Here is a 42,781-nt window from a genome sequence, read left to right as displayed (position 1 = left end):
CGCCACCGCGCCCAACCACGTCTGGACATGGGATGTGACCTGGCTGCCCAGCACCGTCACCGGGCGTTTCTTTTACCTGTATCTGGTCGAAGACCTCTACAGCCGTTACGGTGTCGTTTGGGAAGTCCACGAGCGCGAATCCGGCGAACTCGCAGCCGAACTGCTGGAAAAGGCGGTCTGGCGCGAAAAGCTGTACGGCAAGGATAAACCTGTCCTGCACAACGACAATGGCAGCATCATGAAAGCCCAGACTTTCCGCGCCAAACTCGACGAACTCGGCTTAAACCAATCCTTTAGCCGTCCGCGTGTCAGTGATGATAATGCCTATGTGGAATCTTTCTTCCGCACCCTCAAATATGCCCCCACTTGGCCTGCCAAGGCTTTGCCACGCTGGAGGAAGCCCGTGAGTGGGTGCAGCAGTTCATGCAGTGGTACAACCACGGACACCAGCACAGCAAAATCCGCTTTGTCACCCCAGCACAACGCCACCACGGGGAGGACAAGGCCATCCTTGCCAAGCGGGTGGAAGTCTATGCCGCTGCCAAAGCCAAACACCCTGAACGCTGGTCGGGCGATACCCGGAACTGGACTCCCATTGCTGCCGTCACCCTCAACCCCGACAAACCAGTGCGGGAAAAAGTGAGGGAGGCAGCATGATTTTTGCGACAACTACCTTGAAAAACACCGGGTGACATCACTTATTTGTGGACAGACGAAGGCTGGCTGTATCTGGCTGTTATCATGGACTTATTTTCCCGCCAAGTGATTGGTTGGGCAATGGATCAACGCATGACCGCTGATTTGGTGTGTGATGCCCTGCAAATGGCACTCTGGAAGCGTAAACATCCTAAGGGCGTGATTGTCCATTCCGAGACTGTAAACTGAACTGTGTAACTGCTATATAACAGCGGAAACACCCGCCAAGGAGCAGTCACATGGAACCCCTGAATCCCGTCCTGATGGATGAGCTATTAACCGATTGCAAAACGCCTGCTGATGTAAAGAACCTTTACAGCCAGCTCCTGCAACGGATGATCAACCGCAGCCTCGAAGCCGAACTGGACGCGCACCTGAAATACGACAAGGGTGAGCGTAGCGATATAGGGCAACGGCGCAGCAACACCCGCAACGGTAAAGGCAACAAGACCATCAAAGGCGAGTTTGGCGAGTTGCAGGTGGAAACACCGCGTGACCGTGACGGCAGCTTTGAGCCAAAGCTGGTGCAGAAACGCCAGATACGGCTGGCAGGGATGGAAGAACACATCCTGACACTGTATGCCAAAGGCATGACCACCCGCGACATTGAAGACACGGTTAAACGGCTGTACGGGGTCGACATCTCGCACACGCTGATTAGCGAAGTGACTGAAGCCGTCCAAGGCGAAGCCAAAGCTTGGCAATCACGGGCATTAGACAACATCTACCCGATTGTCTGGCTTGATGGGATTATCGTTAAAGTTCAACAAGATAAGCAGGTCATCAACAAAGCGGCGCATGTGGTGCTGGCGGTCAACCTACGCGGTGAAAAGGACGTGTTGGGCATCTGGTTAGCAGAAAATGAAGGGGCGAAGTTCTGGCTGTCGGTGTTGACTGAACTACGCCACCGGGGCGTGCAGGACATCTATGTGGCTTGCATGGATGGCTTAAACGGCTTGCCGGAAGCGGTCAATGCCGTCTTCCCCAAAACATTGACCCAGTTGTGCATGGTACACATGGTTCGCGCCAGCTTGCGCTACGTCACTGCCAAAGACACCAAAGGTGTGGTGGCAGCCCTCAAACGCATTTACCAATCCAGTACCGCTGAAGAAGCGGAACGCGAACTGGAAGCACTGGAGACTGAATGGGGCGACAAATACAAAGCGGTCGTGCGTCTATGGCGCGGCAACTGGGCGAATGTCATCCCCTTCTTCCAGTTCCAACCCGAAATCCGCAAGGTGATTTACACCACCAATGCGATTGAGTCCCTGAACATGAGTTTGCGCAAGTTCACCCGCAATCGGCGCATCTTCCCCAGTGACAGTTCAGCCCTCAAAAGCCTGTATTTGGCGGTGCGCGAAGCCTCGCAAAAGTGGTCGGTTATCCACCACTGGAAGCCTGCTTTGCAGACCTTTTTACTGATGTTCGGCGAAGAGCGCGTCCCGCTCTCCGCCCTATGAAAATTTGTTACACAGTTTATTTGACAGACTCTCCATTCCGACCGTGGCAGCCAATATTGCTCTCACGCTTATCAACAACTGATACAACAGCACCAACTGTATGGCAGCATGAGTGCCAAAGGCAATTGCTATGATAATGCCTGCGCTGAGAGCTTTTTCCATTCCATGAAAGTAGAATGCATCCACGGCGAACGATTTGCTACACGAGAGACCATGAAACAAACCGTTTTCGAGTACATCGAAACCGATTACAACCGTGACCGCTTGCACAGTTCCTTGGGCTATCTCAGCCCGCTGGACTTTGAAGCACAATTCCTCACAAGTTGAGGTGTCCGGGTTTAATGGGCTAGATCAGATGCAAAATATACTTTTTCAAAAGATATTAAAGTGATACAGCCTGTATTAGACAAAATTGAAGATAGAATCGGAAACTTTCTTTCTGAAGAAAGAAGTGTAATTATAAAAAGCTCAGATTTTCTCGATGACAAGAATGAAGTTGAGAAATTTGCAAATACAATAAAAGAAATTGAATAAATCTTAAATAGCATAACGAGTGTTTCGACGACGGACGCGGTGACAGCCCGCGACTTCGCCCAATTTACTCCCCGCAGCGCCCGTCACACATGACGTTGGCGTAAGTTACCGCTTATCGCTCATAACAGACCTTCCAAAGACTTTTGCAACAAAATCACCGCAAGCAACTTATATTCTTCATGTGTCTGTTTTGAACTACAAGGATGGTAATCCCATGAGCATAATGCCCATCAATCACTTTATTCATAAAGAATTCAATTCAAAATCAACAAATAATTTATCCGATCCAGAAACCAACGCCACTCATTTTCAAAGATTACTAAATGATTCAAATGAGAAAGAAAAGAATGAAACACTTGAGAAAGGTGTTCAAGATGGACATTTGACCTTAGAAGAGGCGTTATATCATTGGAGCATGGGGAATGGTACGCCAGTTACAGTCGATGCATCTCGACTGACAGTTCATCAAGTCAGTGATTTTAATGAGGACAATTGGGCTAAGGGTGTCGTTCAGGGATTAGGTGATTTTGCCGTACATGGTCGGGTATCATTAACTAAAACAGAAGATGGAATTAAAATTAAATCAGAGCTATATGACTTTGATGAACGAAAAGATGGTAGCACTATACGTAATGTAGAAACCAAATTAGGAAAAGAATTTGCAGGTGAAGGCACACCGTATACCATTGATTTTGATGGTTCACCTAGTATTATCCGAAATGGTTACACATATGGTCAATAAGATTTCTGTTGTTTTTTTACTTTCATCAATAATTATTGGTTGTGGATTAGATGACTATAGCCAGTCATTGATGAATGGTTATTATTACAACGACTGGGGAAGACATTTTATCACGTATAAAGATACTAAAAATAGCGAATTAATTGTGATCGATAGTGAAGTGATAAACTATCAAATAGAAAATGATATTTTATTGGCTTCGCAAATCCCGAAGATGCTGGAGGAGAAAAATAATCAATTCGTTTTTTGGTTAGTAGATACAAAATCCAAGAAAGCTCTCAAATTTGAGAAAAAAGAAGATTTTGTTTTGGCAGCAAAAAACAAAAGATTATCAACAACATCCATTGACAAAATAATTAATTAATGCGCCAACAAATTATTCGACGACGGACGCGGTGACAGCCCGTACCCCTGTTTTGACTACTCCCCGCCGCGCCCGTCAGCCCTGACATTGACGGTGGCTGTTACAAATAAACATCGCCAGATTCAAAGACCGAAAAATGATTGTTTTGTCATGCACTGATGCAGGAAAGTTGCGCCAGACTTGAAAAATGATAAAGTTATGAAGATTCTATTATTTGCATAATTTATGCTAATGATTAATCAATCTTTCGCAAAAGATATAGCCTCCTGCTCAAATCCAACCGGAAAAGTTTATTATCCAGAACTTGAACTAATTAATAAAAATGACTCTGACTGGGATGATGATAAAATTTTAAATGGCATCACCAAATTAATAAAGCTCAACGATGAATAATATGACATATTGTTTGTGGATAGCTCAAAGCAGATCATTTCTGCTAAAAATGATGGAGGAAGCGTATTAATGCTAAACCACGGAGAAAGTGTTGTTTCATTTGTTGTGCTGTATCCTGCAAAAACAGCCGAAGTTTATACTTTTCTAAAAAAAAATCAGGAGGTCTAGAATATATTCATGTTCTTATCAGAGCAGGAGATGTGGTACTTTTGCCTAAAGCATCGTTGATGGTTGGCAAATGTTATTATATAAACTTTGATGATTTATAAAATCTCATAAAAATGGATTCATCTACCGTACTAATGTGTGACAGACAACACTGATTTAGCCCATCAAACCCAGATCCCACAGTAGAGCACTATGAGTTGATTATTGAACAAAAAATTTAGACCTTGGCGACAATAGATACTCCCATGAAAATTGATAGCATTGACCACCTAGTCCTTACCGTTCAAGACATTGAAACTACTGCATCGTTTTATTCAAAAGTCTTGGGCATGGAGATAATCACTTTCGGCAGCGGTCGAAAAGTAACTGAACAGTCCCCCCTTACCCAAACGCACTAAATTTGCGACACTCCCCCGATGACCCAACAACTGAAAGACCACAGCCTCAAACAGCTTAACAGCCAGTACCTTGCCAAGCTCACGCCGGAGGAACTGCTGCACCTGTCGACCAAGTTGTTGCATGACCTGAAAGAAGCGCGGGAACAGATCAACCAAAACTCCAACAACTCCTCCAAACCACCCAGCAGCGGTTTCCCGTGGGAAACGTCACCCAAAACGGTGGCTTTGCCCGAAACAGAAGGGGTGGGTGCAGCCAGAGGAAAGCCAACCCCGGAACCAGAAGCTGTGGCGGGCACAAAGCCAGCCCAACCAGCCAAACGCAAAGCGGGTAAACAACCCGGCGCACCGGGTTATGGTCGGGTATGGCATCCGCCCATCAATGCAGACGAACACCATTACCCCAGCCGATGTGAAGCCTGTGGCAGGTCCCTGGATGCGGCTGTCTCCCGTATTTATACCGCCTATGACAGTGTGGACATCCAGTTTGGCACGGATGGGAACCCCGGACTGACCGTCATCACCACCCGCCACCACCTTCACGATAGCGTATGCACCTGCGGTCATGTGAGCCGCCATATCCCGCATCGCCAAGCTCCCGACCCGTTATACCCGGAGGTTGATGTGGGCGAGTGGCGGCTGATTGGGGGCAATCTGGCGGCACTTATTGTCCACCTACGGCTGCGCTCACGCTTGTCACTGCGTGGCACACAAGAACTGTTGCGGGAGGTGTTGGGCATTCCCCTAAGTGTCGGGGTGTTGCAGCAATGTTTTGAGGAAGCAGCCGCGAGTGCTTCTCCATTGGAAGATGCCTTGGTGGAAGGGCTGTTGGCAGAAGCCACCGCTGACGGCGGGGTGCTGTATATTGATGAAACCTCTTGGAAAGAGCGTGGCGAAGCCCTGTGGCTATGGACATTCGTCACCACCCTCAGCGTTTGTTTCTACGTAGGGCAGCGCACCATTGAAATGCTCGACAACGTGATTAGCCCCCACTTTGGGGGCTGGCTGATGAGTGATGGCTATGCCGCTTACCGCCACCACCCCAAACGCTTGCGTTGCTGGGCGCACCTGATCCGCAAAGCCCGTGGGCTGGCAGAATCACTGGACAAAGACGGGCGGACGTTTGGCAACTTCACCCTCGCTTGGCTGAGGGTATTACAGGACGACATTTACGCTTGGCGGGCAGCAGGCGGCACGGTGGGGACGCAAACCGACGTGATCCGTCAACGCCATCAGGCAAAACTCCTGGAATTCAGGGCATTATGCTTGATCCATGCCGTATCTGCCCATGACAAGACGGCGGCACTGGCGAAAGAGTTCATCAATGATTGGGATGCCATTTTCCGAATCCTTGACCACCCGTGGCTTCCCTTGACCAATAATGAGGCTGAGCGGGCGTTGCGCCATTGGGTGATCCTGCGCAAAACCAACCATGGCACAAAGAGTGCTACGGGGAGCCGTGCGTTTGCCATGCTGGCCAGCATCATCGGTACTTGCCGCAAACGTGGACAGTCTGCCTTGGCTTATCTTGCCAGTGTTATTACCGCTGCCCGCGCTGGCTTTGCCCTGCCCGCTTTACCGCAAGGGGTGGGGATGTGATCAATTACGTCGAAAAGCCTTAGCCTTCGGCAACCAGAAAATTAACCTACATCAACACAAAAAAGAATTTGAGCCAAAAGCACAACATCCCACACCGGGTTCTGCTGACCTCTGTTTTATTACATCAGCGCCATTGCATGAGGTGTTAGAGCATCTTATTTCTTGTCATGTCACCGTCATTGATGGCCCCGTACAACGCACAGGTGCAACGGGTTTGATTCTTTCTGTTTACTTCCGCGATCCTGACATGAATCTAATTGAGGTTTCCAATTATCTGCCGCCCTGAGCATTGGGCTATTTTACCGAAAACATAGCGCAACGCCCCCGCCTACGCCATAATTCCCGCTTGATTCCCTGCAAGCCCCCTCCACCCCATGAACGAAACCCTGTTTTACGTCGCCGCCGCCCCCTTTGAAGCCACCTGCCGCGTCGAAAATGCCCTAGGGCAATCGCCCCTTTCCGCCGCACACCCCACTTGCACCAAGGTGCAGACTTCGACCTTGCCAATGGATAGCGGGAATTGCTGCGAAAATATTGGATTCGTGCACCGCGCTGATGCGCGGGAAGGTTCGTGCCACACCGAGAATGGTCAACAGGGGTATCCTTGGCTATACTGATCCAAGAGAAATAACTGGAGTGATACCATTATTGGGTACAGTAGAGCTAATCACTGAACACACTCGCCGTTTGCCGGAGACTGTTCAACGAGAAATACTTAATTTTGTTGAGTTTCTGTTCAATAAATACAGTACGCCCCTTACCCGATCTGCTGTGCCAACAACACGTCAGGCTGGCTTACACGCTGGTTGTGCGGTGATGGCTGCTGATTTTGATGCGCCCTTATGAGAATCAGACGATTTCTGGCTGGGTACAGAATGAGGCTGCTGTTAGATACCCACACATTTTTATGGTGGGACAGCCAACCAAACAAACTTCCCGCCAAGGTGTTGGCACTGTGTGAAGATACTCAAAATGAGCTATTTTTGAGCGTTGCCAGATGAAGCTAATTTATTTTTGAGCATATTAACGTTTGGTGAAATACAGAAAGGCATTCAAAAATATCCCGATCAAAACAGAAAGCAGAAATTAAAGATATGGGTCGAAGAAGACCTAAAAAACGCTTTGAAAATCGAATTATCCCCATTGATTTAAAAGTTGTGACTAACTGGAGTTCTATTCAAGGTTTAGCAGACCTAGCTGGAAGAACAATGCCAACCCTAAATGGGCTTATAGCCGTTTCAGGACTAACTTATAATTGTGTTGTAGCCACAAGAAACACCTCAGACATGGAGCAAAGCACAGTAGAGCTATTCAATCCTTGGGAATACAAAGAATAGGCGTTCAACGACAGATGCGGTGATAGGATGCATAGTTGCTTGTTATCTCCAGAAGTAATACTATAAAGGTATTACTTACAAGTAGAGGGTATCAGCCATGAGAGTAACTAGCAAAGGACAAGTCACCATTCCTAGAAATATCAGAGAGATACTAGGCATTTCTCCTGAGACTGAAATCGACTTCAAAGAAGAAAATGGACGATTCTACATCGTCAGAGTTGATGAACCCACCATCACAAGAAAATTTCACAAATTTAGAGGCATAGCAACCGCTAAAATGTCAACAGATCAGATCATGGGTCTTACAAGAGAGTCATAATGAACGGTGTTTTTGTAGACTCCTGCGTATTGCTTGATTTGTTCACCGATGATCCTAATTGGGCGGATTGGTCAGAAAATATTCTTGAGAAGTACAGCAAGACAAATACGTTATATATCAACTCAATTGTTTACACAGAAGTGTCTATTGGATTCGATAAAATCGAAGAAGTAGAAGCGGCTATATCTGAGCTTGGTATCAAAGTCGTGGAAATTCCGAGAGAAGCGCTGTTTTTGACTGGCAAAGTATTCCTTCAATACAGAAGAAACAAAGGCACAAAAAAATCACCGCTGCCTGATTTCTTTATTGGCGCACACGCTACTGTCTCTCAGTTTGAGTTAATAACCAGAGACTCCGCTAAATATAATACTTACTATCCGCAACTTAAACTCATTGACCCAAAAAGTGAAGATCACTAACTACTACCTCCACACAGACAACGCCAAACAAGCGCTAGAAGCCATCGCCGCTGGGCTTCCCCTCGTCCGGCTTTCCACCGACCTGAACCTATCCGAACAAGACTTTGCCATCAATGATCAGCACCTAGTGCTTGACGCAGACAATCAACTCTCCATCGACACCCTCAAAAGCATCGTCAAAAAGACCCAGCGGATCTACCTCTGTCACGATGGCGCAATGACTCCCTTGGAAGACCGTAGCACAGGCTACTACAAGCTCGTTCCCACCGCTGGCGCACCGCTGCTAGAAATTAGCGGTGTCAAAATGCACATCTCTAAAGGAACCGACCCCTTTACGAGTGCCTCCGCGATGGCTCAACAAGCCGTGCGCAAAGGTGACAAAGTACTCGACTGCTGTAGCGGATTAGGCTATGCCGCCATCGCTGCCCACCGCCTAGGCGCAAGCGAAGTACTCAGCATCGAACTAAGCCCAGAAGTCATGGGGCTGCGAGCACTCAACCCTTGGTCAAACGACTTGGGGCAAGCAGGAATTGTGCAACGTCAAGGCAGCAGCTACGAACTGATAAGCACCCTGCCTGCGGCTTCCTTTGATTCGGTCATTCACGACCCCCCGCGTTTTTCCCTCGCCGGAGAGCTATACAGCGAAGAATTCTACCGCGAAATCTTCCGAGTGCTACGCCGCGACGGGCGACTCTTTCACTACACTGGCAATCCACACGTCGTCAAAAAAGGCAGCAGCTTTGTCGATGGAGTCATCCACCGCCTCAAGGCCGCAGGCTTCCGACACACACAAAAAGTCGAGCACCTGATGGGTGTCAGCGCACAAAAATAACCGCAAAAAAAAGCGGCTCGTTGTTCAGGCGAGCCGCCAACCGGTTTCTCACTTACGTGAGGAGTCAAACTCAAAAAATCATTTCTTCGGCGCGTAAATATCCGTGCAAGTCCCCTCTGCCACTTCCGCCGCAAAGTTCAGCGTCTCGGAAAGCGTCGGATGCGGGTGTATCGTCAAACTCATGTCATGCGCATCCGCCCCCATCTCCAAGGCCAGCACCGCCTCGGCAATCAGCTCACCGGCATTCTTGCCCGCAATGCCCGCGCCAATCAGTTGCCCCGTTGCCTTATCAAACAGCACCTTGGTAATGCCGTTGCTGGCATCCATCGACAACGCCCGCCCACTCGCCGCCCACGGGAACGCGCCTTTTTCATACGCAATCCCTTCCGCCTTGCACTGCTCTTCAGTCTTGCCCATCCACGCCACTTCCGGGCTGGTGTAGGCAACTGACGGAATGGTTTTCGCATCGAAATAAGCTTTATGCCCCGCAATCACCTCCGCCGCGACCTTGCCCTCGTGCGTGGCTTTGTGCGCCAGCATCGGCTGCCCCACAATGTCGCCAATCGCGAAAATGTGCGGCACATTGGTACGCATCTGCTTATCCACCGGAATAAAGCCGCGTGTATCCGCAAACACACCCGCCTTACCCGCGTCAATCAGCCCACCATTCGGCGAACGCCCAATTGCCACCAACACCCGATCAAACGTATCCGTCGCAGGCGCACCTTTGCCCTCAAACGCACACACCAAACCCTCTGCCGTCGGCGTAATTGCGGTAACTTTGGTATTCAGGTAGATGTTCTCGTACATCCCCTTAATCTGGTTGTGCAAGGGCTTCACAATGTCACGATCTGCACCGGGCATCAGACCGGGTGAAAGTTCCACCACGGTAATTTTCGCACCGAGTGCATGGTAAACCGTCGCCATTTCCAACCCGATAATCCCGCCGCCAACTACCAGCATCCGCTTGGGGATTTCCGGCAATTCCAGCGCATCGGTCGAATCCATCACCCGTGGATCGTCCCACGGAATAAACGGCAATTTCGTGACCCGCGAACCAGCGGCAATGATGCAATTCGCAAACTTCACCGTTTGCTTGCTGCCATCCGCCGCTTCCACTTCGATGGTATTAGGTGAAGTGAAACGTCCGTAGCCTTGCACGATTTGCACCTTACGTTGCTTCGCCAAGCCTTTCAGACCCGTGGTCAACTTGCCGACCACATCGCTTTTATGCGCTCGCACGGCATCAAGGTCGATGTCCGGCTCGCCGAATTTCACGCCATGCTTGGCAAACTCTTTCGCCTCATTGATCACTTCTGCTGTGTGTAACAACGCCTTCGACGGAATGCAGCCGACGTTGAGGCATACGCCACCAATGTTGGGGTAACGCTCGATCAGCACCACTTTCTTGCCAAGATCAGCAGCACGGAACGCAGCGGTGTAACCGCCGGGGCCAGAACCTAGGACGACGAGTTCGGTTTCAATTGAAGAACCCCCCATCCCTAACCCTTCCCCCGCAAGGGGTGAAGGGGACAAGACAGAAGAAGTGGACGGAGCGCCTCTTCCTCCTTCCCCCCCTGCGGGGGAAGGCTGGGATGGGGGGGATTCTTCCGCCTCTACCACCTCCAACATCAGCAACGCCGACCCTTCCGACACCCGATCACCCACCTTCACCAACATCTGCTTAATCGTGCCAGCGACAGGGCTAGGAATTTCCATCGACGACTTATCAGACTCAATCGTAATCAACGAATCTTCCGCCTCAATCTGGAAACCAGCATCTACCAACACTTCAATGATTTCAACGTCTTTGAAGCTGCCAATGTCAGGGACTTTGACTTCGATAATCTTGCTCATACCAGCAACCTCCGAATATCACCCAGCATTTTGGCAAGGTAAGTGGTGAAACGTGCGCCATCTGCGCCATCAATCACGCGATGGTCATACGACAACGACAGCGGCAACATCAAGCGCGGCGCAAATTCCTTACCGTTCCAAATGGGCTGCATGTCGGACTTGGATACGCCCAAAATAGCCACTTCTGGCGCATTCACAATCGGGGTAAATTTCGTGCCGCCAATCCCGCCAAGGCTGGAAATCGAGAAGCAACCGCCCTGCATATCCGCCGGTTTCAGCTTCTTATCACGCGCCTTCGCCGACATTTCTTTCAGCTCTTCGGACAATTGCATGATCGACTTTTTGTCCACATCACGGAATACCGGCACGACCAAGCCATCCGGTGTATCCACCGCCACCCCGATGTTGTAGTAGCTTTTACGGATCAGGTTTTCACCCTTCGCATCCAGCGAGGAATTGAAACGTGGGTAAGCCTTCAACCCTGCCACTACCGCTTTCATAATGAATACCAGCGGGGTAATTTTCATTCCCGACTTGGCATTTTCCTCATTCAACTGCTTGCGGAAGGCTTCCAGATCGGTGATATCCGCTTGATCAAACTGCGTCACATGCGGAATGTGTACCCAGTTGCGGTGCAAGAATTCTCCGGTCAGCTTATTGATGCGCGACAACGGCACGGTTTCGATTGCACCCCATTGGCTGAAGTCGATGTCCGGCATTGGCGCAACGCCAAGCGTATTGCCGGAAGCTGCCGCTGATGGCATCCCGCCAAAGCTCATCACATCCTTGATGTACGCTTTCACGTCATCTTGGGTAATACGTCCTTTGCGGCCTGAGCCTTTGACCTTGTTGAGGTCAGCACCGAGTTCGCGGGCAAACTTGCGCACGGACGGGGTGGCGTAGGCTTTGCTGAAGTCAGGAGAAGAACCCCCCTTCCCTAACCCTTCCCCCGCAAGGGGTGAAGGGGACAAGACGGGTGCAACAACTGACTTAGGTTCGGAGGCTATCTTCGCCCCTTCCCCCCTTGCGGGGGAAGGCTGGGATGGGGGGGCTTGCGGAGCAACAGCCGCGCCAGCGACCGCATCCCCAACCTCCATCATCACCACCAAACTCCCTTCCGAAATCCGATCCCCCACCTTCACCTTCAGTTCTTTAATCACCCCCGCCACTGGCGATGGTATTTCCATCGACGATTTGTCGGATTCAATCGTGATCAACGAGTCTTCAACGGCGATGGTATCGCCAACGTTCACCAGTACTTCAATGATTTCAACATCTTTAAAGCTGCCAATGTCTGGCACTAAAACTGCTTGGATTGCCATGATCGCGCTCCTTATGCCAGACGTGGGTTAGGTTTTTCAGGGTTGATGCCGTATTTTTCCATCGCTTTCACCAGATCAGCGGCTGGCAGGGATTTATCATCCACCAACGCTTTTAGTGCAGCAATCACGATGTAATGACGGTTTACCTCGAAGTGTTTACGCAATTGCGCACGGGTATCGCTACGCCCAAAACCGTCTGTCCCCAGCACGGTGAACGGCATCGGCAGCCATGCACGGATTTGGTCAGGGTATTGGCGGATGTAGTCGGTGGCGGCAATCGCGGGGCCACGTTGCCCTTTCAAGGCTTGCGTCACATACGGCACTTTCGCATCTTCCAGCGGGTGCAGCATATTCCAGCGGTCACAATCACGCGCTTCGCGGGCAATTTCGTTGAAACTGGTGACGCTCCACACATTCGCATCCACGCCCCATTCCCGGTCGAGCAATTCCGCAGCCGCAATCACTTCGCGCAAGATCGTGCCTGACCCCATCAGTTGCACTTTTTTACGCTTTTTGCCACCACCGCTGAACAAGTACATGCCTTTGACAATGCCGTCTTCGCAACCGGCTGGCATCGCAGGATGCGTATAGTTTTCGTTCATTGCGGTGATGTAGTAGTACACATCCTCCTGATCCTGATACATGCGCTTCAGACCATTCTGGATAATAACCGCGAGTTCGTAGGAGAAGGTTGGGTCGTAAGACAAGCAGTTCGGAATCAAACCCGCCTGAATCAAGCCATGCCCATCCTGATGCTGCAAGCCTTCACCCGCCAGCGTGGTACGCCCCGCCGTGCCACCAATCAGGAAGCCGCGTGCGCGGCAATCGCCCGCCGCCCAAGCCAAGTCACCAATGCGTTGGAAACCAAACATGGAGTAGTAAATGTAAAACGGCACCATGTTCACACCGTGGGTGCTATACGCCGTTGCTGCTGCAATCCATGACGAAAACGCGCCCGCTTCGTTGATGCCTTCTTCCAGAATTTGCCCGGTCTTGTCCTCTTTGTAGAACATGACCTGATCTTTATCTTGCGGTTCGTACAATTGCCCGACCGAGGAATAAATCCCCATCTGGCGGAACATGCCTTCCATACCGAAAGTACGCGCCTCGTCCGGTACGATAGGCACGACGTTTTTGCCCATGTTCTTGTCACGCGCCAACAAGGTCAGCAAGCGCACGAAGACCATCGTGGTGGACATTTCGCGGTCGCCCGTGCTTTCAAGTAACGGTTGGAAAATCGAAATATCCGGCACTTTCAGCGGGGTTGCGTGCGTTTGACGTTGCGGCAAGAAACCGCCCAGTGCTTTGCGGTGTTCCAGCAAGTACTGCATTTCTTCGCCATTCGGATCAGGGCGGTAGTATTTGGCGGCTGCCGCATCTTCATCATTCAGCGGGATATTGAAGCGGTTTTTGTAGGCAATCATTTCTTCGCCACTCAGCTTTTTCTGTGAGTGGGTACGGTTTTGACCTTCACCTGCTGCGCCCATACCGTAGCCTTTCACAGTATGTGCCAAGATGACAGTCGGTTGCCCCGTGTGGTTCACGGCAGCGTGGTAAGCAGCGTAAACCTTGTGCGGATCGTGACCACCACGGTTCAAACGCCAGATGTCTGCATCGCTCATTTTCGCGACCATTTCTTTCAGCTCAGGGTATTTGCCGAAGAAGTGTTCGCGCACGAATTTACCGTCTTTGGATTTGTAATTCTGGTATTCGCCGTCGACCGCTTCCATCATGCGCTGTTTGAGCAAGCCATCCTTGTCCATCGCGAGCAGTGGATCCCAGTAAGATCCCCACATGACTTTGATAACGTTCCAGCCTGCGCCACGGAACACCGCTTCGAGTTCTTGCACGATTTTGCCATTGCCACGCACTGGACCATCGAGGCGTTGCAGGTTGCAGTTGACCACCCACACGAGGTTGTCGAGTTTTTCACGCCCACCGAGGGAAATTGCGCCGAGCGTTTCCGGCTCATCGGTTTCGCCATCACCGACGAATGCCCACACCTTACGGTTAGCGGTTTCAGCTAGCTTGCGGTGTTGCAAGTATTTCATGAAACGTGCTTGGTAGATCGACTTGATCGGTCCCAAACCCATTGAAACCGTGGGGAACTGCCAATAATCCGGCATCAACCACGGGTGCGGGTAAGAGGATAAACCACCGCCATCGACTTCCTGACGAAAATTATCCAGATCGGCTTCGGTAAAGCGTCCTTCGAGGAAGGAACGCGCATACATCCCCGGGGCGGCATGACCTTGGATATACAGCAAGTCGCCGCCGTGTTGCGGGGAAGGCGCGTGCCAGAAATGGTTCATGCCCACGTCATACAGCGTAGCAGCCGAAGCGAAGGTAGCAATATGCCCACCCAATTCGGGACTTTCGCGGTTGGCACGTACTACCATTGCTGCCGCATTCCAGCGAATATAGGAACGCAAGCGCGATTCGATGGTGCGATTGCCCGGTGTGTGCTGTTCTAAATGCGGGGGGATAGTATTGATGTAAGCGGTATTGGCGGAGTATGGCAGGTTCGCACCGTTCTGACGGGCGGTGGCAATCAGCTCTTCCAATAGGAAATGAGCGCGTTCTAGACCTTCTGACTCGATGACTGCTTCAAGTGAATCAATCCATTCTTTAGTTTCTTGTAAATCAATATCTTGCAGCGACTTATTCATTCTTAATCCTCTTGCTTCCAGCGGTAAATCTGGCGTACACCATGACAGCAGCAGTCCAGATGGACAGAAACAATAACATAGCCACCGAATATTTTGAAGAAAAAGTTATTCGTAAAAATAAATACTTATTTTTCATTTACTTAAAAATATCAAATAATTTTTGAAATCTTTTGTAGGCATTTTCTATCAGTTCCGTTAAGCTCTCGCTATGACAGATGATATAGATATAATCCCACTCGCCGGACGTTTCCGTGGCTTTCTCCCTGTGGTAGTCGATGTGGAAACGGGTGGCTTTGATTGCCGCAAGGATGCGTTGCTCGAAGTGGCAGCCGTAGTGCTGCGCATCGACGAAAAAGGTGAGCTTTCGCGCCACCGCACCTTCAGTTGGCACATTGAACCCTTCCCCAATGCCAATATGGATCCCAAATCGCTCGAAGTGAATGGCATCAAGCCGTTTAGCCCCTTGCGCATGGCAGTGCCAGAGCCAAAAGCGCTGGAAGAATGCTTCAAAGTGATCCGTAAAGAAGTGAAAATCAACCGCTGCAACCGCGCCATTCTGGTCGGGCATAACGCGCCGTTCGATTTAAACTTTATCAATGCAGGTGCTGAACGCATCAAAGCCACTCGTAATCCCTTCCACCCGTTTAGTACGTTGGATACGGTGTCGTTAGGGGCGGTAATGTATGGGCAAACGGTCTTAGCACGGCTGGCACAAGCAGCAGGCATGGGTTGGGATGCGGATTCCGCACATTCAGCCGTGTATGATGCTGAAAAGACAGCAGATTTATTTTGCCATTTCGTGAATACATGGCAAACACTGGATGCCGCGTTTAAAGCCATCGAGAATTAGTAGGGGCGGTTCACGAACCGCCCATCCCCCTACCCTTTATTTGCCCGTCTTCAGCTTTTCCCAATACCCATCGTAAATCTTCGTTGCGTCACCGACATCGTTTTGGAATTCGGCTTTGCTCATCACATCCGCTGGTGGGAAAATGACCGGATTATTGCGCAACGTTTCACTTAACAAGGCTTGTGCAGCGGTATTCGGTGTGCTGTAACCCAACTCTTCCACCACTTTTTGCCCAACTTCGGGGCGTAGCATGTAGTCGATGAATTTGTGCGCGTTAGCCACGTTGCTCGCACCCGTCGGGATGGTGAAGCTGTCCACCCAGAATCCCGCGCCTTCTTTGGGGAAAATGTACTTAATATCCGGGTTTTCTTGCTGTGCCATCGTCACTTCCCCGCTCCAAATCATGCCGAGGTCGACATCGCCCGCCATGAACGGTTCACGCGGCGCATCAGCATTGAATACCAACACGTTCGGCATGAGTTTTTGCAGATCTTCGTAAGCGATTTTAATTTCGTCAGGGTTGGTGGTATTGGTAGAAAAGCCGTTTTTTTTCAGCGCCATGTGGAAAACTTCGCGCACATCATCGGTCAACAACAGCTTGCCTTGCCACTTTTCATCCCACAAATCTGCCCATGACGTGATCGTGCTGGGGTCGATTTCTTTAGCATTCACGCCAATGCCAGTGCTACCCCACAAATAGGGAATGCTGTAATCATTGCCGGGGTCGTAGGGCTTATCTAGCAAGTCTGCTGAGAGATTTTTTAGGTTGGTGAGTTTGGTTTTGTCGATTTTTTGCAGCAAACCTTCCTGACGCATTTTCGACACCAAATACGCCGAAGGCACGATCACATCGTAGCCCTTGCCCTGTTGCAATTTGACCTTGGCGTACATGACTTCGTTGTTTTCGTAGGTGGAATATTCAACGTCGATGCCGGTTTCTTTCTCAAAATCTGTCACCGCACTTTCGGGGATGTATTGTGCCCAATTGTATACCACGAGTTTTTCTTCGGCGTGCAAGGCACTGGATGCCAGCAACAGCAAGGCGGCAAAGCGAGCAGTTTTAGTCATGAGTGTATTTTTTCCTGAGCAACAAAGTTGAAAACGTCACCAACAGCAGCGAAATCGCCAGCAACAGCGTTGCCAACACATTCACTTCAGGCGATACCCCGACTTTAACCATTGAAAATACCCGAATCGGCAGAATTTCGAAGCTAGAGCCAGTCACAAACGAACTGATAATTACATCATCAAGCGACAGGGTAAAGCTCAATAACCAGCCTGCCACAATCGCCGGAAACACCAAGGGCAAAATAATCAGGCGGAAAATACGACTTTCGCTTGCCCCCAAATCTTGCGCCGCTTCCAACAAGTATTTGTCGAACCCTTTCAGTTGCGCATACACCGTAATGACCACGAACGGTAGGCAAAAAGTGATGTGCGCAATCAGCAACGACCAAAAACCCAGTTGGATACCCAGCGCGATAAAAATAATGAGGAACGTGATTGCCAGCACAATGTCGGGTGACATCATCACGATAAACAGCAAGCTACTCGCGGTAGCTTTCAGCGGGAAACGGTAGCGGTGCAAGGCTAACGCCATTAACGTGCCGATGATTGTGGCAGCGGTCGCAGCAAGACTCGCGATGAGCAGCGAATTGAGAAAGGCTTGCGTGAGCGCCTCATTTTCCCAGAGCTTGGCGTACCATTCCAAGGTGAAGCCTTTCCATTCGTAGCCGTATTTGGAGGCGTTGAAGGAATTGATCACCAAAATGCCAATGGGCAGGTAGAGGTAAGCGAAGATGGCGGCGATAAAACTCCACTTAAAGACCTTCATCATCCAGCCCCCCTTGTCGATTAATCCGCTGATTCGCCAAGAAATACAACCACAACAACCCCGCCATGATCACAATCAATGCCACGCTAAACGCCGCGCCAAACGGCCAATCGCGCACCACCAGAAACTGGTTTTTAATAATATTCCCCAGCAGCAAATTCTTCGCCCCGCCCAGCAAATCGGCGACGTAAAACATCCCCATCGCAGGCAAAAACACCATTAAACTCCCCGCAATAATCCCCGGCATGGTCAGCGGCACAATAATCAGTCGGAACCGCGCCCAGAACGCTGCACCCAAATCCCGCGCCGCCTCCAACAACGTACCATCCAACTTATCAAAGCTCGACACCAACGGCAGCACCATAAACGGCAACAACACATACACCAGCCCAAACACCACCGCAAACGGCGTATACAACAATTGCAGCGGCTCATCCACCAAACCTGCCCCCAGCAACGCGGCATTCACCAGCCCCTTATTGCCCAGAATCAGCTTAATCGCGTAAGTCCGAATCAGGCTATTCGTCCAAAACGGCACAATCATCAAAAATAGCAGCACACCGCGCCACACCCCCGGCAATTTAGCGACAATGTACGCAAACGGATACCCCAACACCAAGCAAATGGCCGTGGTCAGCGTCGACAACCACAAACTGCGCCAAAACACTTCCGCATAGACGGGTTCAAACAAACGTTCCCATGAAGCCAAGGTCACAGGCCACACCGCCAGATGTTGCGGGTCGGGTGACATCACACTGGTCAGCACCACTAAGACGTGCGGCACGAGCACAAACAGCCCCAGCCACACCAGCGTCAGTACAATCGCGACGCGGCGAAAATTCAGCACTTTCATGCTTGACCCGACCTTTCCGCAGGGATCACATGCTCCCAACCCGGCACCCAATCCACGCCCACTTTTTGGTTAATGCTGTAATCGAAATCGGGGTCATCTTCGTCAAAAAATTCGTGTACCGTCACCGCCTGCCCGTTTTCCAGCCGAATATGTGAGTTCAAGGTTTGTCCGGTGTAATTGCGCTCCAACACAACGCCGGGAAAACCTTTGCGTTCCAATACATTCGGACGGCAATCAATGCGCAAATCTTCGGGGCGTAACATCACATGCACCCTATCACCAGCGGCAAAACGGTGATCACAGCGAATGTCGCGTTCCACGCCGTTAATCATGGCTTGGTACTGATATTCGCCCAATGCACGAGTAATTTCGCCGTCGAACACATTGATTTCGCCGATGAATTGCGCCACGAACAAATTACGCGGCGCTTCGTAAATTTCGCGAGGTGTGCCGACTTGCTGCGCCTGCCCGTTGTGCATGACCAGAATCCGGTCAGACATCGACAGCGCTTCTTCCTGGTCGTGGGTCACGTAGACGAAGGTAATCCCCAATTGGCGTTGCAATTGCTTCAACTCCAACTGCATTTGTTGGCGGAGCTTGTGATCAAGTGCACTAAGTGATTCATCTAACAATAGAATTTTTGGGCGATTTACCACGGCACGCGCAATCGCTACCCGTTGCTTTTGCCCGCCGGAAAGCTGATGCGGTTTACGCGTGGCAAAATCCGACAAACGCACAATCGCCAACGCATCCGCGACCCGTACCGCGATATTCTGCGCATCCACCTCCGCCATTTTCAGCCCAAACGCCACGTTGTCGAACACGCTCAGGTGCGGAAACAGCGCGTAACTTTGGAAAACGGTATTCACGGGGCGTTTTTCCGCAGGAATTCCGGCAATATCCTCGCCATTCAGCAAGATTTTTCCTTCATTCGGTTGCTCAAACCCTGCGATCAAACGCAATACCGTGGTTTTACCGCAGCCAGAAGGGCCCAAAATTGTGAAAAATTCGCCGTCATTGATCGTGAGATGAAAATCGGAGAGTACTTCCTGCGCCGCAAAACGTTTGCTGATATGGCTCAGGGTGAGGATGGGTAGTCGGTTCAAGCATTACTCCTGTATTATATTTCCCACGCGGACTCATTCAATGGATAATAGCACCGTCCACCTAAGGAAATAGAAGAACTCGATCTACCATGAAAATTACCCGACGCTTACGCTGGCTGATGGCAGGCGGCATGTTATTAATGACACTGCTGTTCCTGCTATTCCTGTTTTTTGCCACTAAAAGTTTCCTCGACTTGTGGGACAGGCTGCTATTGCTCCCCCATTGGGTGTTTTACAGCTACAGCACCGTGATCGTCGTTGTCGTGGGGTTCAGTGGCTGGATTATCTACAAACTGGTCACCGGTGGCAGCAGCACCAGCGCGATAAAACGCACGGTCAACAAACCCGTCACCGAGGCGAATGTCACCCAAGAAATCGCGCAGATCAAGGAGGCAGGTATGGATACCACCCCCTTGGAAATCGAAATCGAACGCTTGCACGAACGTAAAGCAGCCGGACAAGTCCACATTGCATTTTTCGGCGATGTCAGCACGGGTAAATCGTCGATTATCAAAGCTTTGCTGCCGAGCGCTGGGGTAGAAATCAATTTGCGCGGCGGTTCAACCCGTGAAATCCGCGAATACACATGGCAAACCATCTCCGGCGACCACCTGATGCTGACCGACCTGCCGGGGCGTAACGAAGCCGAAGGCACACTCGACGCGGCGGCGCGTGATGAAGCGATTCGCGCCCAAATCGTGGTGTACGTCACCGATTCCGATCTCAGCCGCAGCCAATACCAAGATTTGCTGGAACTGGCGGCGTTTGGCAAACCGCTGCTGATTGCCATTAACAAGCGCGACCAATACACGCCAGAAGAACAGACGCAACTCGCACACCGCATCCGCAGCCGTTTCAGCGCACTGCCTAACAGCATCACGCCGGATGTGTTGTTCATTCAATCCGGTGGCACAGAAGAAATTGTGCGCGTCTACCCCGACGGGCGCGAAGAAACCGTGCAACGCCCCCGCAAAATGGACGTTGCCAGCCTCACCTCGCACTTACAAACCGAAATCGACAATAGGCTCGAATGGCTCTCCCAGCAACGCGATACCAGCGTCATGCATCTGGTACAGGAAAAACTCGACAGCACCCGCGACGATTACCGTAAGAGCCAAGCCGAAAAAATCGTGCGCAGTTCCACCCACAAAGCCATACTGGGCGCACTTGCCTCAGTCAGCCCCGGTACAGACCTTTTGGTGCAAGGTGTCATCGGCACGCGTATGGTGCAAGAATTATGCAAACTGTACGATAGCCCAGTCAGCCAGCTCGACATTGACCAATTCCTCAACTTTAGTCAGGGGCAGTTGCAAAAAAGTGTCCCTGTCTTACTAGCAGTTGCGGGTAATGGTCTAAAAGCCTTCCCCGGTATTGGCACGGTAGCAGGTGGCTTGGTTCATGCCGTTGCCTACGGGCTTATTTTTGATGCGCTCGGTAAATCTGTCGTGCGCACCCTCGAACAACGCGGCGCACTCAAAGCAGCGACCGCAGCAGCAACATTTCAGGAGATGCTCAGTGGAAATCTGGAAGAACGTACAAAAACATTTGCCAGATTGGTTATTGAACAGTATCGGGGCAAGTAAGGAAGAAATGCCCGAAGTCGTCGCAACGCCGCCACAAAACACCGGCGATACGCACTTACAGCTTGCCACCGAAAGCCTGCGCCAATTGCTGGACGATTCCCGTATCCCGGATGATGTGCGCGAGAGCTTGCGCAATGACTACACCCAAGTGCGCGGAATGCTCGATAAGCTGGAGCACGGGCATTTGCATGTGGCTGTCTTTGGGCGTGTCAGCGTCGGCAAATCATCCCTGCTCAATGCTTTATTGGGGCAAACCGTGTTCAGTGTCAGCGTGTTGCACGGTGAAACCCGCAGTGTCAATATGCAGCAATGGCAAGAATACAGCGACGGTGGTTTATTCCTCATCGACACCCCCGGCATCAATGAAATCGACGGCGAATCGCGCGAAAAGATGGCGCATGAGGTCGCAAATCGTGCCGATTTAGTGCTCTTCGTCGTGGATGGCGATTTGACCGATGTGGAATTCCAAGCGCTCAAAACCGTCACGGGTTCACACCGCCCTACCCTATTGCTGGTCAATAAAGCGGATCGTTACACTGAAAAAGAGCAGCAGCAATTACGCAGCGTCTTGCGCAACCGCACTCAAGGCATGATTGCACCGGAAAATCTCATTTTTACCACCGCCCAAGCCAGCCGCCAAACGATTATTTATGTGGATGAACACGGCGAAGAAATCGAAAGTATCCGTGAACGTCCCATCAATATCAGCGCCCTCAAAACACGCTTATGGGACATTATCGAAGCGGAAGGCAAAACCCTGTCGGCACTCAATGCCTCACTGTTTGCAGGGCATCTCAGTAAAGAAGTCGGGCAGCGCATCCTTGCGATCAAACGCGAACTCGGTGAACAAACCATCCGTCTGTACTGCATTGGTAAAGGGGTCGCCGTAGCATTCAACCCTATTCCCGTAGCCGATTTATTAGCGGCAGCCGCAATTGATGCCACCATGATTGTGCACCTCTCAAAATTATACGGCTTACCCATTTCACGTAACGAAGCCAGTGACCTGATCCGTACTATTTTAGGGCAAATGTTGCTGTTGGCGGGCACAGTATGGGCAGTACATCTGGTATCGTCCGCACTTAAACTAGGCAGTGCGGGCATTTCCACCCTGATTACGGGCGCAGCACAAGGCGCAGTCGCTTGGTACAGCACTCTCGTCGTCGGGCGAGTCGCGGAAGAGTGGCTTGCTAACGGCAAATCGTGGGGTGACGCAGGCCCCAAACTGACTGTGGAACGCATTTTGGACTCGCTGGATCGTGATTCTGTGCTAACCGAAGCGCGTGAGGAAATCATTTCCTACTTGCACAACACCGTTAAAAACGATCCGGTCGTTGATAGTAAACACTGAGGGGGCAAGGGCGCATTCCATGCAGCAAAAACTTATTAAAGGGCTAGTCATGCTAGCCAGTGCTGGCGTATTGGTGGTTTACCAATATTTTCAACAACCCAACGACAAACCAGCCAGCAACCGACCGTCGCCAGCGGTTGCCACAGAAACCACGCGTAACACTGCCGCTGCCAGCAGTAGCGATTACCGTACCGCCATCGACAAAATTCGCCGTGCCAAAAATGACCCCGATGCAAAATTCTGGACAACCGTACAAGGCAGTATTGTCAAAGTTCTCAAAGATGATACCGAAGGCAGCGCCCACCAACGTTTCCTCGTGGAATTATCCGCTGATACCACCTTGCTGGTCGCGCATAACATTGATCTGGCGCAACGCGTCCCCGTGCAAACAGGGCAAAACGTCACCATCAGCGGGGAATACGTGTGGAATAATCGCGGTGGCGTGCTGCATTGGACACACCATGATCCGAAAGGGCGCAAAGGCGGTTGGATCGAACTCGCAGGCAAACGTTACGAATAACAGACAACAAAAAGGCGGCTAAATTAAGCCGCCTAAAGTGTCACACTTGCCCGTGCGAATAGGAACGTAGTACTTAACGCAGTAAACCGAACGGTGATAACAAACCACCTACACCGCCGTAATCTTGTACCGCTTCTTTGGTTGCGGAGGTGTGTACTTGAATCTTATCGCCAGCGATCACTACAGGGTCAGCGACGCGCCCCATGTTCACGTCTTCCAAACGCACCGTGTAAGGCTTGTTGTTACGGAAAACGGTCACGTTATCCTTGATGGCTAAACGGCTCAAACCTTCTGCTTGCGCAATCGCTTGCGTCAGCGTGGTATCACCCGCCAAGGCATACACACCCGGCTTATTCACGGCACCGGATACGGTAATTTTGCTACCCGTGGATTCTTTCACCAGCACATTCACTTGTGGGTTGTGCATGTAATCTTTTTCCAGACGTGTCGCAATTTGCTTTTCCAATTGGCTTGCCGACATACCTTGTGCATGTACCGTACCGATCAGTGCCAACGTAATATTGCCGTTGTCATCCACACGCACTTCTTTGGACAAATCCGGGACTTTGAAAACATCAATTTCCAGCAAATCTTGCGGCGCGATACGATCACTCCCAGATGTCCCTGTCGGTAAACTAGCCGATTCAGCACTGACTGTTGAACCCGGTAAGGCAGAATGTTGTGGTACGTTATTAGAACAAGCCGTCATGCTTAATGACGCCAGCAGTGGCAATAACAATTTCCAAGTCATTTTCATTGGGAATCTCCCTGATAGTATTTTTAACAATTTTGAGGGGTTAAGGGGTTAGCCTTGCTTTGTATCGGATAGTAGATGCCCCGTGTTAGGCTTGCGACACCGCACGGATTAAACGCATTCAATCCACAGACAATAGGACTATAGACCACATTAACACTCGCCATCAGCCCTTATCGGATACAAGTTTCAATTATACCCCCGTGGATTCTGCTTCTGCCAGTGCCACGTATCTTGACACATCTCCATCAATGTCTTCTCCGCTGTCCAGTGCAATAAGGTTTCTGCCCGTGCAGGGTCTGCATAACAACAGGCAATATCACCCGCCCGCCGTGCCACGATTTGATACGGCACGTCATTGCCACTGGCTGCTGCGAAGGCTTTGACCATATCCAATACCGAATAGCCTTGCCCTGTGCCTAAATTCACCACTAACAGGTTAGGCACATCGCCACGCAAAAACGCTTGCAAGGCTTTCACATGCCCTTTGGCTAAATCCACGACGTGGATGTAATCCCGCACACCCGTGCCATCATGTGTTGGGTAATCGCCCCCAAACACCGATAAGTGCGGGTATTGCCCAACCGCCACTCGCGCAATGTAAGGCATAAGGTTATTGGGTACGCCTTGAGGATCTTCACCAATACTACCGCTCGCGTGTGCGCCAACGGGGTTGAAATAACGCAGTAACGCGATTTGCCAAGTAGCATCCGCTTTATACAAATCGCCTAACATCTCCTCAATCATTAGCTTGGAACGCCCATAAGGATTCGTTGCTGACAACGGAAAATGCTCTTGAATCGGCGTGGTATGCGGGTCGCCGTATACCGTTGCAGACGAGCTAAATACAATGTTTTTCACACTGTGACGCTGCATCGCTTGTAGCAGCGATACCGTGCCTGCCACGTTGTTATCGTAGTATTCCAGCGGCTTTTCGACCGATTCACCCACTGCTTTCAAACCAGCAAAATGAATCACGCTGTCAATCTGCTGTTCGCTAAAAATGCGATCCAGCATGGCGGCATCACGAATATCCCCTTCGTAAAAGGGAATGTGGGAGACACCGGCAATGTTGGCAACGCGGCGCAACGATTCCGGCGAGCTATTGCACAGATTATCCAACACGATGACCTGAAAGCCCGCCGCCAACAGTTCAACACACGTGTGAGAACCGATGTAACCCGCACCGCCCGTTACCAAAATACAAGGAATAGTTTGCATGTTCGCCCTCTTTTATTGACAGGTGCAACGGCTGCTGCACCTGCCATAAGATAACAAAGTTGCTTAAGACTTATGCTCTTTATTGATGGTATTCGTCGATACTTTGTCAGTTTTAGGGGTTGCTTCGGCTTTTTCGTCCGTTTTTGTGTCGGCTTTCACATCAGCCTTTGCCTCAGTTTTGGCTTCTGTTTTAACTTCTGTTTGGGCGGCAGCCATCTCTGGGGCTTTCTCAGCGGTTTCTGCTTTAGCAGTAGCAGGTGCACTTGCATTGGTCAGAGCAATATCTGCTTTGATTTTATCGAACATTTTATCACCAATACCCGGCACTTCTTTCAGATCTTCCAGTGCTTTAAATTCACCGTGTTCAGTGCGGTAAGCCACGATTGCTTCGGCTTTTTTCTCACCGATACCGTCCAACGTATCCAGTGTTGCTGCATCCGCTGTATTGATATTGATGGTTTCCGCCAGAACAGCAGAAGACGCGAACAGGGAAAAGACGATAGATGCGGCAAAAATCATTTTTTTCATGACTAACTCTCGTTGAAATTTTATTGTTAGGGTTTGTGTGTGCACCCGTTAATTATCGCGGTAAACTGCACAATCCACAGCTTTTCCAGACAATCGGCACGAGACCCCCCACATGAGCAAACCTTACATCAAATCCATCGTTTCCTACTCAATGGTCGGCAGCCTTGGCTTGACTATCCTCGCTAGTTTGCAAGGCTGCGGCAGCGACCAACCCCCGCTACCGCCGGAAAAACCCAGCGCAGGCACGATTTCCGAAGCAGCCAAGGGTGAGGGCATGTTCATGGTCATCCAGCAAACTAGCGCAAACCCCGACACCTTTGAGCTAAAGGAAAAATATCCGGCAAGCGAAACCCGCGCCATCCTCAAAGACCTGAACGGCAATGAACGCATCCTCACCGAAGCCGAATTGAAAAAAATGGCGGAAGCGGAAGCCAAAAAGGTCGAAGATGGCACGTCCAATCTAACCCAGCCCGTCGCCACCAATCAGGGTTTGAGCTTAGGCGAAACCATCCTCGCCTCCGCAGCAGGCGCACTGATCGGCGGCATGATTGCCAACAAACTGATGGGCAATGCCAACTACCAACAACATCAGCAACAACAAGCCAGCCGGGCGCAAAGCAGCATCAGCCGCCCTGCCACTGGCGGCACGGATACCCGCGCTGTCAATCCGAACCAAACACAGCAACCCAAATCCGGCTTCTTTGGCAACAAAAGCAGTAGCAGCACAGGCAGTAGCGCCAGCCCCTCTTCCAGCAGCTCATTAGGCGGTTAAACCATGATAAAGCTAGAAAAAGTACAACCCATCAGCCCCGCATTGATGGAAGAAGTCGGCATGACATGGCACACCGATCCCGACGGTCAGCCTTACGTCGCCGATGAAATTGTCCACGTCACCGAGAGCGAAGTAGAGGCGTATTACGAAGCCGCCAACACGCTCTACGACATGTTCATCGCCGCTGCGCAGCACGTCATCGACCATGATTTATTTCTGGAGTTAGACATCCCCTTCAACCTCGCGGATCACATCAAACGCAGTTGGGATAACGATCACCGCCACTTGTACGGGCGCTTTGATTTCGCAGGCGGTGTCGATGGCTTGCCCATCAAACTGATCGAATTCAACGCGGATACTCCGACCAGTTTGTTTGAAACCGCCATCGTGCAATGGGCATTGCTCAAAGCCAACCACATGGACGAAGCAGCGCAATTCAACTCGGTTTACGAAAGCATTATCAATAATTTCCGCCGTTTGGTGACGGGCGAGGCAGACCCCGCACGGTTTGGTGAGTTTTACAACTATCAGAATATCCTATTCTCCAGCATTCGCGACCAGCCGGAAGATGAGCGTACCGTGCGCTTTTTGCAGCAAATGGCAACGGATGCAGGCTTCCAAACCGATTTTTGCTACATGGATGAAGTGGGCTTTTTAGAACAGGCAGGCATTTTCAACCCCGCTGGCACGCGCTTCGACTACTGGTTCAAGCTCTACCCGTGGGAAGATATTGCCCTGCAAACCGACGGCATCAACGGCATTCTGGATGACATTACCCGTCATACTGCCACCGTGATTCTCAATCCGGCATATACCCTGCTGTTCCAAAGCAAGGGCATCCTAAAAGTGCTCTACGACTTATTCCCCGATTCGCCGTATTTGCTGGAAACCCGTACCGCCATGCTGCACGGTAAAAAGCAGGTCGCGAAAAAGATGTTCGGGCGGGAAGGCGAAAATACCGTGATTTACGACGCAGCGGGCAATATCCTCACGCAAATGGCTGGCGAATACGACCGCTACCGCACCATTTACCAAGCCTTCGCCGCCTACCCGCAAGATGCGCAAGGGCGCAGCTATCAGGCAGGCGTCTTCTTTGCGTGGGAAGGCTGTGGATTAGGCTTCCGGCGGGGTGGCGACGTGCTCGACAACCTCAGTAAGTTTGTCGCGCATCGGGTCGTGTGACGGCTGCGACTGCCACAGCCCGCCGTGGTTGATGGCAGTCCACCCCCAGCGCAACCAGCCCAGCAATGCCATTGCCAGCCACAATGCCCACGCCAACATCAGCAAGCGGTAATACCAAATCGGCACACTGATCGCCCCCGGTTGCGGCAATTCGCCTGCCACTCGGTCTTGATACCATTGCAATTGCTGACCCCACGAGCCATTGCCGACGATTTGCATATCCGGCGAACCTAGCAAGCCTTTTGCCACTGCCCCGATTAAGGTTGCCAAGGCAATCAGCGTCAAAAACGCCAAGCCACCTTGCATCGCATTAAACTGCCAACGCGGACGTTGCCAAGTTTCCACCGCCAACTTGCCACGCAGCGCCAGTGCTATCAGCCAGAACGCCATCAGCACCATCAACAGCGAGGAACTTTGGCTCAAACCGACTCCCAGCAAGAACCACTGCCAGCTTTTCAACGGCGTAATCCCCGAACGCCCCAGCAAAACCGCCAAGACCAGCAGCACCACCAACACGCCCCAGAACAACACCGCAGGCCCTAACAACGGCCCGTGCGCCCACAATACCCAACGGTCTTGCGGCACGGTTAAATGGGCTTCAGCATTCACACTCGGTAAACCCAAATCCACCGCAGGGAACGTATAATGCAACGGTAACGCGCCTGCTTCCTGCCATTCCAACACGGCTTCCTGTTTTTTGGGCAAGAGCGGCAACAGCACCGTGTTTTGCTGTTGTTGAATCGCTTGCTTCGTGCCATCAATGGTGAGGCTTTGCAATACCGTGCCTTCCGGCAAACGGATGCTGTGTTGCGAACCACGGCTGCTGTGCAAATTCAACCGCAAGGTCACATCACGAGCGCGTTTGCCCACGTCCACCTGCATTTGGCTGGCGAGCAAGGTCACGGTCTGCCCTGCCACCCCTTGCGGACGGTTGACCGCCAGCGTCAAGGTTTCACCTGCCCACGGTTTCCACAGCAATGTGCCTTGCGCATCGGCTTCTTCGTAAGCATTCACTGGCAAACCGGTCGCAACAACGTGCCACACGGGGCTTGCCGCCACGCGCCATTCTTCCAACCACGCGCTGTTATTGCTGGCAGTGAGGGTGAAGGTGTCGGTTTGTGGCAAACGCGATGTCCATTCCACGCTGGCTTGCTGTGGCTTGAGATTGATTTGCAGCGCATTGTCTTTGATGGTGAATTGCTCACTCAGCGGCTGTTCGCCCTTGAGCAAAGGAATCGCCAAACTGATCGGCGCAGCGCTGTCCGACACACGGCGGATCGTGGTGGTGACATACCAATCCAGCCCCAAATCCAAGCGCCGTTCGATTTTCACAAACGCGGGCAAGGTGGGCATGTCTTGCAAAGTAGCATCCGACGCTGCCGTCGTGGTGCGATTCAGTTGCAACTGTTCTTCGGGCACACCGTTGTCGCGGATACCGTCTACTTGCCAGCCTTCCCCGCTCCATGTGACGTGACGCGGTTTCAAAGGCAACGGCAATGCAAGGCTGTTGCGGGTAGGCAAGCTGCCTTGCAATACCACGTCGTGCGCCCCTTGCGCTAATACCACCCACAATTGCTGTTCGGCATCGCGGCGCAAGGCTTGCGTGGGGGCATTATCAACCAACACGGTTTGCGGCAACCACGTACTTTGGCTGCTCGGCACAGGCACAGCCAGCGCCGTCGCGGCATGGATACGCAGGCGAATCGTTAAACCTTCATTCCCCAGCGTCAGGTTCATCTGCTCGATTTGCGCACAGTCGGGCAAACAGTCCGGCGCACGTAACAAGCGTTCCTCAAGCGTTTGCAACAATGCGGCATCCGGCGGCGGCGGTGTTTCCGCGAACGCAGGTTGCGGCAATGCTAACACCCACGGCACAACAACCAGCAGTAGTGCCGTATGCAACCACTGCTGTGGATGGCGAGCAGCTTGCAATACCGCTGCGAATTTGCCTGCGGGCAAAGCTAAACGGGCGGCTAACACCAGCAGCACCAACACACCCAGCACTTTCAGCAAGGAATGCACCAGCGGCGCAATCAACCACAGCCCCATGCGTTCATCCGGCTGAATCACGCCCGACCATTGCAAGGAGACTTGCTGCCAGTTCCACGTCGGTAAGCCGGGGCCGGTTTGGATCATGCTATTGGGGTCGATTTCGCGCAAATTGGCTTGCTGCTTGGCATTGCGCGACGATGCATAAGAACCGAGTGCGGCTAGGCTACTGTCTGCACCACCGGCTTTATCTTCAATATAATTGCCGCTTGATTTCATCATCGGGGCGGGAGCAGGCACAGGCATAGGGGCTTCGGCAGCAGGCGCGGCTTGTTCAGCCATCATATCCATCGCTGCTTCTGGGGCGGCAGGTTTAGCCGCTACCGCCGTTTGTTCAAAACCAACATGCCCGCCGTTGCCTTGCAATTGCGGATACAGCGCATTGCGTACCGTGTCGATGGTGTACGGCAATACGATCAACACCAGCACCAGCAAACTCAGCCAGCGGTAACGCGCCAACCAACGTTGCATCGCCCCCGTCGGAATTGAGCGCAACAATGCAGTGACTACCAGCAAATTCAGCCAGATAAATTGCGGCGCGTCACTTTGATGCCACGTTAATAGCAAGGCGACACCGGCGACCGCACCCCATTGCCAGCCGTACAAATACCCCGTTGCCACAGTGATCAACAGCACCAGAAACAAATCCAGCAAGCTCCATTGTTGCAACCATGTCAGCGGTAAGTTATCCGTGCCACTCGCGGCAAACAGCAACCAACCGGGCGGCAGGTGCAAGGTGGTGGTGACTTGCTGCAATTCTTGCTGCCAACCGCTCACGGGCGGGCTGGAACGTGCAGCGGTGTAACGACTGTCGGCTTCGAGGTTGAGGGTACGTTGACGTACTTCCACACCATCCGCTGTGCCTTCTGTTTGTTGCGTGATCAGTTGCGGCTGACCGCCGATGCTGACGCGACCCAAACGTATGTCGGGCGACACTTCCAAGCGGGATTGTTGCGCTAATGTGCCGGAGAGATTGTCTTGCAGGGTGTAGCCGTTACCGTCGAAATCCAGCCAGAGTTGGCGGCTCAAGCTGAGTTGTGCGGGGCTGTCTGCCATGCCGCGATGTTGTTCTGCCAAGGTCATTTTGCTGTCAGTGGTCATGAGGTAAGCGGGCAGGCTTGCCCATTCTTCCGGCAAGCGCGTTTGGCTGGGGTCAACGCTATTCACGCCTTCGACTTGCACTTGGCGCATGGTGGCATCAGCTTCAAATACCCAGACTTCTTCGCTAGGCCACGGCGCGGCGCTGGCAGGCAACGTTAAGGCGGTGATAGTGGCGGGAGCGCGTCCAGTGAGTTTCAGCGTCCATTCGCCGGGGCGCAGTTGCACTTGCAGCTTGCCGTCTTGACCCATGCGCGTGGGCAGCGGGCTGTCGAGGTGCAGCGGGATGAAACTGTCCAGCAAGACGGGGGCAAGTTCGGCTTGACGTTGCTTGCCTGCGACACGGAGCTGGATGGTGGTGGTGACTTCGAGCGGGTGTGAATCGAGCACTTTGCGGAAAACTTGCACTTCTAGACCGTCTTCGCTGGCGGCTTGCGGGGAACGGCTTAACCATAAGCTGCCAGCGGCGTTGAATTCGGGGGTGGCGATGACTGTGCCGTTGACGCTTAATTGCACCAAACCCGTGGCGGGTGCGACGAACAGGGCTTCGGGGAGTTTGTCCCAGACGAATTGCCCGCTGATGTCGTGGCTGCCTGCGGCGAGGGTGATGCTGGGGTAGCCGTCTTGCGTGGTGACGACGAGCGGGGTGTTGTCGGCACGGTGGACGTTTTGCGGCCAATGTTGCGCATCACCGGGGAGGCGAAGTTGGGTTTCACCGTAGACTTCCCAGTGTTGGGTAAACGTGCCGCCTGTGGCGGTGAGTTGCAAATCTAAGCGCCCCGGCCAAGCGCATTGACGCTCTTCGGCGTTGTAGAGGTAGGGGCAGGCTAGGTCTTTGTGACCATCGAGTACCCAGCCTACCCACGGTTTGAGGGGTTCGGGGACTTGATCGGTGGGCAAGGGGTTGGCGTATGCTGCGGTGAGCAGGAATAGCCAGAGGGATAAGAGGCGCAGAAAAGGTAACATGGCAGTGCCTTTGGATTTTTTTATTAGACTTAACTATACCTAGATCAAGGTAGTTTCACCACTATGCATTATTTTGAGAAATGTCGGGCTGAAGCCCGACCTACAACATACGCCACATACCTCCCCCTCCCGTAGGTCGGGCTTCAGCCCGACATCCCTTATCCATACCATACGCATCCATACCATACGCATCCATACCATACGCATCCATACCATACGCATCCATACCATACGCATCCATACCAATTGTCGGACTAAAGTCCGACCTACAAGAGAATCGGGTAGGATTTTGCGATTGGTTCTACTAGCAGAAAAATCAGTTTGAGTTACAACGAATTACGTAAAGGCCGCTATAGCTCGCCATCACAAGAATATTTCGTCACAACGGTAGTGCATGAACGTTACCCTGTATTTGAAGATTTTACAGCAGCGCGGATGCTGGTGAGCCATTTGCCAAAACTTGAACGGGAACTCAACGTAAAATGGCTGGCATGGGTAGTAATGCCCGACCACTTTCATGCCTTGTTACGGCTGGAAGGTAATACGGGGTTATCCGAAACCATGCGTCGTCTAAAAGGCGGCACTGCCCGACAGTTGGATCAGCATCTCAACCATGCAGGTCGTTTCTGGCAACCCGGCTTTTTTGATCGTGCTTTGCGTACAGAAGATGACGGTCTTCAAATTGCCCGTTACATCGTTGCGAATCCATTGCGTGCAGGGTTGGTAAAGCATATTGGAGATTACCCACATTGGGACTCCATTTGGTGCTAGCAACCACACGTAGGTCGGGCTTCAGCCCGACAATCACAATCGTGCATTGTTAATCATGCCGCATTTTTGAAGATGTCGGGCTGAAGCCCAACCTACAACGGCATCCACCCCGTAGGTCGGGCTTCAGCCCGACATCCCTTATCCATACCATACGCATCCATACCAATTGTCGGGCTGAAGCCCGACCTACAAGAGCATTGCCCGCTCCCGGCACTGTCACGGTCTGTCGCGGCGTCCCGCCACGCCTGCCCGCGTCAGAGCCGTGCGCTTACTTCTTCGCTTGGGGCGCACCGCGCCCTGCGGCTCCGCCGCCCTGCTGGGCTGGCTGTAGCTCAAGACCTAGGGCAAGCCGGAAGCCCATGTCGTAGTCACGGTAAGCGGGATCGCCCCTGCCACGGAAGGCAGAACGCACGCTCCTGCCGTGGCGGCCCACGAACCGCCGCGAACGACGCGCAAAACGCCCGCCTTATCGCCTCCGGCGATACCCTCCGGGTCTATAACCGGCGAAGCCGGTAATTTTTCTTGCCATACATCCTGACACCATTCCCAGACGTTACCGTGCATTTCGTATAAGCCCCAAGCATTGCAGGGGTAGGTTTTAACTTCCTTGGTTTCGCCCTTGTCACTCCACTTATCCCACTCACCCGAATAGTTCACTCTTTCCAGACTCAAATCATCCTTGCCGCCAAAGTGGAACGGAGTTTGGGTTCCGGCACGGCAGGCATATTCCCATTCGGCTTCCCATGGTAGACGGGCGTTTAAATCGGGGTGAAGCTGGTTGAGTTGGGTGAGGAAAGTTTGGATGTCGTGCCAGCTTACTTTTTCGACTGGGCGGTTTTTGCCTTTGAAGTGGCTAGAGTTCTCGCCTCCCGTGACGGCTTCCCACAGGGCTTGAGTGACAGTGGTTTCAGCGAGCCAGAAACCTTGTTTTAGGGTAACGTGGTGTAAGTCTTCATCGTTATCGCGACCTTCTTCGGTTTCGGGTGAACCCATGTCAAATTTGCCTGGCTGTATCCAGCGGAAGGCGTGGCGCACGTCTTTGTAGGTGAAGGCTTGCCACAGGCCGTAGCGGTCTTCGCCCCAGTCGGATGCCCAAGCGTAGGGGAAGGTGGGTGGGGAGAGGTGGTTACGGGTCATAACATCTATTCTTTCGTAGGGGCAGACCCCTGTGTCTGCCCTCTTGGTCGGGGAAAGGGCAGACACGGGGGTCTGCCCCTACATGGTTAAAACGGTCATGCGATGGGCGTTCACGGGGCATCCACCCCATTACTAGCGCACCGCTGACCTTGCTTTTTGCTTACGGTTGCCCGCAAGGCGGGATGACGATCTGGTCTTTCACGCCCATTCCAACGGCGTGTTGAGCTAGGGCAAGCCGGAAGCCTATGTTGTTGTTACGGTTAGCGGGATCGTTCCTGTTACGGATGGCAGAACGCACGTTCCTGCCGTTGTTGTTCCACGAACCGCCGCGAACGACGCGCTTAACGCCTGCTTTCGATCTGTCACCCAGCCTGATTATAGCGATAGAGGCGGATGACGGCGCAAGTTTTCCTGCCGCCATGCGAGGCTATCCGTTCCGGCGGCGATGGCTTGCACAGCGGCATGGGCAAGCTGTAGCTGGTTGGCGTCGATCATGCCGTTCAGGTAAAGCTGTTCCCAGTATTGCCGCCGTTGCTGGTAGCGGCGTTTGCGCCGACGGCTGAGGCGGATTGTGCCTTGCAGGATGCGAAAACCGCAGTAAGTCACGCCCTGTTTGCTGGGTTGGATTTGCACATTGGGTTTGACCTGCAAACCGCGCTCTTGCTGTAGCCAGCGGATGACGGTTTGCAGGGTTGCCGTTACCGCCTGCCTGCTGTCGCACCACCAGAGGATGTCATCCATGTAACGGATATGCGCCCGCACCGCTGGCAGGCTTGCTAACAGCCTATCCAGCCCGTCCAGATAGTAGTTGGCGAAATATTGCGAGGTCAGCGAACCGATGGGCAAGCCGCATTGTGGGGTGGATGCGTGGCTAGCGATGATGCGCTGTAATTGGGCTTGGCATTCCGCCCCCTTGAAACGGCGCAGCAGAACTTGCAACAGGCGGTCATGGTCGATGGCGGCGAAATAGCCGCTGATGTCGATCTTGGCGTAATAGGCATACTGGCGCAGGTGTTGCTGCACTTTTACTGCCGCTTTGTGAACGCCCCTATTCGGGCGGCAGGCGTAACTGGTGGGCATCATCGCACGTTCCAGCACTTCCCCTGCGAGGTTCATCAAGGCGTGGTGGAAAATGCGGTCTTCAAAGCAGGCGGCGTGGATCAGACGCTTTTTGGGGTCGTGGATTTGGAAGGCGCGGAATTTGCCGTAAGGCAGGCGGGCAGCTCGGATGTCGTCGCCGAGGCGGTTGAGGTTGGTGTCGAAGTGTTGCAGGAAGGCTTGTACGTCGCGGCGGTGGCGTTTGCCTTTGGCGGCTTTGTGGAAGGCTTCCACCAGATTTTTGCGTTCGGCGATGGCTTCAAGGGTGATCAGGGTGCGTTTCATCGGCGGGGTTCGGCACAACAAGCGTTTGTAGGCATTCGATGAAGGCATCGCCGTACTTGTCTGCGCGGGTTTGCCCGATGCCATCCACTTCCATCAAGGCGGTTTTGCTGCTGATGCGGCGCTGCACGATGGCTGCGAGTTGTTCATTGGTGAAGACGTTGTAGGCGGCGATGCCGTCACGCTCGGCGATGGTTTTGCGCAATTCACGCAGGCGCGAAAACACGATGAAATCGTCGTCGTTCAGCACTTCCTTGTAGTCGATCTTGCCGGTTTTGGGGTTGGTGGTGCGCTTGAACGTGTTGCCTGCGAGGGAGCCTTCGTTGTCTGACCAAGTGACGCACACTGCCCAGAAGCTGTTGGCGGCATCCGCGACAAACTGTTTGTCGACGTTGGAAACGCGGTGCTGGTCACAGAAGGTGTTGAGGTCGGACTCGGTGTCATCCGGGTTGGCTACCGGAATTCTGAAAAATTTTTGTTTCATGTGTTCTTCCTGAACTTGTCAAACAATCCTTTGATAAATTTTCCTGCTTTGTCCACCGCTCCCGGCGCTGACCCAGCCTGTCGCGGCGTCCCGCTCGCGCCTGTCTGTGTCCCCGCCGTCCGCTCCTCTTGTTTTGCGGCTCCACCGCCCTGCTGGGCTGGCTGTAGCTCAAGACCTAGGGCAAGCCGGAAGCCTATGTCGTCGTGACGGTAAGCGGGATCGTTCCTGCCACGGATGGCAGAACGCACGTCCCTGCCGTTGTCGTTCCACGAACCGCCGCGAACGACGCGCAAAACGCCTGCTTGGTCGCCTCCGGCGACACCCTCCGGGTCTTTAACCGGCGAAGCCGGTAATTTTTCTTGCCACACATCCTGACACCATTCCCACACGTTGCCGTGCATTTCATACAAACCCCACGGGTTGGCTGGGAGGGATTTGACGGGAACGGTCTTTTTTCTATATAGACCTTTTTTACCGCCTGCGTAGGGATTATTTCCGTCGTAATTAACTTGTTCTGGGGTAATGTTATCGCCGAACGAAAATGGGGTGGTGGTTCCGGCACGGCAAGCGTATTCCCACTGGGCTTCGGTAGGGAGTTTGGCCTGAAGGCCGGGAAGCAGGCTATTCAGTTTTTTAATAAATTCCTGACTGTCATTCCAGCTTACCTGTTCTACCGGGTTATTGGGGTTGTCGGTGAAGCTGCTGGGATTTTCACCCATAACCGCTTGCCATAGCGACTGGGTAACGGTGGTATCTGCCAACCAAAAGCCTTGGGTTAGGGTGACTGGGTGTTGGGTTTCACTACCTTTTGTCCACGGTTCACGGTCTGCTTCGGATTCGGGTGAACCCATGAGGAATGTGCCGGGTTCGATCCAGCGGAAGCGTTGGGTGATACTGTTTATGGTTAAATCAACATACAAACCGTATCTGTCAGAACCAAACGGTCGCGCAAACGCCCAATTTCCTACACCTAAAGATTCAGCAAAATACCAATGTTGAAATTCTTCTTTACCTAACCAAACAAGCCCTGCCCATAACCCATTGACATTACGCCAAAGATTGCTCGCCCATGAAGGTTTAGAAATGGCTTCAATCTCAATTCTGCTGTGCGCTGATTGAATAGAAACAGTGCCATTATCAGGCATCTCAACGACTCTGCCAGATTGAGCAACAACAGCGTTTTCTAAACCGATGGCAGGGGGAAATTGTTTCAGTGCTTCAAATGTTGTTATTGGCGCGTATACCTCACCACCATCACCGGCTTGTTGTAGCTTAAATTGTCCCTGATCACCGACTTGCACTACCTGCCACTGAACCCATTCCTCCCGCGCTGTTGCATCCAGCACCCACTGCAATCGTGCCGGATCAAAGCCTTTTTCCAATTGCTCAGGCCATTTACCCGCCCGAATTTCTTCTGCGTAAGCCACCCCAAACAAGTGGTACGCCAGCTCATTATGCTCACTACTCCAAATGCTTTCTGGTTTAGAAGCCAGAATAGTGCGGCATTGCATCACCAAGATTTTATGCCGTGCCGAACCTTGCCCCTCTTGGGTAACAGTGGCACACAAGCGTTGCAGATAATCCCGTAACGCGGCATCATCGCGCTGTTCCAACACACACTGGTTCAGTTTTTCCAGTTGCCGTAATCCTTCATAAGCCGAGGCATGATGGGCTTGCACAATCTGCCACAACGCTTCAGCTTGCGCCGATTCCGCAAAACGCTGTTGATAGACTTGACGATAACGTTCAGCCACCCGCTCATCTAAACGGATACCCAACCCAATCCGGCGAATATCAGGGTGATTCCAAACTTCACCTTCCCGCTCACTTCCCCCCCAATGCAAAGCAAGGCGTAAACGCCGTAACAACCCCGTATCGACCACCGGCAGGCACGACAATAAAGCCAAAATATCGTCCATTGGAACGGGTTGATCTGAAGTCAATGCAAAGCCACTCGGCCTTGGGTGGCGTGGCAACCGATAAGCATCATTGAGGGGATGCGGTTTGAAAGTACGGCACAAGCGCTGCTGCTGCGGGGAGTGCATCACGGGGCTGAGCGTCAACAGGGGTGCGGGATGCGAGCGCAATACCCTGAGCAAACGTGACCAGTTGGCACTGGCACTAACATTATCGGCTGTTACCCCCAAATCCCCCAAGACCAAAATTGGCACATCCGCTGGTGGGAGTTGCCACTGTTGCCACTCGTCATCCGCCTGCCCCGGCCACGGGATGCAATCAGGTATTTCCCCAGACCAAGCCGTATCCTCAAAACGGATAGCTTCAACAGCATCCTCACCCAACAACGCCTTGAATTGTTGGATGATACGCGCAAAATCGCCCCAATACGGTTCTAAATGCAGCCTTGCATCCACAATAATATGCAAACGTTGCGCCCAATGTTGGCGCGACATCTGCGGTAAACGCTGCAACGCTTTACCCAATGCCACTTGGCGTGCCAGTCGTTGCTGATCCAAACGTTTGCTGGTGCGAGACACCCCAAGGCTATTCAACAAAAAGGGAACAAGGCGTGAGAGCGGCAATAAGGGTGGTGGCGGTGCAAAATGGTATGAATCCGTGCTGTTTGGATTAGGCAATAAACGCATGGCGGGGTCATGCAGATAGTCCGACGCTTGTTTGTCCGGCTCTGTTAAACGGGCGATTCTATTGACCCGCAAAAAACGGGCAGGTGGGCGTTGTGAAATAGCTACGTCTGGTGTCGTTTCAAACGGTATCAATGTTGAAGTGGTGTGGTGTGAAGCGGTATCGGCATCATCAACGATAAGCGGTTCTGGCGCAGACTGTTTGACATAACCAAACACAGTCGCCATTTTTTGCAGCTTGGCATCCTCTTCTCCCGCCGCTTGTAGCAGTGCCAACCGCCCCCATGCCATTGTTTAACCGTCCACTTCTTTTTTCAGAGCATAACGGGCTATTTTATCAAGCCGGGTTTGCTGCTCTGCTTTATCCAACGATTGCAGTGCACTCAGCAAGTCGATGTATTCCGCTAATCCCGGTGGATAACGGTTTTGGCTATCCCCTTCCCTATCTGCCCATAGCTGTTTAGCCGCCTGCAAATAGACAGCATCCGCAATACGGCTATCAAAATGCAATTTACCGCGTTCCACTAACCACACATGGCGTTTTTCAACAGTCTCATCATGCCATGTCACCGTTATTTTTTCGGGGGACTCTTCCATTTTCAAAGTGTGTACAAAACAGCGGCGCACGAAGGCAGAGGGCAATTCACGCTCCTCATTCGTGGTAATCACCACCAGCACCCGCACAGGATCAGCCTGTACAGGGTTATTCAATACACTGTTCGCCTGCTGGGTATCATGCAGGTAAGGAACACTGAAACGGTACTGCCCCAAAGTCTCCAGCAAACCATTCGGCAAATCAGGCTCAGCTTTATCCATTTCATCCAAGAGCAACACAACACCGCCGATTTGTGGCTGCCATGTTTTACCTTGCGAGGTTGTGCTGTCGGGCTTTAACGGTTCAGGACGTAAGCGGGTATAACAGGTTTTATACTGATGCGCGGCGGCCTGCCAATCATAAGCCCACCAGAATACACCGGGCGAAAGGAAATTCAGCGGATTAAGCCGATCTTGGATCGCGCTGCAACCTGACGCTGGGGGTGAATCGTTACCCATACTACGTGCTTGCGCTTCACCTAAACGCCCTATCGCATCAAAGTGGCAATGCAAATCGCTAAGTTCGGTACTACCGTGTATGACTTCACTAACAAACGCCCAGCCCAATTGTTCGGCTATCGCCTTTGCCATCTGGCTCTTACCCGTCCCCGGTTTTCCCCTGACCAACAACGGTCGCCCTGCGGAATACGCCGCCCACAGTGCGTAGCAATCCTCTTCGTTGAAAACGTGGTGTAACTTCCGCCCCAGATTGGAAACGGTAAAATTGGGTGGGATAAAATCCTTGAGCTTCGGCACTTCTTGTTTAGACATGGGCAGCTACTCGCTTGGGGTTCTTGAGTCGGAGTATAACGGCTAGATCTTCCAGCAACGAACTTTGATCTTCACGACAAGGCGACAACTCATCAAGACTCGTTTGCACACAACAGATGAACTGTACACATCCTGCTAATTTTTCTTTCAGCTTCGGGTAACAAGCCAAATCCTTTAACATCTCCAAATAAGTATTAGAAACGATGTAATAGATCGGCTTACTGTCTTGGCGTTTCGATAAGGCACGGGCAGTTTTTTGTATATCAGCCAGAAGCCTATCAACATCTTGCGGTGCGCTGTCGACTCGTCGCAATTGCTTAAAAATCTCACTCAATATCTGAATATCGGATGCACCCGCCGTATGCCCATCAAACACCATCGGGTCATGAATACTGCTGGCGGGTATGGGATCACCGTATTCATCAAGATCATAGCGGGCTTGCTGTAATAAACTGCGCGAAATGATGACTTCCACATAGGCTTGTGTATCCAAAGATAAACTGCGGGTAACGCTATCTTGGGCAATACTTTGCAAACTTGCTTCGTGTTTAAGCCACCAGTCAGGATCAACGCTATTGATCAACAACCAGCCGCACAATTGCTCAACATCGGTTAAATAATCTTCCCACCGCTCTTTGAGTGATTCCGGCTTTTTCTTATCCAGTTCCAAGGAGATTTGAGCGAGTACTCCAATGGCTTGACCAACCTCTTGCTTTTCAACAAGGTACGCTGCGATACCAGTCGCCATAGCACCGGAATCCAGCTTCAAGGCGACTTTCAATTTCTCACGCAGCACCGCTTGCCCATCCAGAATGCGCGTTGCTTCGGCTTTTACCTTGGCGTGCAATTGGGCTGTTACCTGCTTAGCAGGCTTGACGATTTCACGAAATAATTCTTCATTGTGCAATAGCCAAGGAATTGAAACAGCTTTGAAGTAGCCTTCTAACGATGAATAGTCATGGGTAATCACCGCAGCCAATTGCTGACCAATAAACACCGGAGAGCCTGAAAAGCCCGCCCAACCATTGGCTTCTATCGCATCAACATCGGTTGCCAATTCGACCACATGCTTTTTCAAACCTGCCACTGTGCCCGACATGCCCAAATCATCGCGAATCGTTGGTTCTTTGGCTGCTCGTGGAAAACCACGACCTGCCCACGCAGTGGTTGGCACAAGATCAGTAAGCAACCAGTCTATCTGAGGTGGTTTGAATGGTGTTGCTTGGGGGCAACGGATAACTGCAACGTCAATATTTGGCTCGCAAGCAAACCCATCAAACATAATATCCGCATCCGCAAACGGCATCTCATGTTTATTTTGCTCAGGCCATAACAATCTTAAGCGAGGATCAGCGGCGCGTTCATCAAAAACCACCACATGACGGGCAGTCAGAACTAACCCATTTCCAATGGAATACCCCGTGCCAATACAAGGGTAGTCATCTTTATGATGTGCATAAACTTGCACCAACCAATCGGCATTGAGCATAATGCACCCTCATTGGTCAGGCTTTATCGTTGATTGTCATCGCATTGGAACCTGTTGCTGCGATTTCTTCAGCCGTTTTGGTCGTATCGACTACCTGCAAACTGAGTTTGATTTTCTGGGTCACAGCATCTTTCAGTTCACCGTTGGCTTTCGCATCCGCATCAATCACCCAGAAACGCACTTTGCCAGACACACCCGCATCCACTTTACGTTCAACCACGGTTTGCAGTTCGATGTCTACATTGTTGATGTTAAAACGAATGCCTTGCCCTTCTCCATCACGCTTGGCAAGGTTTAATTCCTCGCGCAACGCCTTAATGACTTCTGCCAATTCCAATTTCTGTGCCATTTTGATTTCTCCAGCCCGTAAAAATTATTTTTCTTTATAGCGGCTGAACAAAGGATGCGCAAGGAAAGAATCGCTTGCAGGGCAAGCCCCTACAACAGAAGCTCGCCACTACATTCTTACTCCCCCTCTACCTCCGGGAGAGGGGGCTGGGGGGTGAGGGTCTTCACTCCCACTCAATCGTAGCCGGTGGTTTCCCCGAAATATCATAAACCACCCGCGAAACCCCGCGTATCTCATTGATAATCCGCCGCGACAACAGATCCAGCAACTCATACGGCAAATGCGCCCAACGCGCCGTCATGAAGTCAATCGTCTCCACCGCCCGCAACGCAATCACGTAATCATAACGCCGCCCATCGCCCGTCACGCCCACCGATTTCACCGGCAAGAACACCGCGAACGCCTGCGAAGTCTTGTCATACAAGTCATGCTTGCGCAGTTCCTCAATGAAAATATGGTCAGCCAGCCGCAGCAAATCCGCGTATTCCTTCTTCACCTCACCCAGAATCCGCACCCCCAAACCAGGGCCTGGGAACGGATGGCGATACACCATTTCCGGCGGCAAACCGAGTTCCACGCCCATCACGCGCACTTCGTCCTTGAACAATTCGCGTAACGGCTCGACCAGCCCCATCTTCATATTTTCCGGCAAACCGCCAACATTATGATGCGACTTAATCAAATGCGCCTTGCCCGTTTTCGCCCCCGCCGATTCGATCACATCCGGGTAAATCGTGCCTTGCGCCAACCATTTCGCCGAAGTCAGCTTGGAAGATTCTTCGTCGAAAATATCAATGAACAACCCGCCAATGATCTTGCGCTTCTTCTCCGGGTCAGTCACACCCGCAAGGGCAGCAAGGAAACGTTCCTCCGCATCCACCCGGATCACTTTCACGCCCATGTGTTCAGCGAACATCGCCATCACCTGATCGCCTTCGCGGTAACGCAGCAAGCCAGTGTCCACGAACACACAGGTCAATTGCGTACCAATCGCCTTATGCAACAATGCCGCGACCACCGACGAATCTACCCCGCCAGACAAGCCCAAAATCACCTCATCCGACCCAACTTTCTCACGCACCGTGCGAATGTTTTCGTCGATAATATTCGCCGTCGTCCACAACCCTGCGCAACCGCAAATGCCCTGCACAAAGCGTTGCAAAATGCGCTTGCCCTGCTTGGTATGCGTCACTTCGGGGTGGAATTGCAGCGCGTAGAAATGCCGTGATTCATCCGCCATCCCCGCAATCGGCGCGGAATCGGTGCTTGCCATCAGCTTGAAACCGTCTGGCATCGCAGTGACTTTATCGCCATGCGACATCCACACATCCAGCAAGCCGAAACCGTCAGCGGTCACATGATCTTCGATTTCGCGCAACAATTCGGTATGCCCACGCGCCCGCACTTGCGCATAACCAAACTCGCAATGACTG

40 protein-coding genes and 4 pseudogenes (1 of these 44 only partly in view) are annotated in these 42,781 nt (G+C 52.0%); 23 read left to right on the top strand and 21 right to left on the bottom strand.

Translation table 11 applies throughout. The annotated features are described in order from the left end of the window. Position 1 precedes the first annotated feature (1 nt). The 16 genes and pseudogenes from J1836_RS03215 to J1836_RS03140 all read left to right on the top strand — a co-directional run. Positions 2 to 657: pseudogene (locus tag J1836_RS03215) on the top strand (IS3 family transposase); the annotation flags it as partial. A gap of 21 nt (positions 658 to 678) precedes the next feature. After that, positions 679 to 873 (top strand): annotated as a pseudogene (locus J1836_RS03210) (DDE-type integrase/transposase/recombinase); the annotation flags it as partial. 62 nt (positions 874 to 935) lie between these two features. Continuing rightward, entirely contained in the window at positions 936 to 2,156 is a 1,221-nt protein-coding gene (locus J1836_RS03205) for an IS256 family transposase (protein WP_207249428.1), read from the top strand. A 30-nt stretch (positions 2,157 to 2,186) separates the two neighbouring features. Continuing rightward, positions 2,187 to 2,483 (top strand): annotated as a pseudogene (locus tag J1836_RS03200) (IS3 family transposase); the annotation flags it as partial. A gap of 421 nt (positions 2,484 to 2,904) precedes the next feature. After that, positions 2,905 to 3,432, top strand: a complete 528-nt coding sequence (locus tag J1836_RS03195; protein ID WP_207249427.1) for a hypothetical protein — start codon at positions 2,905 to 2,907, stop codon at positions 3,430 to 3,432. Continuing rightward, positions 3,422 to 3,796, top strand: a complete 375-nt coding sequence (locus J1836_RS03190; RefSeq protein ID WP_207249426.1) for a hypothetical protein — start codon at positions 3,422 to 3,424, stop codon at positions 3,794 to 3,796. The genes J1836_RS03195 and J1836_RS03190 overlap by 11 nt, the downstream gene beginning before the upstream one ends. A 231-nt stretch (positions 3,797 to 4,027) precedes the next feature. After that, the gene (locus J1836_RS21405; protein WP_242632676.1) at positions 4,028 to 4,189 is read left to right on the top strand and encodes a hypothetical protein; all 162 of its coding nucleotides are present in this window, start codon (positions 4,028 to 4,030) and stop codon (positions 4,187 to 4,189) included. A gap of 413 nt (positions 4,190 to 4,602) precedes the next feature. Beyond that, positions 4,603 to 4,719: pseudogene (locus J1836_RS03180) on the top strand (VOC family protein); the annotation flags it as partial. A 54-nt stretch (positions 4,720 to 4,773) separates the two neighbouring features. Then, complete coding sequence (gene tnpC / locus J1836_RS03175; protein ID WP_242632653.1) at positions 4,774 to 6,351, top strand: IS66 family transposase; 1,578 nt, start codon at positions 4,774 to 4,776, stop codon at positions 6,349 to 6,351. Beyond that, on the top strand, positions 6,308 to 6,637 hold the full coding sequence (locus J1836_RS03170; protein ID WP_242632707.1) for a VOC family protein: 330 nt from the start codon (positions 6,308 to 6,310) through the stop codon (positions 6,635 to 6,637). The genes tnpC and J1836_RS03170 overlap by 44 nt, the downstream gene beginning before the upstream one ends. Before the next feature lie 88 nt (positions 6,638 to 6,725). Continuing rightward, positions 6,726 to 6,968: a hypothetical protein gene (locus J1836_RS03165; RefSeq protein ID WP_207249424.1), complete on the top strand. Its 243-nt coding sequence runs from the start codon at positions 6,726 to 6,728 to the stop codon at positions 6,966 to 6,968. Continuing rightward, a complete protein-coding gene (locus J1836_RS21945; protein WP_372447655.1) occupies positions 6,907 to 7,197 on the top strand; it encodes a DUF2281 domain-containing protein in 291 nt (96 codons plus the stop codon). Before J1836_RS03165 ends, J1836_RS21945 begins: the two co-directional genes overlap by 62 nt. Before the next feature lie 248 nt (positions 7,198 to 7,445). Then, positions 7,446 to 7,688, top strand: coding sequence for a PIN domain-containing protein (locus J1836_RS03155; protein ID WP_207249422.1), 243 nt, complete (start codon positions 7,446 to 7,448; stop codon positions 7,686 to 7,688). A 97-nt stretch (positions 7,689 to 7,785) separates the two neighbouring features. Then, positions 7,786 to 8,007 carry an AbrB/MazE/SpoVT family DNA-binding domain-containing protein gene (locus J1836_RS03150; RefSeq protein ID WP_207249421.1) on the top strand — a complete coding sequence of 74 codons (222 nt, stop codon included), beginning with the start codon at positions 7,786 to 7,788 and terminating at the stop codon, positions 8,005 to 8,007. After that, positions 8,007 to 8,426: a type II toxin-antitoxin system VapC family toxin gene (locus J1836_RS03145; RefSeq protein WP_207249420.1), complete on the top strand. Its 420-nt coding sequence runs from the start codon at positions 8,007 to 8,009 to the stop codon at positions 8,424 to 8,426. The genes J1836_RS03150 and J1836_RS03145 overlap by 1 nt, the downstream gene beginning before the upstream one ends. Continuing rightward, positions 8,419 to 9,258, top strand: a complete 840-nt coding sequence (locus J1836_RS03140) for a class I SAM-dependent methyltransferase (RefSeq protein ID WP_207249656.1) — start codon at positions 8,419 to 8,421, stop codon at positions 9,256 to 9,258. Before J1836_RS03145 ends, J1836_RS03140 begins: the two co-directional genes overlap by 8 nt. Before the next feature lie 78 nt (positions 9,259 to 9,336). Here J1836_RS03140 and lpdA read toward each other — a convergent pair whose 3' ends face one another. The 3 genes from lpdA to aceE are packed head-to-tail and all read right to left on the bottom strand — an operon-like array spanning position 9,337 to position 15,106. Next, entirely contained in the window at positions 9,337 to 11,115 is a 1,779-nt protein-coding gene (lpdA, locus tag J1836_RS03135; RefSeq protein ID WP_207249419.1) for a dihydrolipoyl dehydrogenase, read from the bottom strand. Continuing rightward, positions 11,112 to 12,440, bottom strand: a complete 1,329-nt coding sequence (gene aceF / locus J1836_RS03130) for a dihydrolipoyllysine-residue acetyltransferase (protein WP_372447662.1) — start codon at positions 12,438 to 12,440, stop codon at positions 11,112 to 11,114. Before aceF ends, lpdA begins: the two co-directional genes overlap by 4 nt. An 8-nt stretch (positions 12,441 to 12,448) precedes the next feature. Further along, positions 12,449 to 15,106 (bottom strand): pyruvate dehydrogenase (acetyl-transferring), homodimeric type, encoded by a 2,658-nt coding sequence (aceE, locus tag J1836_RS03125; protein WP_207249417.1) that lies wholly within the window; start codon positions 15,104 to 15,106, stop codon positions 12,449 to 12,451. A 208-nt stretch (positions 15,107 to 15,314) separates the two neighbouring features. Here aceE and rnt point away from each other — a divergent pair, with 208 nt between their 5' ends. After that, positions 15,315 to 15,956 (top strand): ribonuclease T, encoded by a 642-nt coding sequence (rnt, locus tag J1836_RS03120; RefSeq protein ID WP_207249416.1) that lies wholly within the window; start codon positions 15,315 to 15,317, stop codon positions 15,954 to 15,956. A gap of 36 nt (positions 15,957 to 15,992) precedes the next feature. Here rnt and J1836_RS03115 read toward each other — a convergent pair whose 3' ends face one another. From J1836_RS03115 to potA, 4 genes are read right to left on the bottom strand one after another with little or no spacing between them, the layout of a single operon-like run. Further along, on the bottom strand, positions 15,993 to 17,024 hold the full coding sequence (locus J1836_RS03115) for an extracellular solute-binding protein (protein ID WP_207249415.1): 1,032 nt from the start codon (positions 17,022 to 17,024) through the stop codon (positions 15,993 to 15,995). Continuing rightward, positions 17,017 to 17,793: a spermidine/putrescine ABC transporter permease PotC gene (potC, locus tag J1836_RS03110; protein WP_207249414.1), complete on the bottom strand. Its 777-nt coding sequence runs from the start codon at positions 17,791 to 17,793 to the stop codon at positions 17,017 to 17,019. The genes J1836_RS03115 and potC overlap by 8 nt, the downstream gene beginning before the upstream one ends. Further along, a complete protein-coding gene (gene potB, locus J1836_RS03105; protein WP_207249413.1) occupies positions 17,777 to 18,643 on the bottom strand; it encodes a spermidine/putrescine ABC transporter permease PotB in 867 nt (288 codons plus the stop codon). The genes potC and potB overlap by 17 nt, the downstream gene beginning before the upstream one ends. Next, positions 18,640 to 19,749 carry a spermidine/putrescine ABC transporter ATP-binding protein PotA gene (potA, locus tag J1836_RS03100; RefSeq protein WP_207249412.1) on the bottom strand — a complete coding sequence of 370 codons (1,110 nt, stop codon included), beginning with the start codon at positions 19,747 to 19,749 and terminating at the stop codon, positions 18,640 to 18,642. Before potA ends, potB begins: the two co-directional genes overlap by 4 nt. Positions 19,750 to 19,838: 89 nt before the next feature. Here potA and J1836_RS03095 point away from each other — a divergent pair, with 89 nt between their 5' ends. From J1836_RS03095 to J1836_RS03085, 3 genes are read left to right on the top strand one after another with little or no spacing between them, the layout of a single operon-like run. Beyond that, positions 19,839 to 21,332, top strand: a complete 1,494-nt coding sequence (locus J1836_RS03095; RefSeq protein ID WP_207249411.1) for a GTPase — start codon at positions 19,839 to 19,841, stop codon at positions 21,330 to 21,332. A gap of 7 nt (positions 21,333 to 21,339) precedes the next feature. After that, positions 21,340 to 22,683 (top strand): GTP-binding protein, encoded by a 1,344-nt coding sequence (locus J1836_RS03090; RefSeq protein ID WP_207249655.1) that lies wholly within the window; start codon positions 21,340 to 21,342, stop codon positions 22,681 to 22,683. 19 nt (positions 22,684 to 22,702) lie between these two features. Next, on the top strand, positions 22,703 to 23,203 hold the full coding sequence (locus tag J1836_RS03085; protein ID WP_207249410.1) for a DUF3465 domain-containing protein: 501 nt from the start codon (positions 22,703 to 22,705) through the stop codon (positions 23,201 to 23,203). Positions 23,204 to 23,276: 73 nt separating this feature from the next. Here the strand turns inward: J1836_RS03085 and J1836_RS03080 are convergent, their stop codons facing one another. The 3 genes from J1836_RS03080 to J1836_RS03070 all read right to left on the bottom strand — a co-directional run bounded on the left by J1836_RS03080 (position 23,277) and on the right by J1836_RS03070 (position 25,706). After that, the gene (locus J1836_RS03080; RefSeq protein WP_207249409.1) at positions 23,277 to 23,960 is read right to left on the bottom strand and encodes a polysaccharide biosynthesis/export family protein; all 684 of its coding nucleotides are present in this window, start codon (positions 23,958 to 23,960) and stop codon (positions 23,277 to 23,279) included. A gap of 186 nt (positions 23,961 to 24,146) precedes the next feature. Beyond that, positions 24,147 to 25,178 carry a UDP-glucose 4-epimerase GalE gene (gene galE / locus J1836_RS03075; protein WP_207249408.1) on the bottom strand — a complete coding sequence of 344 codons (1,032 nt, stop codon included), beginning with the start codon at positions 25,176 to 25,178 and terminating at the stop codon, positions 24,147 to 24,149. Between the two features lie 63 nt (positions 25,179 to 25,241). Then, a complete protein-coding gene (locus J1836_RS03070; protein ID WP_207249407.1) occupies positions 25,242 to 25,706 on the bottom strand; it encodes a helix-hairpin-helix domain-containing protein in 465 nt (154 codons plus the stop codon). A 112-nt stretch (positions 25,707 to 25,818) separates the two neighbouring features. On the opposite strand from J1836_RS03070, the gene J1836_RS03065 reads away from it, so the two are divergent. Then, positions 25,819 to 26,478 carry a Cj0371 family chemotaxis-regulating polar lipoprotein gene (locus J1836_RS03065; protein WP_207249406.1) on the top strand — a complete coding sequence of 220 codons (660 nt, stop codon included), beginning with the start codon at positions 25,819 to 25,821 and terminating at the stop codon, positions 26,476 to 26,478. A 3-nt stretch (positions 26,479 to 26,481) separates the two neighbouring features. Continuing rightward, positions 26,482 to 27,660, top strand: coding sequence for a glutathionylspermidine synthase family protein (locus tag J1836_RS03060; RefSeq protein WP_207249405.1), 1,179 nt, complete (start codon positions 26,482 to 26,484; stop codon positions 27,658 to 27,660). On the opposite strand, the gene J1836_RS03055 is transcribed toward J1836_RS03060, so the two are convergent. Continuing rightward, the gene (locus J1836_RS03055; RefSeq protein ID WP_207249404.1) at positions 27,592 to 31,773 is read right to left on the bottom strand and encodes a hypothetical protein; all 4,182 of its coding nucleotides are present in this window, start codon (positions 31,771 to 31,773) and stop codon (positions 27,592 to 27,594) included. The two genes, J1836_RS03060 and J1836_RS03055, sit on opposite strands and share 69 nt — an antisense overlap. A gap of 100 nt (positions 31,774 to 31,873) precedes the next feature. Beyond that, positions 31,874 to 32,014 carry a hypothetical protein gene (locus J1836_RS03050; RefSeq protein ID WP_207249403.1) on the bottom strand — a complete coding sequence of 47 codons (141 nt, stop codon included), beginning with the start codon at positions 32,012 to 32,014 and terminating at the stop codon, positions 31,874 to 31,876. An 80-nt stretch (positions 32,015 to 32,094) separates the two neighbouring features. Between J1836_RS03050 and J1836_RS03045 the strand changes: the two genes are divergently transcribed. Beyond that, positions 32,095 to 32,544, top strand: coding sequence for an REP-associated tyrosine transposase (locus tag J1836_RS03045; RefSeq protein ID WP_207249402.1), 450 nt, complete (start codon positions 32,095 to 32,097; stop codon positions 32,542 to 32,544). 339 nt (positions 32,545 to 32,883) lie between these two features. Here J1836_RS03045 and J1836_RS03040 read toward each other — a convergent pair whose 3' ends face one another. From J1836_RS03040 to guaA, 9 genes are all read right to left on the bottom strand, one after another. Next, a complete protein-coding gene (locus J1836_RS03040; RefSeq protein ID WP_242632675.1) occupies positions 32,884 to 33,681 on the bottom strand; it encodes a formylglycine-generating enzyme family protein in 798 nt (265 codons plus the stop codon). A gap of 160 nt (positions 33,682 to 33,841) precedes the next feature. Next, positions 33,842 to 34,102 (bottom strand): SUMF1/EgtB/PvdO family nonheme iron enzyme, encoded by a 261-nt coding sequence (locus J1836_RS03035; RefSeq protein ID WP_207249401.1) that lies wholly within the window; start codon positions 34,100 to 34,102, stop codon positions 33,842 to 33,844. Further along, positions 34,057 to 35,064 carry a reverse transcriptase domain-containing protein gene (locus tag J1836_RS03030; protein ID WP_207249400.1) on the bottom strand — a complete coding sequence of 336 codons (1,008 nt, stop codon included), beginning with the start codon at positions 35,062 to 35,064 and terminating at the stop codon, positions 34,057 to 34,059. Before J1836_RS03030 ends, J1836_RS03035 begins: the two co-directional genes overlap by 46 nt. Next, positions 35,039 to 35,545, bottom strand: a complete 507-nt coding sequence (locus J1836_RS03025) for an HRDC domain-containing protein (protein WP_207249399.1) — start codon at positions 35,543 to 35,545, stop codon at positions 35,039 to 35,041. The genes J1836_RS03030 and J1836_RS03025 overlap by 26 nt, the downstream gene beginning before the upstream one ends. Continuing rightward, on the bottom strand, positions 35,542 to 38,436 hold the full coding sequence (locus J1836_RS21400) for a formylglycine-generating enzyme family protein (protein WP_242632674.1): 2,895 nt from the start codon (positions 38,434 to 38,436) through the stop codon (positions 35,542 to 35,544). The genes J1836_RS03025 and J1836_RS21400 overlap by 4 nt, the downstream gene beginning before the upstream one ends. Positions 38,437 to 38,439: 3 nt before the next feature. Beyond that, positions 38,440 to 39,510: a MoxR family ATPase gene (locus J1836_RS03015; protein WP_207249398.1), complete on the bottom strand. Its 1,071-nt coding sequence runs from the start codon at positions 39,508 to 39,510 to the stop codon at positions 38,440 to 38,442. Further along, positions 39,503 to 40,999 carry a S1 family peptidase gene (locus tag J1836_RS03010; RefSeq protein ID WP_207249397.1) on the bottom strand — a complete coding sequence of 499 codons (1,497 nt, stop codon included), beginning with the start codon at positions 40,997 to 40,999 and terminating at the stop codon, positions 39,503 to 39,505. The genes J1836_RS03015 and J1836_RS03010 overlap by 8 nt, the downstream gene beginning before the upstream one ends. A gap of 16 nt (positions 41,000 to 41,015) precedes the next feature. Continuing rightward, a complete protein-coding gene (locus J1836_RS03005; protein WP_093069832.1) occupies positions 41,016 to 41,348 on the bottom strand; it encodes a trypco2 family protein in 333 nt (110 codons plus the stop codon). A gap of 163 nt (positions 41,349 to 41,511) precedes the next feature. Then, a protein-coding gene (guaA, locus tag J1836_RS03000) for a glutamine-hydrolyzing GMP synthase (RefSeq protein ID WP_207249396.1) crosses the window boundary here: on the bottom strand, positions 41,512 to 42,781 show its 3' portion. The gene runs 308 nt beyond the window's last position; the window shows 1,270 of its 1,578 coding nt (coding positions 309–1,578); its start codon lies off the right edge, out of view — the gene reads right to left on this strand; it ends in the stop codon at positions 41,512 to 41,514.

The organism is Thiothrix fructosivorans, from assembly GCF_017349355.1.
GTDB classification, from domain to species: Bacteria; Pseudomonadota; Gammaproteobacteria; order Thiotrichales; family Thiotrichaceae; genus Thiothrix; species Thiothrix fructosivorans.
This window is presented reverse-complemented; position numbering and strand designations above follow the sequence as displayed.

Coding starts and splice junctions, on each gene's coding strand:
- J1836_RS03205 (WP_207249428.1), top strand. CDS start 936: ATGGAACCCCTGAATCCCGTCCTGATGGATGAGCTATTAACCGATTGC.
- J1836_RS03195 (WP_207249427.1), top strand. CDS start 2,905: ATGAGCATAATGCCCATCAATCACTTTATTCATAAAGAATTCAATTCA.
- J1836_RS03190 (WP_207249426.1), top strand. CDS start 3,422: ATGGTCAATAAGATTTCTGTTGTTTTTTTACTTTCATCAATAATTATT.
- J1836_RS21405 (WP_242632676.1), top strand. CDS start 4,028: ATGATTAATCAATCTTTCGCAAAAGATATAGCCTCCTGCTCAAATCCA.
- tnpC (WP_242632653.1), top strand. CDS start 4,774: ATGACCCAACAACTGAAAGACCACAGCCTCAAACAGCTTAACAGCCAG.
- J1836_RS03165 (WP_207249424.1), top strand. CDS start 6,726: ATGAACGAAACCCTGTTTTACGTCGCCGCCGCCCCCTTTGAAGCCACC.
- J1836_RS21945 (WP_372447655.1), top strand. CDS start 6,907: ATGCGCGGGAAGGTTCGTGCCACACCGAGAATGGTCAACAGGGGTATC.
- J1836_RS03155 (WP_207249422.1), top strand. CDS start 7,446: ATGGGTCGAAGAAGACCTAAAAAACGCTTTGAAAATCGAATTATCCCC.
- J1836_RS03150 (WP_207249421.1), top strand. CDS start 7,786: ATGAGAGTAACTAGCAAAGGACAAGTCACCATTCCTAGAAATATCAGA.
- J1836_RS03145 (WP_207249420.1), top strand. CDS start 8,007: ATGAACGGTGTTTTTGTAGACTCCTGCGTATTGCTTGATTTGTTCACC.
- lpdA (WP_207249419.1), bottom strand. CDS start 11,115: ATGAGCAAGATTATCGAAGTCAAAGTCCCTGACATTGGCAGCTTCAAA.
- aceE (WP_207249417.1), bottom strand. CDS start 15,106: ATGAATAAGTCGCTGCAAGATATTGATTTACAAGAAACTAAAGAATGG.
- rnt (WP_207249416.1), top strand. CDS start 15,315: ATGACAGATGATATAGATATAATCCCACTCGCCGGACGTTTCCGTGGC.
- J1836_RS03115 (WP_207249415.1), bottom strand. CDS start 17,024: ATGACTAAAACTGCTCGCTTTGCCGCCTTGCTGTTGCTGGCATCCAGT.
- potC (WP_207249414.1), bottom strand. CDS start 17,793: ATGATGAAGGTCTTTAAGTGGAGTTTTATCGCCGCCATCTTCGCTTAC.
- potB (WP_207249413.1), bottom strand. CDS start 18,643: ATGAAAGTGCTGAATTTTCGCCGCGTCGCGATTGTACTGACGCTGGTG.
- J1836_RS03095 (WP_207249411.1), top strand. CDS start 19,839: ATGAAAATTACCCGACGCTTACGCTGGCTGATGGCAGGCGGCATGTTA.
- J1836_RS03090 (WP_207249655.1), top strand. CDS start 21,340: ATGCCCGAAGTCGTCGCAACGCCGCCACAAAACACCGGCGATACGCAC.
- J1836_RS03085 (WP_207249410.1), top strand. CDS start 22,703: ATGCAGCAAAAACTTATTAAAGGGCTAGTCATGCTAGCCAGTGCTGGC.
- J1836_RS03080 (WP_207249409.1), bottom strand. CDS start 23,960: ATGAAAATGACTTGGAAATTGTTATTGCCACTGCTGGCGTCATTAAGC.
- galE (WP_207249408.1), bottom strand. CDS start 25,178: ATGCAAACTATTCCTTGTATTTTGGTAACGGGCGGTGCGGGTTACATC.
- J1836_RS03070 (WP_207249407.1), bottom strand. CDS start 25,706: ATGAAAAAAATGATTTTTGCCGCATCTATCGTCTTTTCCCTGTTCGCG.
- J1836_RS03065 (WP_207249406.1), top strand. CDS start 25,819: ATGAGCAAACCTTACATCAAATCCATCGTTTCCTACTCAATGGTCGGC.
- J1836_RS03060 (WP_207249405.1), top strand. CDS start 26,482: ATGATAAAGCTAGAAAAAGTACAACCCATCAGCCCCGCATTGATGGAA.
- J1836_RS03055 (WP_207249404.1), bottom strand. CDS start 31,773: ATGTTACCTTTTCTGCGCCTCTTATCCCTCTGGCTATTCCTGCTCACC.
- J1836_RS03050 (WP_207249403.1), bottom strand. CDS start 32,014: ATGGATGCGTATGGTATGGATGCGTATGGTATGGATGCGTATGGTATG.
- J1836_RS03040 (WP_242632675.1), bottom strand. CDS start 33,681: ATGACCCGTAACCACCTCTCCCCACCCACCTTCCCCTACGCTTGGGCA.
- J1836_RS03035 (WP_207249401.1), bottom strand. CDS start 34,102: ATGGCGGCAGGAAAACTTGCGCCGTCATCCGCCTCTATCGCTATAATC.
- J1836_RS03030 (WP_207249400.1), bottom strand. CDS start 35,064: ATGAAACGCACCCTGATCACCCTTGAAGCCATCGCCGAACGCAAAAAT.
- J1836_RS03025 (WP_207249399.1), bottom strand. CDS start 35,545: ATGAAACAAAAATTTTTCAGAATTCCGGTAGCCAACCCGGATGACACC.
- J1836_RS21400 (WP_242632674.1), bottom strand. CDS start 38,436: ATGGCATGGGGGCGGTTGGCACTGCTACAAGCGGCGGGAGAAGAGGAT.
- J1836_RS03015 (WP_207249398.1), bottom strand. CDS start 39,510: ATGTCTAAACAAGAAGTGCCGAAGCTCAAGGATTTTATCCCACCCAAT.
- J1836_RS03010 (WP_207249397.1), bottom strand. CDS start 40,999: ATGCTCAATGCCGATTGGTTGGTGCAAGTTTATGCACATCATAAAGAT.
- J1836_RS03005 (WP_093069832.1), bottom strand. CDS start 41,348: ATGGCACAGAAATTGGAATTGGCAGAAGTCATTAAGGCGTTGCGCGAG.